The sequence below is a fragment of the Bradyrhizobium sp. CCBAU 11430 genome, assembly GCF_028128855.1.
Taxonomy (GTDB): Bacteria; Pseudomonadota; Alphaproteobacteria; order Rhizobiales; family Xanthobacteraceae; genus Bradyrhizobium; species Bradyrhizobium ottawaense.
The window spans coordinates 167,850-225,520 of sequence record NZ_LBJV01000073.1 but is presented as its reverse complement, the minus strand read 5'-3'; the positions used below and the strand labels follow the sequence as shown (position 1 = coordinate 225,520).

The window sequence follows — 57,671 nt, the reverse complement described above, 5'->3', positions numbered from 1 at the left end:
CGGTTCCGCCAGCTTGAGAATTATTATACCCGGGCGAAAAGTACTTTTATAACCACGGCTAAGGCTTTTTTTCCTGTTGATGCGTCAATCTGGGCCCTTCGGCAGGAAATGGGCGCCATGCGGTACACCGACATTGCCATTATCGGCGGCGGATTGGCGGGCTCGACCGCCGCCGCGATGCTCGGCCGGGCCGGAATTTCGACCGTCCTGATCGATCCGCATGAGAGCTATCCGGCGGACTTTCGCGTCGAGAAACTCAGTGGTCAGGAGCAGGTTGGGCGATTCCTGAAGACCGGAATCGCAGAATCAGTGCTGCGCCGCGCGACCTTTACCGGCGAGAACTGGATCGCCCGCTTCGGCCGCCTGCTCGACAAGGCACCGAGCCGGCAGTTCAACATCCTCTACGATTCCCTAGTCAACGCGGTCCGCGACGAAATCCCCGCTTCCGTCGAGCGCATCTGCGCCAAGGCCATCGCCGTCGAGACGAGCGAGGAGCGGCAGCGGGTCGTGCTCTCCAATGACGAGACGATCTCGGCCCGCCTGGTGGTGCTCGCCAATGGCCTGAATGTCGGCCTGCGCCACCAGCTCGGTATCACCCGAAAAGTCATCAGCGCCTGCCATTCGATCTCGATCGGGTTCGACATCGTCCCGGTCGGGCGCCCAGCATTCGCCTTCCCGGCTCTGACCTACTTCTCCGAACGTCCGAGCGACCGCATCCCGTACGTCACGCTGTTTCCGGTGGGCACGCGGATGCGCGCCAATCTGTTCGTCTATCGCGCCTGCGACGACCCCTGGCTGCGCGAGCTGCGCCGCGCCCCGACCGAGACGCTGGATGCGGCCCTGCCCCGGCTCGAGGCCGTCACCGGCCCGTTCGAGATCCCGGGCGAGATCAAGATCCGCCCGGTCGATCTCTACGTGAACGATTGCCGCGGCCAGCCCGGCCTCGTGCTGGTGGCCGATGCCTTCGCGACCTCCTGCCCGGTCGCCGGCACCGGCTGCGACAAGGTCTTCACCGACGTCGAGCGGCTCTGCAACGTCCACATCCCGGCCTGGCTCGCCTGCGACGGGATGAGTGCGGCCAAGATCGCTGCCTTCTACGCAGATCCGGTCAAGCGGGCCTGTGACGAATGGTCGGCGGCGAAGGCGTTCGACTTCCGCTCAGTCTCGATCGGTAGGAGCCCCTACTGGACGGCGCAGCGCTGGGCCCGCTTCATCGCCTGGTCGGCTCAAGGCCTGCTGCGGCCGCTTGGAGGCGCCTTCGAGCTGGAGCCGAACTTGCTCGGTCATTCCTCCTCGTCGTCCTCGTCCTCGGCATCCTCGAGGTCGTCTTCGTCCTCATCGTCCCTGCCGTCGTCGGCGTGAGCCGCCGCGCCGTGCGGCTGGTGGATCTGGTCGTTCCACAGCTTGCGATAGGTCCCGTTCTTGGCGAGCAGCTGGGCATGCGAGCCGCGCTCGATCGCCCTGCCCCCTGAGATCACGATGATCTCGTCCATCTCCACCACCGAGGTCAGGCGGTGGGTCGACCAGATCATGGTGCGGCCCTTGGCGACCTTGAGCAGCGTGCGGTTGATTGCGGCTTCCGTGGTCTGGTCCAGCGCCGAGGTGGCTTCGTCCAGCAGCAGCACCGAGGGGTTGCGGATGACCGCGCGCGCGATCGCGATGCGCTGGCGCTGACCGCCCGACAGGGTGTCGCCGCGCTCGCCGACCGGCGTGTCGTATCGCTGCGGCAGGCTCATGATATAGCGGTGGATCTCGGCCTTCTTGGCGGCCTCCTCCACCTCCTCGTCGGTCGCGCCCTCCTTGCCGAGCCGGATGTTCTCGCGGATCGACATGTTGAACAGCATGTTCTCCTGGAACACCACCGCCATGCTCCGGCGCAGCGAATCCAGGGTCACCTTGCGGACGTCGACGCCGTCGATGGTGACCCGCCCCTCGTCGGGCACGTAGAGCCGCAGGATCAAATTGAGCAACGTGCTCTTGCCGGAGCCGCTGGGGCCCACGATCGCGATGCGCTTGCCCGCGTTGAGCTTGAGACTGAGATTGTCCAGCACCGGGGTCTGACTGCCCTCGTACTGGAAGGTGACGTGATCGAACGTGATGTCGTTGGTGATGCGCGGCAAATCGGGCGCGCCGGGGCGGTCGGCAGCGCGGGTCGGCTCGTCCAGCAGCTCCTGCATGTGCCGGATCGCCGCCGCCGAGGAGATCGACACCGGGATGAAATGCATCACATGGGCGATGTTGTAGGAGACCTCCCAGAAGGCGCTCTCGAAGGTGACGAAGGTGCCGATGGTGATCTGGCCCTTGGTGGCAAGATAAGCGCCGATCGCGAGCACCACGAGGTGCAGCATCAGCACCGAGATGGTGACCGTCCGCTCCACCATGGTCGACAGGAACGCGGCTGAGGCGATCTTGTCGCGCGCCTCGTGGTTGCGGAAGGTGAAGAAGCCGAACATCTTGCGCTGCAGGCTGAACGCCTTGATCACGGCCTGCGCCGCCACGTTCTCCTGCACCATGCCGAGCAGCGCGCTCTCGTTGAGCTTCTGCTCGTAATTGGCCTGCACCGCCTTGGGCGTCAGGATCCGCGGGCCGATCAGTGTGATCGGGAACACGAGCAGCGCGACCGCCGCGAGCTGCCAGTTCAGGAACACCATCAGGATGATGCCGGCGATCAGCTCCAGAAACGGCAGCGCGGCACTGTTGGCAAACGTCTTGACCGAGCCTTCGAAGGCCGACAGGTCGACGGAGAAGCGCGACAGGATCTCACCGCGCTTGGTGCGGCCGAAATAGGCCGCCGGCAGGTCCTGAACGTGCTCGAACAGGCGCTTGCGGACGTCGGAAATGATGCAGGCGGCCAGCCGCGCGTCCCAGCGCTCGTACCAGACCGCGACGATCGAGGTGAAGATGCCGGCGACGGCGAGCACGCCGAGGATCTTGTACAGCGCCTGGAAGTCCTCCTCCCCGAGCGCGTCGTCGATCAGGAACTTGAGGCTGAGCGGCATGATGACGTTGAACAGCGTCTCGACGCAGACGCCAAACGCCACGAAGGACAGCATCCGCTTGTAGTTCGCCAGGAACGGCTTGACGAACCCGACGATGGTCGCGAGCGCGCCCGCGGCCTCGCGCGCGGTAAAGACGACGAGGTCCTCGTCCTCATCATCGTCGTCGAGCTCCAGCTCGTCATCCGCCTCGTCTTCGGCATCCTCGTCGTCTTCGAGGTCCGGCTTGGCAGTCGACGCGAGCTTGTCGTCGAGCTCGGCCGCCTCTTCGGCGGCGAGCTTCTGTTTGTCGGGCGAGAAAGGCTTGGATGCCATGAAACCAACCGATGCTGACGGCCGGCATGACCGCAGAGAAAGCAGGACATAGCGGAAAGCCGCTATTGCACCGATTCTATGCGATCAGGATGAATTCGGCAAAACAATTGGCGAATTCGACACGCGCCCCGCGGCTAATCCTCGTCCTCGTCCTCGACCTTGTCGAAGAAGGAATAGCGCAGGCTGTCGGCGTCGGCGTACCACTGCCCCGGCCCCTTGTTGGCGGCGAGCGTCGCCTCCCAGAGCGCATCGGTGCAATCCTTGCGGTGCATCGAGAGGTCGAAACCGTTGCCGAAGAACAGTTCGGACCATTCCCACCACGTGCCGAGTTTCTTGACCCCGCGCAGGAGGTCGTAGCGGTCGATCAGCGCGGGCGCCATGTCCGAGGTAATCGAGCCGAACACGAGGCCGGTCTTGACCACGCGGTTCAGTTCCTTGATTGCGCGGACCACCTGCTTCGGGGAAACGTGGCAAAGGCTGGTCTCGAACACGAAGTCGAACGCGCCGTCCTTGAACGGCATGTCGGTGATCGAGCCGAGCTTGTTGTACTTCTTCAGTGCCTTCGGCGTCCTGGCGTGGATGGCGCGGTTGCTCTCGATGCCGAAGGCATCGATGCCGCGCTCGCGCAGCGCGCCGACCAATTCGCCGCTGGCCGAGCCCGCGACGAGCAGCTTGGCACCCTTGGTCTTGCCCCAGACGATGCCGAGCAGCCGGGTGAGGTAATCGGGATCGGTGAAGTGGCGCCATGCCTCGTGATAGGGGCCGAGGCCGCGATAGTTCTCGAAATAGTCCCGATCGATCTTGTCGGAGAGCGGCTTGTCGTCCTGCGCGCGCTCGCGGCGCAGGCGCATCATCTCGGTCAGGATGATGTCGGTTGCCGCATCCGAGGAGTCGAGCAGGCCGTTCAGCGTCGAGTCGAACAGATAGTCGCCGACCACCACGATGCCGGGATGCTCCTTCGGCTCGGGCCGGTGATTGGTCATGACATCGCGCACCGGCAGGCCGCCCGGAATCGCGTTCACCGACGACAACCAGCGATGGATCTTGCCTTCCATGAAATGCAGGCGCGCATCGCCGAGCGAGGCCGGCAGCGATTTCAGCGCGGCATCGATCAGCTCCTGGTCGGACAGATTGGCGAAGGCCAGCGCGTCGGAGCCGGGAATCAGCCAGTTCAACACGCCGTGCTTGCCGACGTCGTGGCGCGCACCCTCGTTGTAGACGCAGCAGCCGCCGAAGGCTTCCGACATGAACCAGGCGCCTGGAATCTTCTCGCCCCAGAACGGCGTGTCGAACAGGATCGAGACGCGCAAATAGTGCGCGGGACGGTCGAAGTAAGAAACGTGCTTGACCATCGACTTGCGGAGCTGTTCGCCTTCCCACCCCATGGTGGCGAGCCAGGAATGCGGCAGGCAGACCAGCACGAGATCGAAGTCGCGCGTCTCCGGTCCCTTGCCGTTCATCATCTTGAGCTGGTAGCGGCCGGTCGGCGCCTTGCCGACGGTTAGCACGCGGTGATTGAGCTGGATGTCGGCGTTGACCTCCGACTGCAGGCATTCGATCAACTGCTCGTTGCCGTTCTGGATGGAATAGAGGCCGATATAGCCGTCGACATCCATCAGATAGTTCTTGAGCGCGTTGAGGCCGTTGGTGTTGTGGCTCTCGGTGGCGATGTCGGAGCGTGCCATCACCTTGAAGAACCGCTTTGCGGTTTCGTCCTCGACCTCCTCGTCGAGCACCTGCTCGGCGGTCTTGTAGGCCCAGGGATTCTCATTGTCGTGCGCGCCGACGCCCTCGTAATATTCGATCGGTGACATCGCCTCAGCACAACGCTTGCGGAACGCCTCGATCGCCGCGGCGGTCTTGGCGCCATACTTGCGGCGCATGCCCGGCACGTCGTCGAGAAGCTCGCCGCCGAACTGCACCTGCTCGGCATCCATCGGAATCGTCTGCAGCCCGAAATGCTGGATCAGCTCGCGCAGCGGATCCGGCCCGGTCATCGAGTAGTCGTAGATCTCGGCAACGCCGGCCTCGTACATCGCGGGCGCGGAATCGAATTTGCGGGTGACGATCTTGCCGCCGAGCCGATCGGAGGCCTCGTAGATGGTGACGCGACAGAGGTCGCCGAGCTTGCGCTTCAGATACCAAGCGCTCATCAGCCCGCCGGGGCCGCCGCCTACGATTGCAAGATCAAGCATGTGAGTTCCGTGGTCTCCGGCCCGCCCCCTTCACGGGACCACCGGTCTAAACTCTCCTAGCAGAAGCGCTTTTGCGGCTGAAGGAAAGATGAACAAAGGTTGATCTCGCATCGCAACAGACAAGCAAAGCAACAAAAAGGCCGGCTTTCGCCGGCCTTTTCATTGTCCTCGGTAGTCCTACGGATGAACGATCATTCCGCGGGCGGCAGCGCAGGAAGCTCCGCTTCCGGCGCGGGCGACACGACCGCCGCCTGCTTCTCGCGCTCGTCCAGGATCAGCTTGTCGCGCTTCATGGCGACTTCGCGAATCTTGGCCATGGAGGCGCCGGTGCCTGCCGGAATTAGCCGGCCGACGATGACGTTCTCCTTGAGGCCTTCGAGCGGATCGACCTTGCCGTTGACCGCCGCTTCCGTGAGGACGCGGGTGGTCTCCTGGAACGAGGCCGCCGAGAAGAAGGAGCGGGTCTGGAGGCTCGCCTTGGTGATGCCGAGCAGAACCGGCGTCCCCGTAGCGATCTTCTTGCCCTCTTCCTTCGCCTTCTCGTTCAGCGCGTCGAACTCGATCTTGTCGACCTGCTCGCCGGAGATCATGTCCGTGTCGCCCTGGTCGGTGACTTCCACCTTCTGGAGCATCTGACGGACAATCACCTCGATGTGCTTGTCGTTGATGAGCACGCCCTGGAGCCGGTAGACCTCCTGGATCTCGTTGACCAGGTAGGCCGCGAGTTCCTCGATGCCCTTGACCGCCAGGATGTCGTGCGGCGCCGGGTTGCCTTCCACGATGAAGTCGCCCTTTTCGACGACGTCGCCGTCCTGAAGGTGGATGTGCTTGCCCTTCGGGATCAGGTACTCGCGCGGCTCGTCGGTCTTGTCCATCGGCTCGATCGAGATGCGACGCTTGTTCTTGTAGTCGCGTCCGAACCGGATGGTGCCCGAGATTTCGGCAATGATCGCCGCATCCTTCGGACGCCGTGCCTCGAACAGTTCCGCCACCCGCGGCAGACCGCCGGTGATGTCACGCGTCTTGGCGCTTTCGGTCGAGACACGGGCGAGGATATCGCCCGGATTGACCTTGGCGCCGACGTCGACCGAGAGAATGGCGTCGACCGACAGCATGTAGCGGGCATCGCCGCCACGGGCGAGCTTGAGCACCTTGCCGTCCTTGCCCTTGACCACGATGGCCGGACGCAGGTCCGCGCCGCCGCGGGTCGAGCGCCAGTCGATGACCACGCGCTTGGCGATACCGGTGGCTTCGTCGAGCGTTTCCGAGATCGACTGCCCCTCGACCAGATCCTCGAAGCCGATGGTACCTTCGACCTCGGTGAGGAGCGGACGGGTGTAGGGATCCCACTCGACGATGCGCTGGCCACGCTTGACCATGTCGCCTTCGTCGACGTGCAGGCGCGAACCGTACTGAACGCGGTGCGTCGCACGCTCGGTGCCGTCGGCATCGACGATCGCCACCACCATGTTGCGCACCATCGCGACCAGGTGGCCTTCGCTGTTGCGGGCGATGGCCTTGTTCCGGATCACGATCTTGCCGTCGAAGTTGGCTTCGACGAACGACTGCTCGTTGAGCTGCGCCGCACCACCGATATGGAAGGTGCGCATGGTGAGCTGGGTGCCCGGCTCGCCGATCGACTGCGCCGCGATGACGCCGACCGCTTCGCCGTGGTTGACCGGCGTGCCGCGGGCGAGGTCGCGGCCATAGCACTTGCCGCAGATGCCGTTGACGAGTTCGCAGGTCAGCGCCGAGCGGATCTTCACCTCCTGCACACCACCCTGCTGGATGGCGTCCAGATGGCTTTCTTCCATCAGCGTATCGCGCTTGATGATCACCTTGCCGGAGCTGTCACGGATATCTTCGCAGGCCGTGCGTCCGAGGATGCGCGAGCCGAGCGAAGCCACCACGGTGCCGGCATCGACGATGGCGCGCATCTTGATGCCGAGCTTGGTGCCGCAGTCGCTCTGCGTGATGATGCAGTCCTGCGCGACGTCGACGAGACGACGGGTCAGGTAGCCCGAGTTCGCGGTCTTCAACGCGGTGTCCGCGAGGCCCTTGCGGGCGCCGTGGGTCGAGTTGAAGTACTCGAGAACCGAAAGGCCTTCCTTGAAGTTCGAGATGATCGGCGTCTCGATGATCTCGCCCGACGGCTTGGCCATCAGGCCGCGCATGCCGGCGAGCTGGCGCATCTGGGCCGGCGAACCGCGGGCGCCGGAGTGAGCCATCATGTAGATCGAGTTGATGTCGGCATCCGCTCCACTCGCCGTCTTCTTGGTGGAGGAGATCTCCTTCATCATCGCCTTGGCGATTTCTTCCGTGGCCTTCGACCAGGCGTCGACGACCTTGTTGTACTTCTCGCCATGGGTGATCAGGCCGTCGTTGTACTGCTGCTCGAAATCCTTCGCCAGCGTACGGGTGGTGTCGACGATCTTCCACTTGGAGTGCGGCACGACCATGTCGTCCTTGCCGAACGAGATGCCGGCCTTGAACGCGTTGTAGAAGCCGAGCGCCATGATGCGGTCGCAGAAGATCACCGTCTCCTTCTGGCCGCAGTGGCGGTAGACCTGGTCGATGACGCCCGAGATCTCGCGCTTGGTCATCAGCTTGTTGATGATCTCGTACGGGACGCGCGGGTTCTTCGGCAGCAGATTGCCGAGCATGACGCGGCCAGCGGTGGTCTCGATCCAGCGCTTCGAGATCTTGCCGGTCTCGTCGATGCCTTCCCACCGGTACTTGATCTTGGTGTGGAGGTGGATGACCTTCGCGTGCAGCGCGTGCTCGAGTTCGGCCATCTCGCCGAACACCTTGCCCTCGCCGGGCAGGCCTTCGCGCATGATCGAGACGTAGTAGAGACCGAGCACGATGTCCTGCGACGGCACGATGATCGGCTGTCCGTTCGCCGGGTGCAGGATGTTGTTGGTCGACATCATCAGGACGCGCGCTTCCAGCTGCGCTTCGAGCGACAGCGGGACGTGCACGGCCATCTGGTCGCCGTCGAAGTCGGCATTGAACGCGGAGCAGACCAGCGGGTGAAGCTGGATCGCCTTGCCCTCGATCAGCACGGGCTCGAACGCCTGGATGCCGAGACGATGCAGCGTCGGTGCGCGGTTGAGCAGCACCGGATGCTCGCGGATGACCTCATCCAGGATGTCCCAGACCTCGGGCCGCTCCTTCTCGACCAGCTTCTTGGCCTGCTTCACCGTGGTGGACAGGCCCTTGGCGTCGAGCCGCGAATAGATGAACGGCTTGAACAGCTCGAGCGCCATCTTCTTCGGCAGGCCGCACTGATGCAGGCGCAGCTCGGGACCGACCACGATCACCGAACGGCCCGAATAGTCGACACGCTTGCCCAGAAGGTTCTGACGGAAGCGGCCCTGCTTGCCCTTGAGCATGTCGGCGAGCGACTTCAGCGGGCGCTTGTTGGCGCCCGTGATGACGCGGCCGCGGCGGCCGTTGTCGAACAGCGCATCGACCGCTTCCTGAAGCATGCGCTTCTCGTTGCGGATGATGATGTCGGGCGCGCGGAGCTCCATCAGCCGCTTCAAGCGGTTGTTGCGGTTGATGACGCGGCGGTAGAGGTCGTTCAGATCCGACGTCGCGAAGCGGCCGCCGTCCAGCGGCACCAGCGGACGCAAATCCGGCGGAATCACCGGGACCACGGTCATGATCATCCATTCCGGCTTGTTGCCGGAGTGGCGGAACGCTTCCACGATCTTCAGGCGCTTGGCGAGCTTCTTGTGCTTGATGTCGGAGTCGGTCTCCTGCATCTCCAGGCGCAAGGTCGCCTCGAGCTTCTCGAGGTCCATGCCCTTGAGCAGCTCGCGGATCGCTTCCGCGCCGATCATGGCGGTGAAGCTGTCCTGGCCGTACTCGTCCTGCGCCTTCAGATACTCGTCTTCCGACAGCAGCTGGCGGTCCTTCAGCGCGGTGAGGCCCGGCTCGAGCACGACGTAGTATTCGAAGTAGAGGATCCGCTCGAGATCCTTCAGCGTCATGTCGAGCAGCAGGCCGATGCGCGAGGGCAGCGACTTCAGGAACCAGATGTGGGCGACGGGGGCTGCGAGCTCGATATGGCCCATGCGCTCGCGCCGGACGCGCGACAGCGTGACCTCAACCGAGCACTTCTCGCAGATGATGCCCTTGTACTTCATGCGCTTGTACTTGCCGCACAAGCACTCGTAATCCTTGATCGGCCCGAAGATGCGGGCGCAGAACAGGCCGTCGCGCTCGGGCTTGAAGGTGCGGTAGTTGATGGTCTCCGGCTTCTTGATCTCGCCGTAGGACCAGGACAGAATCTTCTCTGGAGACGCGATCGAGATCCGGATCTGGTCGAAGACCTGAGCCGGCGTCGTCGGGTTGAAGAGATTCATAATTTCTTGGTTCATCGTCTTCTCCTCGCGTGCCGGTCGCCTCCGGCCGCAAATTCGAAAATCACTCAAGCAGGGCGCCCTGCCCTCAAGGCATCGGGAGGGGCGCCAATGCCCGGCCGTGAAGGCCGGGCATGAAAGGTCGTGTTACTCGGCCGCTTCCGACGTCGGCGCCGGTCCAACCTTGGAGTTGTGCAGGTCGACGTTGAGGCCGAGCGAGCGCATTTCCTTGACCAGCACGTTGAACGATTCCGGAATACCGGCCTCGAACGTGTCGTCGCCGCGCACGATCGCCTCGTACACCTTGGTACGGCCGGCGACGTCGTCCGACTTCACCGTCAGCATTTCCTGGAGCGTGTACGCCGCGCCGTAAGCCTCGAGCGCCCACACCTCCATTTCGCCGAAGCGCTGGCCACCGAACTGCGCCTTGCCGCCCAGCGGCTGCTGGGTGACGAGCGAGTACGGACCGATCGAACGCGCGTGGATCTTGTCGTCCACGAGATGGTGCAGCTTGAGCATGTAGATGTAGCCCACTGTCACCTTGCGATCGAACGCATCGCCGGTACGGCCGTCATAGACGGTCGACTGACCCGAAGCGTCGAGACCGGCAAGCTTCAGCATCTCCTCGATGTCGGCTTCCTTGGCGCCGTCGAACACCGGCGTCGCGATCGGCACACCGCGGCTGAGGTTATGGCCGAGCTCGATCAACTCGTTGTCGTTGAGCGTCTTGATCGTCTCGTCCTCGCCGTAGACCTTCTTCAAGGTCTCCTTCAGCGGCTTGATGTCCTGCTTCGACAGGTACGCATCGACGGTCTGGCCGATACGCTTGCCGAGGCCGGCGCAGGCCCAGCCGAGATGGGTCTCGAGGATCTGTCCGACGTTCATGCGCGAAGGCACGCCGAGCGGGTTGAGCACGATGTCGGCGTGCGTACCGTCTTCGAGGAACGGCATGTCCTCGATCGGCACGATCTTCGACACCACGCCCTTGTTGCCGTGGCGGCCGGCCATCTTGTCGCCGGGCTGGATCTTGCGCTTCACCGCGACGAAGACCTTGACCATCTTCATCACGCCGGGCGGCAATTCGTCACCGCGCTGAAGCTTCTCGACCTTGTCGAGGAAGCGCTGTTCCAGCCCCTTCTTCGACTCGTCGTACTGCTTCCGCATGGCCTCGATCTCGGCCATCAGCTTGTCGTTCGGCGAGGCGAACAGCCACCACTGCGACTTCGGGTACTCCTCGAGCACCGCACGGGTGATCTTGGTGTCCTTCTTGAAGCCCTTCGGGCCGGCAATGCCCTGCCGCCCTTCGAGCAGCTCGGCAAGACGGTTGTAGACGTTGCGGTCCAGGATCGCCTGCTCGTCGTCGCGGTCCTTGGCCAGACGCTCGATCTCTTCCCGCTCGATCGCCAGCGCACGCTCGTCCTTGTCGACGCCGTGACGGTTGAACACGCGCACTTCCACGATCGTGCCCTGCACGCCCGGAGGAACGCGCAGCGAGGTATCGCGAACGTCGGAAGCCTTCTCGCCGAAGATCGCGCGCAGGAGCTTCTCTTCCGGCGTCATCGGGCTCTCGCCCTTCGGCGTGATCTTGCCGACCAGGATGTCGCCGGCGCGCACTTCCGCACCGATGTAGACGATACCGGCTTCGTCGAGGTTCTTCAGCGCTTCTTCCGAGACGTTCGGAATGTCGCGGGTGATTTCCTCAGGTCCGAGCTTGGTGTCGCGGGCCATCACCTCGAACTCTTCAATATGAATCGAGGTGAAAACGTCTTCCTTCACGATCCGCTCGGAGAGCAGGATCGAGTCTTCGAAGTTGTAGCCGTTCCACGGCATGAACGCGACGAGCACGTTGCGGCCGAGCGCGAGCTCACCGAGATCGGTCGACGGACCGTCGGCGATGATGTCGCCCTTCTTGACGATGTCGCCGACCTTCACCAGCGGACGCTGGTTGATGCAGGTCGACTGGTTCGAGCGCTGGTACTTCATCAGACGGTAGATATCGACGCCCGACTTGGTCGGATCGAGATCTTCCGTGGCGCGGATGACGACGCGGGTGGCGTCGATCTGGTCGATCACGCCCGAACGGCGCGCCGCGATCGCGGCGCCCGAGTCACGCGCAACCACGCCTTCCATGCCGGTGCCGACGAACGGCGCCTCGGCACGAACCAGCGGCACCGCCTGGCGCTGCATGTTCGAGCCCATCAGCGCGCGGTTGGCGTCGTCGTTCTCAAGGAACGGGATCAGCGCCGCGGCCACCGAAACGAGCTGCTTCGGCGACACGTCCATGTAGTCGACCTTGTCGGGCGTCACCGGCAAGACTTCGCCGGCATGACGGCAGACCACGAGGTCTTCGGTGAAGCGGCCCTTCGGGTCGAGCGGCACGTTGGCCTGCGCGACCGTGTAGCGGCCCTCTTCCATCGCCGAGAGATACACGACCTCGTCGGTGACGCGGCCATCCTTGACCTTGCGATAAGGCGTCTCGACGAAGCCGTACTTGTTCACGCGCGCGAAGGTCGCGAGCGAGTTGATCAGGCCGATGTTCGGACCTTCCGGCGTCTCGATCGGGCAGATGCGGCCGTAATGCGTCGGATGCACGTCGCGCACCTCGAAGCCGGCGCGCTCGCGGGTCAGACCGCCCGGTCCAAGCGCCGAGAGACGACGCTTGTGGGTGATCTCGCTGAGCGGGTTGGTCTGGTCCATGAACTGCGAGAGCTGCGAGGAGCCGAAGAACTCGCGCACGGCGGCAGCCGCCGGCTTCGCGTTGATCAGGTCCTGCGGCATGACCGTGTCGATGTCGACCGAGGACATGCGCTCCTTGATCGCGCGCTCCATGCGCAGCAGGCCGATGCGGTACTGGTTCTCCATGAGCTCTCCGACCGAACGCACGCGGCGGTTGCCGAGATGGTCGATGTCGTCGATCTCGCCCTTGCCGTCGCGCAGGTCCACCAGCGTCTTGATGACGGAGAGGATGTCTTCCTTGCGCAGCGTGCGCTGGGTGTCGGGCGCATCGAGGTCGAGGCGCATGTTCATCTTGACGCGGCCGACCGCGGAGAGGTCGTAGCGCTCGGCGTCGAAGAACAGCGACTGGAACATGGCCTGCGCCGAATCCAGCGTCGGCGGCTCGCCCGGACGCATCACGCGGTAGATGTCGAACAGCGCGTCTTCACGCGTCATGTTCTTGTCGGCCGAGAGCGTGTTGCGGATGTAGGCGCCGACATTGACGTGGTCGATGTCGAGCAGCGGCAGTTCCTTGTAGCCGTGCTCGTTGAGCACCTTCATCGACTTGTCGGTGATTTCCTCACCGGCCTCGGCGTGGATCTCACCGGTCTTCGGGTTGACGAGGTCCTCGGCGATGTAGTTGCCGACCAGCTCCTCATCGGCCATGCGCAGCGCCTTCAGCCCCTTCTCCTGGAGCTGGCGGGCGGCACGGACGGTGAGCTTCTTGCCGGCCTCGAGCACGACCTTGCCGGTGTCGGCATCGATCAGGTCGTTGATGGTCGAGTAGCCGCGGAAACGGTTGGCGTCGAACGGAACGCGCCAGCCTTCCTTGGTCCGCTTGTAGAGGATCTTCTTGTAGAACGTCGACAGGATCGCCTCGCCGTCGAGGCCGAGGGCGAACATCAGCGACGTCACCGGAATCTTGCGGCGGCGGTCGATACGCGCATAGACGATGTCCTTGGCGTCGAACTCGATGTCGAGCCAGGAGCCGCGATACGGGATGACGCGGGCGGCGAACAGCAGCTTGCCCGAGGAATGGGTCTTGCCTTTGTCGTGATCGAAGAACACGCCGGGCGAGCGGTGCATCTGCGAGACGATGACGCGCTCGGTGCCGTTGACGATGAAGGTGCCGTTCATCGTCATGAGCGGGATATCGCCCATGTAGACGTCCTGCTCCTTGATGTCCTTCACCGACTTCGCGCCGGTTTCCTCGTCGATATCGAACACGATGAGGCGCAGCGTCACCTTGAGGGGAGCCGCGAAGGTCATGCCGCGCTGGCGGCACTCGTCGACGTCGTATTTCGGCTGCTCGAACTCGTAGCGGACGAATTCCAGCATCGAGGTGCCCGAGAAATCGGAGATCGGAAACACCGAGCGGAACACCGCCTGCAGACCCTCGTCGAGACGGCCACCCTGGGGTTCATCGACCATCAGGAACTGGTCATAGGACGCCTTCTGAACCTCGATGAGGTTCGGCATCTCGGCGACTTCCTTGATGTGTCCGAAGAACTTGCGAACGCGTTTGCGACCGGTGAATGTCTGCTGCGCCATCGTGGCCTCTCATTTTCGTCGCCCGCTCTGGGCGAACCGTCCGAGACGCGGCTGCCACCGCTCCCCGGGTTGAATTTTTCGAACCCGCTTTGGGGGCCGGAGACTCAGCTTCAGGCCGGAATGTCCTGAATCTGTTCTTCAGACCTTCAAAACGCAAAACGACGCGCGGGGCGCTGGTGCGCGCCCGCCCGTCACAACGATCGTTTCACGGACTGCAAAAGCCCGAAATAGCTTGCTCTCCCAACGGCTTACAGGGAATCCGCTATCCCTGCCCACCGCGCTTTCGTGCTGCCGAACCGATATGGGGCGACAATAGTGGAGATTCGAGGGGCGAACCCTCAAATCCCCACACTTTTTCGTGTTCGGCCTGCGTCGGGACGTTCCGTCGCACGCCTTTTGCATCAGCTCGCCCCTTTTTGAGGGGCAAGCAGGATCTCGGACCAAGCTTACGCTCGCCCGAGACCTCGCCAGTAAGCGGTGCTTACTTGAGCTCGACCTTCGCGCCAGCCTTCTCGAGCTGGACCTTGATCTTGTCGGCTTCGTCCTTGTTCACGCCTTCCTTGACAGGCTTCGGCGCGCCCTCGACGAGGTCCTTTGCTTCCTTCAGGCCCAGGCCGGTGATGGCGCGGACTTCCTTGATGACCTCGATCTTCTTGTCGCCGGCGCTGGCGAGAACGACCGTGAACTCGGTCTTCTCTTCCGCCGGAGCGGCGGCAGCGCCACCACCAGCCGGGCCGGCCACGGCGACAGCCGCGGCAGCCGAAACGCCCCACTTTTCTTCGAGGAGCTTCGCCAGTTCAGCGGCTTCGAGCACGGTGAGGCTCGAGAGGTCGTCAACGATCTTCTGCAAGTCAGCCATTGTTCAGTTTCCTTACGTGTAAGTCTGGTTCGGGTTTGAGTTTTGCGAAGGGCGTCAGGCCGCTTCGCCCTTTGAGGCATGAGCCTGGATGACGCGCGCGAGCTTGCCCGCGGGCGCATTGGCGAGCTGAGCGATCTTGGTCGCCGGGGCCACAAGCAGGCCGACGATCTTGGCGCGCAGTTCATCAAGCGACGGCAGCGAGGCAAGCGCCTTCACGCCGTCGACATTCAGGACGGTCTTCCCCATCGAGCCGCCGACGATGACGAACTTTTCGTTCGCCTTGGCGAATTCGATGGCGACCTTTGGCGCCGCTACCGGATCGTTCGAAGTGGCGATCACGGTCGGTCCCTTCAGCATGGGGCCGATGGCAACGACGTCAGTGCCTTCAAGAGCAATTTTGGCGAGACGGTTCTTCGAGACCTTCACCGCAGCGCCCGCCTGCTTCATCTGCTGGCGCAGCTTCTGCATCTGGGCGACGGTGAGGCCGGAATATTGAGCAACGACCGCGACGCTCGTGGTCTTGAAGACCGCGTTGAGCTGTTCGACCGCTTCCTTTTTTGCCGCTCGTTCCACAGCAAGCTCTTTCCGGTTGGCGGTCATCGCGAAAGCGGGACCGCCGGGTTGCACCCATCGCCCCACCCAAAACCTGAACCTCCGGGTCAAAACCCATCGGACACGCGCCGGGCGAGACGACGATTCAAAGCCTGCCCTCCGGGAGCTCTTGAGAGCCCACGGCGTGTCGAGGTCCGAACCAGACCCGTTCGCAACCACCCTTAAGGTGGAAGGCGAAGTGAAATCCGGTCTTCACCCGTCTATGCAGGCCATGCGATTAAGCCGTTGAGAAGTCGAAACTTCCCGCGAGCGCCTGCAGTCTTGGACAGGACAAGGTCAGCCGGCGAACCGCCCGACCCCTGCCCGCACTCCACCAACCGACGGGTTTTTCTTCCTTTTCGGGCAAATCCTCACGGACGTCCTGAAAAGGAATTTCTCCTGTCTTCGGTTTTCGGAATGCGTGCACGAACGCGCCAGCCGAGGCCGGCACGTCCGGAAGCGGTTCTTTAACCGCTCCGGGCCTGCTTGCCAAGAGCAAAATTCACACCAGTTCCAATCCGTTGCCCTGGGCGCTTGATCCGGGCCGATAAGGACCGACTCAGGCCGATTTGACCTCATGAGGCAGCGGCCTGCCCTCGAAGAACGCGGTCAGATTGGCCAAGACGCAGCCTTGCATGGCGACGTGCGAGTCGAGGGTGTGGCCGCCGATATGGGGGGCGAACACGACGTTGGGGAGCGCGGTCAGGGCGTCGGGCGCGTGCGGTTCCTTCTCGAAGACGTCGAGGCCGGCACCCGCGATGGTCTTGTCGGTGAGCGCTGAGACCATGGCCTTCTCGTCGATCACCGAGCCACGGGAGATGTTGACGACATAGCCCTCCGCCCCGAGCCGCTTCAGGATGTCGGCGTTGACGGCATGCTGGGTCTCGGCCCCTGCCCGCACTGCGATCATCAGCACGCTGCACCAGTCGGCGAGCGCCTCGAGCGTCGGAAAATATTGATAGGGCAGATCGTATCTGGTCCGGCTGAAATAGCCGACCTCGCTCTCGAAGGCGGCGCAGCGCGCCGCGATCTTGCGGCCGATCTCGCCCATGCCGTAGACGCCGATACGGCGGCCGGGCATGCCCGCCTGCGGGCGCATCATCGGCGATTGCTTCGACGCCGCCCAGTCACCGCTGCGGACATATTGGTCGGCGACCAGGATCCGCCGGGTCGTCGCCAGCATCAGGGTCATCGCGATGTCGGCGACCGAGGCCGCGTTGGCGCCCGGGCTGTGGCCGACCGCGATGTTGCGGCTGGCTGCCGCTTTCAGGTCGACGCCGTCATAGCCGGTGCCGTAGCAAACGATCGCGCCGAGCTTCGGAAACAGGTCCATCGCCTCCGCGCCGAGCGGCGAGCCGCCTGCGGTCAGCAGTGCGCGGATGCCACTGAGCTCCTCCGCCGAAAGCACCTCGCTAGCGGGCTTGCCACCGGTGTCGAGCAATTCGAACCGCTCGGCGAAACGCGCCATCATCGTCTTGGGAAAGCGCGAATAGATCAGGACCTTGTCAGCCATTGTTCTTGTTTCCGGTGAGCCCTGCCACAAACGACGAGGGGCGGAATCGGTTGCCCAATTCCGCCCTCGCCTCATGCAATTTTCAGACTTAGCCGAGAATGGTGCCCGGCTCGACCTTCACGCCGGGGCCCATGGTCGAGGACACCGCAACGCGCTGGATGTAGGTGCCCTTGGAACCGGCCGGCTTCGCCTTCGAGACAGCATCGGCGAGAGCCTTGATGTTCTCGACCAGCTTCTCCTCGGAGAACGAGGCCTTGCCGACGCCAGCCTGCAGGATGCCGGCCTTCTCGACGCGGAACTCGACCGAGCCGCCCTTGGCACCCTTCACCGCACCGGTGACGTCCATGGTCACGGTGCCGATCTTCGGGTTCGGCATCAGGCCGCGCGGGCCGAGCACCTTACCGAGACGGCCGACCAGCGGCATCATGTCGGGGGTGGCGATGCAGCGGTCGAAATCGATCGAGCCGTTCTGCACCTTCTCGACCAGGTCCTCGGCGCCGACGACGTCGGCACCCGCAGCCTTGGCCTCATCGGCCTTGGCACCGCGGGCGAACACGCCGACGCGGAGCGTACGGCCAGTGCCGTTCGGCAGGGTCACGACGCCGCGGACCATCTGGTCGGCGTGACGCGGATCGACGCCGAGATTGATCGCGACCTCGATGGTCTCGTCGAACTTCGCTTTCGCGCGTTCCTTGACCATCTTGATGGCGTCCGCGAGCGGATAAAGCTTTTCGCGGTCAACACCTTCGCGGGCTTTGTTCAAACGCTTTCCGATTGCCATGACCGCTTACCCCGCCACTTCCAGGCCCATCGAACGGGCAGAGCCCTCGACCATCTTCATGGCCGATTCGATGGAATCGCAATTGAGATCCTTCATCTTCTTCTCGGCGATCTCGCGCACCTGCGCCTTGGTCACCTTGCCGGCCTTGTCGCGGCCCGGCGCCTTCGAGCCGGACTGGATCTTGGCGGCCTGCTTGAGGAAGAACGACATCGGGGGCGTCTTCATCTCGAACGTGAACGAACGATCGGCGTAGATCGTGATCACGACGGGAATCGGGGTGTTCTTCTCTTCCTTCTGGGTCTGCGCGTTGAACGCCTTGCAGAACTCCATGATGTTGAGACCGCGCTGACCGAGCGCGGGACCGATCGGGGGCGAAGGATTCGCCGCACCGGCCGGGACCTGAAGCTTCAGGTATCCGGTCACTTTCTTTGCCATGTATCACTCCTGTTGTGCCGGCAGGCTGCCAGCGGTTTCAGGTTCGTGGTCTGGGTCGGATGCGGCTGGCAACCGCCCTCTCCCTCCCACGGCCTCTTGCTAACGCGAGACCGAAGTCTCACGCCTCGTCCGGTCAGACCTTCTCGACCTGACCGAATTCCAATTCGACCGGCGTGGCACGGCCGAAGATCGACACCGCGACCTTCACGCGCGAGCGCGCCTCGTCGATTTCCTCGACGACACCCGAGAACGAGGCGAACGGGCCATCGGCCACGCGCACGTTCTCGCCGATCTCGAACGACACCGACGCCTTCGGCCGTTCCACGCCTTCCTGCACCTGGTGCAGGATGCGCATGGCCTCGGATTCCGAGATCGGCATCGGCTTGTTTTCAGCGCCGAGGAAGCCCGTGACCTTCGGCGTGTTCTTGATGAGGTGAAATGCTTCGTCGGTCAGCTTCATCTTCACCAGCACATAGCCGGGGAAGAACTTGCGCTCGGCGTCGATCTTGCGGCCGCGGCGCACTTCCGTGACCTTCTCGGTCGGAACCAGCACCAGCTCGAACAGTTCCTCGAGCCCGCGCTGCTTGGCCTGCTCGCGGATCGATTCGGCGACCTTCTTCTCGAAGTTCGAGTAGGCGTGGACGATGTACCAGCGCTTGTCGGACAGTTGAGCGGTTGCGGTTGCCATCAGTGAATGCCCAGAAGGTAAGTGATGAGGACACGGATGATCTGGTCGGCGGCGAAGAAGAAGATCGAGGCCACGGCGACCATGACGAACACCATGATGGTGGTGATCGTGGTCTCGCGGCGGGTCGGCCAAGTGACCTTGGCGGTCTCCGAGCGCACTTCCTGCAAGAACTTGAACGGGCTGACTGCCATCGTTTTGATGTCCAACGTCCGTCGACAGACGCGAATGAATTTCAGGGATCCGAACAGCCGCCGTTGGCCCAGCCCTCTGTCTCGAAGGATGAGCCGGAAACCGGGCTCGATTGTTCGGGGATTTCAAAGCCGCGCCGGAGATCCGCGTCTAACGGGCCGGCTGCGAGTGCGGGGTATCTACTGCGGATAGGACCAAAGGTCAAGATATAGAGGGCCCGACTGGACCAGCCGACCTTCCCGGGCGCTCGAGCAGAGCCCAGCCGGATCAAAGGCTTATCCACCCACCCTTCAGGGCGCAATCGCAGCGCCCGACCGGTTCCTTCCGGACGCTCCCCCGGAGCGCCCGCCTCGGCGCCGTTGCGCGGTCAGTCGGCCCGCTCGACCATGGAAATGCCCGGCAGCGGCACCACGAACTTTCCGCCTTCGGCGAAATAGCGGGCGTGCTTGGCCCGGATCGGGTCGACATAACGCCAGGCGAAGACGACGACGAACGCCGGCTTGCGCTCGTAAAGGGCGGCAGGCGGCAGGATCGGGATGTCGTAACCCGGGCCGGCCATCACGTTCCCCTTCTTGGGATCGTCGTCGACCAGGAAGTCGATCTTGTTCTCCAGGCCGAACTGCGGCAGCAGCGTCGTGGTGCCGACCGAGACGCCGTAGCCGGCAACGAGCTGCCCGCGCGCATGGGCGGCATCAGCCATCGCGACCAGCTCGTCGCGGATCGCGGCGATCCGCTTCACATAGGGCGCATAATAGGCCGGCTGATCGACGCCGAGCCGTTCTTCCTCGGCGACGAAGCGCGCGACCTCAGCCGACGGCTTCTTGGCGCCACCGGCACGCTGCACGGTCACGCGGATCGAGCCACCCTTGGTCCAGATGTGCTGGACGTCGATCAGCTCCATGCCGAGCCGGGCAAAGAAGCGGATCAGCGGCTTGATGTTAAAATACGACAGATGCTCGTGATAGACGGTGTCGAGCAGGTTCTTCTCGGTGACGTCGACGCCGTATTGCGTTTCGAAGACGAACAATCCGTCCGGCGCGAGCACGTCGCGAACCCCGATCACCAGCGGATCGAGATTGTCGACATTGGCGATCATGTTGTTGGCGATCACGACGCTCGCCGCACCGTGGCTCTGCAGGATGCGGTGACCAATGGCATCGGTGAAGAAGTCGCCGATGGTCTCGATCCCCGCTTCCGTCGCGCGCTTCGCGATGTCCACAGCGGGATCGACACCCAACACCCGCATGCCGCGCTCTTTGAAGAAGCCGAGCAGCGATCCATCGTTGCTGCCGAGTTCGACGACCAGCGAGCCGGGCGCGACACCGAAGCGGCTGACGACGTCGTTGGCGTAGCCGGCGAAGTGCTCGCGCAGACCGAGCGAGAGCGAAGTGGTGTAGACGTAGTTGCGGTACTGGATCTCGGGATTACCAACATGGAGAATCTGGAGATGACCGCAATCCCTGCACAGATGCAGCGCCATCGGAACCGCAGCGCGGAACACGGGATCGTCGACGCTGGCGTCCGGGACCTGGAAGTTCGGCGTGCCGATCGGCATGCCTGCCATCGGGACGACAAGCTCCTGCTTGTCCGAATGACAGAGGCGGCAGGTGTGGCGGACGTAGAACAGATTTTTCATCGTGGAACCGAAAAATGAGATACGCGATCGGGTGAGGCAATCCCACCCCGTGAAGACCAGACCGCCAGCAACGGACTCAAGCGGGTCATGGGTGGCTCGAGACTTCCTTGCCCAGCCCGTCGTAGCTGGGGGCTTCCTCCGCCGCCTTGGCGGCCTTGTCCGCTGAATACGATCCGCGCTCCGGACTTGCCAGCCAGATCGCGCCGCCGACGAGCCCGATGATCACGCTGATGGCGCCCAGCAGCAGCGAAACCGACAGCGCCTCCTCGGAAGGGACACCCGCCAGACCGAGGCAGGCGACCATCGCCCCCTCGCGAACACCCCACCCGCTGATCGAGATCGGGACCGCCGTCAACAGTACCACGGGCGGAATCAGGATGCCGGCGTCCACCACCGAAAGCTGTGCTCCGACACCGCGCGCCAGGGCGAAGCAAGCCGCCGCGGTCACGAGATGGATGAGCAGCGCCGACCCGAACAGCAAAGCACGGCGCTCGGACTGCAGCAGGAGAAACCTGACCAGCGCTCCGAACCGGACGAAGCTTGCGATCGCCGGATGGGCGGTGAGGCGCTTGGGCAGACGGTCGAGCGTCAACAGAACCACGGTGCCAGCGACGCCGGCCAGCGTCAGCCCGCCGATGGCCAGGATCGCGGCCTGATCGGACACGCGCGACAACAGGAACGGCAATCCGGCCACCATCAGCGCGATCAGCCCGATCAATGCCGTGAAACGGTCGGCTGCAACGCCCTTGACCGCCTCCGGCCACTGCACGCCGCGCTGGCGCAGCAGCCACATCCGCACCGCATCACCGCCGACCGAGGACGGCAACACCTGATTGAACCAGAGGCTGATCATGAGGATCCGCCAGCCCGCGAGCCAGTCCAGCGACACGCCGAGCGCGCGCATGATCAGCTCCCACCGGCCGTTGAGCACGAAGGTCTGGAAGAAGATCAGCGCCAGCGCCAGGACGAACAGCAAAGGATCGACCGAGACGAGATGGCTGCGCAACCGCTGCAGATCGAGGCCGCGCGCGATGTAGACCAGGACGGCAATCGACAGCAGCAGCTTTACCGAAAACAGGGCCGCCTGTTTGAACCGCGACTGCATCGGATGCCCGCCTCAGGATGCCGGATATTCCGCGCGACCGATCACGAGGTCGATCGCGGCCATCATCCAGAACTGGTGCGTGGTCTCGACAATGTTGTAGCTGCGGCTATCGACGAAGAAATTGACGTCGCCGAGATTGCGCAGCGGATTGTCCGCATTCATGCCCGACAGCGTGATCACGTCGAGCTTCATCGTCCGCGCCTGCGCAACCGCGTTGAGAATGTTCTTCGAGCGCCCCGAGGAGCTGATCGCGACGAGGCAGTCGCCGGCACGCGCGCTCAGCCGCACGGCGTGCGCGATCCAGTCCTCGAATCCGTAATCGTTGGCAAGGCACGACATCATGCTCGCGTCGCTGAAGCAGAGCGCAGGCACCGATGCGTTCTTCGCCAGATCGATCGCCAGATGCGAAGCGATGCCGGCCGAGCCGCCATTACCGATGAAGATGACGCGGCCGCCCTGCTCGCGCGCGCGCAACCATGTGGCGCGGGTGGCGGAGATTGCGGCGAAAGCGCCGTCGTCGATCGCCGTCGCGCGATGGAGGCGCCCCACGTAATCGTCAAGGAAAGCCTTGTGATCGGGATCGACGGACACGGCGGGCATGGGCTGGCGGCTCGATTGCAACATGACCGGGTGATACCGGCTATTACCAAGGATTGCAAAGGTATAATACTTGCAAAGTCGGCGAGCGGCTGGTAGTCGGCTTTCGGGTTTCACTCAACATTGGCGGGCCTGTTTCGCTGGGCATTCGCGTCACGGATGTTCCTCATGAAATGCATCGTTACTGGCGGCGCCGGCTTCATTGGAAGTCACCTCGTCGATCGTCTCCTCGACGACGGCCACGAGGTCATCGCGCTCGATAATTTCGTGATCGGTCGCCCCGAAAATCTGGCCGCACGCGCCGGTTCGAGCCAGTTGAAAGTCGTGCGGGCCGACGTCACCGATCTCGAGTCGATCAAGCCGTATTTCCACGGAATCGACTGGGTCTTCCATCTGGCGGCGCTGGCCGACATCGTTCCCTCGATCGAGTCCCCGATCCCGTATCATCGCGCCAATGTCGACGGCACGGTCAACGTCCTCGAAGCGGCGCGGCACGCCGGCGTCAAGCGCTTCGTCTACGCCGCCTCGTCGTCCTGTTACGGCATTCCCGACGTCTATCCGACGCCGGAGAGCGCCGAGATTCGGCCGATGTATCCCTACGCGCTTACCAAGAATCTCGGCGAGCAGTGCGTCATGCACTGGTGCCAGGTCTACAAGCTGCCTGCGGTCGCGCTGCGCCTGTTCAACGTGTACGGGCCGCGCCATCGCACCACCGGCACCTACGGCGCCGTGTTCGGCGTCTTCATGGCGCAGAAGCTTGCCGGAAAGCCCTTCACGGTGGTCGGCGACGGCGAGCAGACGCGCGATTTCACCTTCGTCAGCGACGTCGCGGACGCCTTCGTCACCGCCGCGCGCTCCGATATCTCGCACGAAATATTCAACGTCGGCTCGGACAACACCTACAGCGTCAACCGGCTGGTCGAGCTTCTCGGCGGCGACAAGGTTCATATTCCCAAGCGTCCGGGCGAGCCCGATTGCACCTACGCCGACATCACCAAAATCAAACGGGTCCTGAACTGGACGCCGAAGGTGAAATTCGAGGACGGCGTCGCGACGATGCTGAAGTCGATGGATCAGTACAAGGACGCGCCCTTGTGGACGGTCGACAAGATCGCCGACGCCACCAAGGACTGGTTCAAATATCTCGGTGACGACGACGGCTCACCGCAGAAGGCAAGCTCTTGAACAGGCTCGCCAGATATCGTTGCTGCGAGTCGATCATTTCAGGCCGGCCATCTGAGACCTGCCGGCGCTTTGGGTAATCCACATGGGTAATGCTGCGACAGACAAGCCGACCGGCCATCCGGCACCGCACGACAAGATCAGGACGATCGAGGAACTGGGCGAGATTGCGCGCGCCGCGCAGGCCAAGGGCCTAACCGTCGCGCTCTGCCACGGCGTGTTCGATCTGGTGCATCTCGGCCACGTCCGGCACATCCTGGCGGCGCGCAACGAGGCCGACGTGGTCATCGTGACCATCACCGCCGACCGTTTCGTCAACAAGGGCCCGGGACGGCCGATCTTTCCGGAGAACATGCGCGCCGAGATGCTGGCCGCGCTCGGCACGGTCGACTGGGTCGGCATCAACCGGACCTCCAGCGCCGAGCCGGTCCTCGATACCGTGCGCCCCGACACCTACGTGAAGGGCTCGGACTACGAGAATCCCGAGGATGACGTCACCGGCAAGATCGCCACCGAGCGCGAGGCCGTCGAACGTCATGGCGGACGGATCGTCTTCACGCGCGACGTCACCTTCAGCTCGTCGTCGCTGCTGAACCGCTATTTCGACATCTACGATCCCCCCCTGCGCGACTACCTCCAGAAGGTACGCGAAGGTGGCGGCGCCGAACGCCTGCTGAAGCTGATCGACAAGATCCAGGACATGCACGTCGTGCTGGTCGGCGATACCATCATCGACGAATACCAGTACGTCACGGCGCTCGGGAAGGCTTCGAAGGAGAACATCGTCGCCACTCTGCTCAAGAATGGGGAGCAATTTGCCGGCGGCGTCATTGCCGCGGCCAATCACGTGGCGAGCTTCTGCAAGTCGGTGGAGATCGTCACGACGCTGGGCGGCAACGACTACCCCGAGGAGTTCATTCGCGCGCATGTCCGCCCGAATGTCACGCTGACGCCGATCCGCATTCAGGGCCGACCGACGACCCGCAAATTGCGGTACGTCGAGATGGGCTATCTGCACAAGCTCTTCGAAGTCTACACCATGGACGACACGCCGCTCGACGAGGCCGAGCGCAAGGAGATCGACCGAATCACCGCCGAGCGCGTTCGTGGCGGAGACGTGGTGATCGTCACCGATTTCGGTCACGGCATGATCGCGTCCAGCACCATCGACACGCTCATCGCGAACTCCAAGTTCCTGGCGGTCAACGCCCAGAGCAACAGCGGAAACCACGGCTACAATCTGATCACGAAATATCCGCGAGCCGACTACGTCTGCATCGACGCGCCGGAAGCGCGGCTGGCCGCGACCGACAAGTTCAGCGACATCGCGTCGGTGATCGAGAATCGCCTGCACGGCAAGATCGATTGCGACAACATGATCATCACGCACGGCTCCTTCGGCTGCTACCCCTTCTCGTCGAAGACCGGCGTCGCGCGCGTGCCCGCTTTCACCAAGACCGTCGTCGACACGGTCGGCGCCGGCGATGCCTTCCTGACGATCACGGCGCCGCTGGTGGCGGCCGGCGGCAATATCGAGGACGTCGCCTTCATCGGCAACGCGGCAGGCGCGATCAAGGTCGGCATCGTCGGTCACCGCAACTCGGTCGAAAAGGCGCCGCTGGTCAAATTCGTCACCGCGTTGTTGAAGTAACGCGAACCGGAAATCTGGAGAACGACAGTGATTGATCAGAAATGGAACGTGATGGTCACCGGCGGCGCCGGCTATGTCGGCAGCGTGCTGGTTCCCCAGTTGCTGGCAGCGGGCCACAAGGTCACGGTGCTCGACCTGTTCATGTATGGCGAATCCGTCTTCGACGCGGTTCGCAACAATCCGAACCTTCGCCTGATCAAGGGCGACATCCGCGATGAGGCCGCGATCAACGAGGCCCTGCGCGGCAACAATGCGGTGATCCACCTCGCCTGCATCTCCAACGATCCCTCGTTCGAGCTCGATCCGGGGCTCGGCAAGTCCATCAACTACGACTGCTTCCGTCCGATGGTGCGCGCCGCGAAGAAGGCCGGCATCAAGCGCTTCATCTACGCCTCCTCCTCGAGCGTCTACGGCATCAAGGACGAGGCCGAGGTGACCGAGGAACTGTCCTGCGAGCCGCTCACGGACTACTCCAAGTTCAAGGCGATGTGCGAGACCGACCTCGCCGAAGAGGCCGCGGCCGGCTTCGTCACCTGCACGGTTCGTCCCGCCACCGTCTGCGGCTATGCACCGCGGCAGCGGCTCGACGTCGTGGTCAACATCCTGACCAACCTCGCGGTCAACACCGGCCGCATCCGCGTGTTCGGCGGAACGCAGAAGCGGCCCAATCTGCACATCGAGGACATGTCGGCGGCCTATCTGTTCCTGCTGCAGCAGGATGACGCGAAGATCGACGGCAAGACCTACAATATCGGCTACGAGAACCACTCGCTGATGAAGATCGCCGACATCGTCAAATCGGTGGTCGGAAACAACGTCGAGGTCGCCGTCGAGCCGACCGACGATCTGCGCTCCTACCACGTCTCCTCGGAGAAGATCCGCCGCGAACTCGGATTTGCACCGACGCACACGATCGAGCAGGCCGTGTCCGGCCTCGTGGACGCCTTCAGGTCCGGCCGCCTGCCGAACTCGCTCAACGATCCCCGGTATTTCAACATCAAGATGATGCAGAACATCAGCCTGAAGTGAGCGGCGTGCGGATCGGCATCGATTTCGACAACACGATCATCTGCTACGACAAGGTCTTTGCCGCCGCGGCGCGTCAGCGCGACCTGGTGCCGGAGGGCTGGGAGGGGCTGAAGAACGATGTGCGGGATCTCTTGCGATCCCGCACGGGTGGCGAGCTCGCCTGGCAAGGCCTGCAAGGCTTCGTCTACGGCAAGGGCATTGGCGGCGCCGAAATTTATCCGGGCGTGCGCGAATTCCTCGCGGCGTGCAGACAGGCCGGCGCCAGGGTGTACATCGTCAGCCACAAGACCCGATTTGGTCATCAGGACCCCGACCATACCGACCTGCGCGAGGCCGCACGCGGCTGGCTGCGTGGCGCCGGCCTCATCGACGCTGCGGAGGCGGCAGTGGCCAGCGGCGATGTTTATTTCGAGGACACGATGGCGGCCAAGGTCGACAGGCTCGCGAGCCTGGAGCTGGACATCTTCATCGACGATCTCGTCGAGGTCTTCGAGCAGCCGCATTTCCCGAAGGACACGCGATCGATCCTGTTCACGCGTTCGCAGTCCCCGCACCCCGAACATTGCACGCCGATCGCGACATGGGCCGGCATCCGCGACGAGGTGTTTGCGGCATGAGCGAGCCCGACATCAGCGCAGCGGATGCGATCTCGATCGGCAGCCGCCTTGCCGGAGCAACGGTCGCGGCCGCCCACCCGGCGCGGTCCGGCGGCAACAACAGGGTGTTTCGGCTGGAGATGGCGGAGGGTCCACCCCTCGCCCTCAAGCATTATCCGTCCGACGGGCGCGACCGGCTGGGACAGGAATATGACGCGCTGACGTTTCTGTCACGCCATGGGATTACATCGACGCCGCGGCCGATTGCAAAGGACGCGGATGCGTTCTGCGCGCTGTATCAATGGTTCGACGGTGACGCGGCGGTGCTGCGTCCCCGGGACGACGATGCCGACCAGCTGGCCGATTTCCTGATCGAATTGCAGAAGTTGCGCGACGCCGAAGGTGCGCAGACCTTGCGCAATGCGTCAGCCAGCATCTTTTCACCCGAGGAAGCCATCGCCCAGTACGAGCAGCGCCTCGACGGGTTGACGCGCGAGTCGCAGGATCACCCCGAGCTGCGTACGTTCATCGACGGCAGCCTGGTTCCCAGCACGGCCGTCGCCATCCAAAGGCTCCGCCAACGTTATGCGGAACTGGGGCGGGATCCCGCAGCGGATCTTCTGCCCGCGCATCGCGCATTGAGCCCGTCCGATTTCGGACTGCACAACGCGCTGCGCGGCGAAGACGGCAGGCTGCGCTTCATCGACTTCGAATATTTCGGCTGGGACGATCCGGTCAAACTGCTGTCCGATACCGCGATCCACCCCGGCAGCGATCTGCCCGCAACAAGCGCGAATCGCCTCATCGAACGCCTCACGCAAGCCTTTGCGGCTAGGGATGACGCGTTTGCGATCCGCCGTGACGTACTGTATCCTGTGTTCGGGGCGATCTGGTGCCTGATTGTCCTGAATGCCTATTTGCCCGAAAGCCGCTCCCGGCGCGCCTTGGCTGCGCAAGGTGGCGATCTGACGGTCCGCCTTGCCGGTCAGCTCGACAAAGCACGCCGGCTTCATCAAACGATTTGCCAACGTGATCCAGATCTCACCCCACGCTGAAGCCGCCCTCACCTGCACGCTGGACGAGCGCAGTCTCTATTTGCGCCGCCTGGTCCTTGGTTCTGTTCGCTCCGCAGGACGCGGCCATGTCGGTCCGGCCCTGTCGCTGATCGAAATGGTCCGCGTGCTCTACGACGACATCCTGCGGATCGATCCGAACAACCCGCGCGATCCGGAACGCGACCGCGCGATCCTCAGCAAGGGGCACGGGTGCCTGGCGCTCTACGCGCTGCTCGCCGATCGCGGCTTCTTCCCGCTGTCGGAGCTCGACGGCTTTTGCGGCTCCGACAGTATCTTGGGCGGACATCCCGAATACGGCATGGTGCCGGGTGTCGAGGCGTCGACCGGCGCGCTCGGACACGGCCTGTCGATCGGCGTCGGCCTTGCGCTCGCCGCCCGCATGCGCGAGCGCAATTACCGGACCTTCGTGCTGCTCGGCGACGGCGAGATCAACGAAGGATCGGTGTGGGAGGCCGCCATGGGCGCGGCCAAGCACGGGCTCGACAACCTCGTCGCGATGATCGACTACAACAAGCTTCAGAGCTACGGCCCCACCGACTACGTGCTGCCGCTGGAGCCGCTCGCGGACAAATGGCGCAGCTTCGGCTTTGCCGTGCAGGAGCTCAACGGCCACGACGTCGGCGCCCTGCGCACCGTCCTGAAGCAGGTCCCGGCCGTACCGGGCAAGCCCACCGCGATCATCTGCCATACCGTCAAGGGCAAGGGTCTGCCGCCCGCAGAATCCAACGCCGATTGGCATCACAAGAACAAGCTGTCCGACAGTGAGCTCGACGCCATCCGCGTCGCCGTCGGCGATTTTTGATCGGCTCCCCATGCGCAACACCGCGATGAACATGGTCCACAAGCTCGCCGCGCGCGACGAGCGTGTGCTTTACATCGGCTCCGATCCCGGCGCCGGCACGCTGCGTGCGATGAGCAAGGAGTTTCCCAAGCGCCATCTGATCGAGGGCATTTCGGAAGCGCACATCATCGGCATGTCGGCCGGCCTCGCGATGGAAGGCTTCGTGCCTTACGTCAATACCATCGCGACCTTCCTCACCCGCCGCTGCTACGAGCAGGTGGCCGTCGATCTCTGTTTGCACAATCTGCCGGTGCGGCTGATCGCCAATGGTGGCGGGCTCGTCTACGCGCCGCTCGGCCCCACCCACCAGGCGATCGAGGACATCGCCATCATGAGGGCGCTGCCGAACATGACGGTGGTCTGCCCATGCGACGCCGACGAGGCCGCGCGCATGATGGACAAGACGCTCGACTGGACCGGACCGATCTACATCCGGCTCGGCAAGGGCGGTGATGCCATCGTCTCGAAGGCCGAGCACGGCTTCGAGATCGGCAAGGCCATCCTGATGCGCCCGCCGGGCGACGTCCTCATGGTGACCACCGGCATCATGCTCCAGCGCGCCATCGCCGCAGCCGACCTGCTGGCCGCGCAAGGCATTCGCGCCGGCATCCTGCACATGCATACGGTGAAGCCGCTCGACACCGAAGCGCTGCTGCAAGCGATCCGCGGCATCAAGCTCGTGGCAACGCTGGAGGAGCACGTGCCCTCCGGCGGCCTCGGCAGTGCGGTTGCGGAGACGCTGATCGACAAGCTCGGCTCCGGCCTGCCCGCGATGCTGCGGCTGTCGCTGCCGGACCGCTTCATGCACAATTACGGCTCGCAGGACTCGCTGCTGAAGAAGCACGGCCTCGCGCCCAACGCCATTGCGACCTCGATCGAGCACGCGCTCGCGGCGTCGCGCACCTCCGCTCCTCAACTCCATTCCACCTGACGGGTCACATGTACGACGTTCGATATTCCTATCTGCTCGAGCAATTCTCCGACCCCGCCCCGATCCTGGCCGAGATCGGTCGGCTGGTCGCGACCGGTGACTTCACCCTTGGCAAGCCCGTCGCCGAATTCGAGAAGCGCTTTGCCGAACTGATCGGCGTGCGTCACGCCATCGGCGTCGGATCAGGCACCGACGCACTCAAGCTGCCGCTCAAGGCGCTCGGCGTCGGCCATGGCGACGAGGTCATCACCGCCGCCAACACCTTCATCGCCACCGTCGGCGCGATCGCGGAAACCGGCGCCACCCCGGTGCTGGTCGACTGCGACGATTCCTTCTGCATGAACGTCGACCAGGTCGAAGCCGCCATCACCAAGAAGACCAAGGCGATCATGCCGGTTCAATTGACCGGCGAGGTCACCGACATGGGCAAGCTGATGGCGATCGCGCAGCGCCATAACCTTCCCGTCGTCGAGGACGCCTGCCAGGGCATCCTCTCGGAGTTTGCGGGAAAGCGCTCCGGCACCCACGGCATCGCCGCCGGCTTCTCCCTGCATCCGCTCAAGAACCTCAACGTCTGGGGCGATGCCGGCGTCGTCGTCACCAATGACGACGGCATGAACGAGAAGCTCCGCCTGATCCGCAACCACGGCATGAAGAACCGCGACGAGATCGCGATCCTCGGCTGCAATTCGCGGCTCGATTCCCTGCAGGCCGTCGTCGGCAACTGGCTGATCGGCCAGACCAGCGAGATCACGCGGCGCCGAATCGAGAACGCGGCCTATTACGACGCGGGCCTTGCCGGCCTGCCCGGCCTGCGCGTTCCGCCGCGCCGGCCCAACGTGAAGCACGTCTACCATCTCTACATGGTGTTCGCCGAACGCCGCGACGAGCTCTACCAATACTGCCTGGACAACGGCATCGAGGCCAAGATCCACTATCCGATCCCGCTGTATCAGCAGGAAGGCCTCAAGCATCTCGGCTACGCGCCCGGCACCTTCCCGGTCACCGATCGCCACGCCAAGGAAGTCATCAGCTTCCCCGTCGACCAGCATCTGACGCGCGCACAGCAGGACCGCGTCATCGAGACCGTCAGGAAGTTCTGCCATGGACGCTGACACCGGCCGCCGGCGCATCGGTTACGTCAATCTTCCCGCCCAGTTCGAGGAAGAGCGCACCGAGATCATGCAGGCGGTGGAAGGCGTATTCCAGCGCGGCGATTTCATCGGCGGGGCGGCGGTCGGAAAGCTCGAGGAGGAATTGTCCGCCTATCTCGGCTCGCCCCATGTCGTGACGCTGAATTCCGGCACCGACGCGCTGATCCTTTCCTTGCGGGCGCTCGACATCGGTCCCGGCGACGAGGTGATCACCCCGCCGAATTCGTTCGTGGCCTCGACCGCCGCGATCATCGCGGTCGGCGCCACGCCTGTCTTTGCGGACGTGCTGCCGGACCAGAACATCGATCCGGCCGCGGTCGAGGCGGCCGTCACGCCGCGCACCAAGGCGATCATGCCGGTACACCTGACCGGGCGCATGGCCGACATGACCCCGCTGATGGCGATCGCGGACAAGCACGCGCTCGCCGTGATCGAGGACAGCGCCCAGGCGGTCGGCTCGACCTATGACGGGCGGATGAGCGGCACCATCGGCACGTTCGGTTGCTTCTCCGCCCACCCCTTGAAGAATCTCAACGCCGCGGGCGATGCCGGCTTCCTCGTCACTGCCGACGCCGAGCTCGCCGCAAGAATCCGCCGGCTGCGCAATCACGGCCTCATCAACCGCAGTGACGTCCAGGAGTGGGGCATCGTATCACGGCTCGACACGCTGCAGGCCGAGGTGCTGCGCATTCGCCTGCGTCACCTGCCCTCCGTGATCGAGCGTCGGCGGCGCAACGCCGCGCAATACCGCGCCGAGCTCGCAGGGCTTCCTCTGTTCATTCCGCCCTGCCGCAACATCGAGTTCAACACCTTCCACACCTTCGTGGTGCAGACCGACCGCCGCAACGACTTCCAGAAATATCTGGCCGACAAGGGCATCGAGACCGCGATCCATTATCCGGTCCCGATCCATTTGCAGCCGGCGGCGGCGCATCTGGGTCAAGGCCGCGGCGCGTTCCCGGTGACCGAGCGGCAGGCAGACCAGATCCTCACGCTTCCCATCAACCAGTTCCTGTCGGCCGCCGATATCAGCTATATCTGCGCGACCGCCCGGGAGTATTTTGCATGACGGATACGGACTTCCTTCAGGCCGATGAGCAGGCGCTGGCGCAGCGCTTCATCGACAACGGCTTCGTCACCACGCCGGCCGACGATCGCGCAGGCCTCGACCGCATCCAGCGGCGCGCCGCTGAACTCGCGGCGGACTATCTCAAGCTGCCGCACAGCAACGATCCCTATGCGATGCTGGACAGCATCCACACCCGGGTGAGCGTGGACGATCTCAACGGCCTGCGGCTGCACGTCTTCAACGGCCTCAACGCCGAGCCGTGGTTCCGGCCGACTTATTTCCGCCTGGCGCGTTCGACGATCGAGACCATCGTCGGCAACGAGCTCTGCATGCAGCGCCGCGTCAATCTCAGCATCCAGATGCCCGGCGACGATTCCTCGCTGCTCGCCACCCATTCCGATGTCTGGTCGGGCGACTCGCCGTTCGAGGTCGTGGTGTGGGTGCCGCTGGTGGACGTCCACCACACCAAGGCGATGTATCTGCTGCCGCCGTCGCTGAACGGCGATATGCAGGACAGGATGGCAAGCCTGCGCAGCGCCGAGGAGCTGTACAAGACGATCAAGCCGCACGCGACCTTCATCGAGATCCCCTACGGTCACGTGATGCTGTTCAACCAGACCCTGATGCACGGCAATCGCGTCAACGAGGAGCCCGGCACGCGCTGGAGCATGAACTGCCGCTTCAAGAGCATCATGTCGCCCTACGCGGATAAGCGCTTCGGCGAGTTCTTCGAACCGATCCTGCTGCGCCCGGCGACGCGGGTCGGCATGCAATACAAGCTCCCAGGGGGCTTCCATGGCTGAGCGAGCCGGCCATCGCGGCTATATCGGCGCGCGGCCGCTGAACGGCAGCCGCACCCCGCAGCACGTCCAGAACATCGTGATCCGCGACTACGCGCGGCGCAAGAACCTGCAATTTCTGCTCAGCGCCGTCGAGCACATCATGCCCGGCAGCTACATGGTGCTCGAGGACATCCTGGACGAGTTGCCCCGCCTGAATGGCCTGATCCTCTACAGCATCTTCATGCTGCCGCCCGACGAGGCACGGCGACGGGAGATCTACGACCGCGTGCTGCGCGAGGGCTGCGACCTCCACGCCGCCGTCGAGGAGATCACGCTGTCGTCGCAGAAGGACATCCAGGCCGTCGAGGACATCCTGCTGGTCAATAAATACGCCACCATCCTGTGACGATGCCGCGGACCGGTTGGGCCCCATGAGCGAGATCAACCTGCTCCAACCGATGCACGCATCGACCAGGCGGAACTACGTTCAGCGCGTGGTCGAGCACGACAAGGCAGAATCCGCCACCGTCGCGCGGCAATGGGGGCAGGACTACTGGGACGGCGACCGGCGCTACGGCTATGGCGGCTATCGTTATGACGGACGCTGGCGCCCGCTCGCCCAGACCCTGATCGATCGCTACGGCATCAAGCCCGGCATGAGCGTGCTCGACGTCGGCTGCGGCAAGGGCTACCTGCTCTACGAGTTCAGCCAGCTTGTCCCCGACCTCAGGATCGCCGGCATCGACATCTCCGACTACGGCATCGCCAACGCCAAGGAGGAGGTGCGGCCGCTGCTGAAGGTCGGCAGCGCCGTCGAGCTCCCCTACCCCGATCACAGCTTCGACCTCGTGGTGTCGCTCGGCGTGCTGCACAACCTTCCGCTCGAGGACGTGTTCCGCGCGGTGTCGGAGATCGAGCGCGTCGGGCGCGGCACCTCGAAATATCTGATGGTGGAATCGTTCCGCAACGAGCGCGAGAAGGCGAACCTCCTCTACTGGCAGCTCACCTGCCTGAGCTTCCACGGCCCGGAAACCTGGGCGTGGATCTACGACAAATGCGGCTATCGGGGCGACCATGGGTTCATCTTCTTCGAATGAAGCCGGCCTGCGCCGGCCGACGTCGCTACGCGCGCAAAATCCGGAAGTGTATTATTCGGACGACGCCATCGTCACGGCGGATGACGCCACGATCGTCGAGCTGAAACGCATCGCCGCCGGCAACCCGCGTCTGCGCAGCCGGCTGTGCACGCACCCCGATCCCGCGTCCAGCCTGCACGAGATGCTGATCGTGCATCATCGCGAGGCCTATGTCCGGCCCCACAAGCATTTTGGCAAACCTGAATCGTTTCACGTGATCGAGGGCACTGCGCAGGTCGTGATCTTCGAGGATGACGGCCGCATTCGCGACGTCCTCGAGATGGCGCCCTACGGCCAGGGCAAGCGCTGCTATTACCGGATGCCCGAAAAGGTCTTCCACTCGATCCTGATCACCTCGGAATGGCTGGTGTTCCACGAAACCACCGCCGGCCCGTTCGATCCCTCACGCACGGCATTTCCCGACTGGGCCCCGGATGGCGGCGACGCTGCCGAGGTCCACGACTACGTCACGCGGATTGGTGCGCTCGCCGTGGAGCATCTGGCGAGACGGTAAATTTCGACCCCTATCGCTGCTCGACGATCCCGCCGTGAATGATCGAGGACGAAACCAGACGATGAAGCCGCCTGCAAAAGCACTGGTTACCCTGGTCAAGTTCGCGGTGTCGATCGGGATCCTGGTATTGCTCTTGCGCAGCCAGGACTTGTCGTCCCTGAAAGCCGATCTTCTCGCCGTCAACTTGAACATGCTGGCGCTTGCTGTGTTGCTGCTGTTCGCCCAGACCTTCATTCTCTGCCACCGCTGGATCCTGATCCTCCGCGCCATGAGCGTGCCCCTGAGATGGCTGGCCGGCTGGCGCATTCTGATCATCAGCACCTTTTTCAATCAGGTGCTACCCGCGGGCGGTGACGCGGTCCGGATCTGGATGCTGCGGCGGAATGGCGTGCAATGGTCGCAGACGATCGGCAGCATCGTGGCCGATCGCTTCCTGGCGCTGCTGGCGCTCGGTCTCATCGTCCTGGCGGGAATGCCGTTCCTGCTGCCTCGTGTCCACGACAACTCACTCCTTTTCGCGATCGTGACCGTTCTGGCGGCTGCATGCCTCGGCGCAATCGCCCTGGCGACGCTGGACCGGTGGCCGCCGCGCCTGATCGCGGCCGTGCCGGCCAGGATCGTGCAATTCGCGATGCTGGTCAGGGCTCCGTTGCTGGGGGCCGGAGGGCGGGCAATGTTGATCGTATCAGCCATTATCGTCCACCTGATCACCGTTGCGACCTGCTATGTCCTCGCGATCGGACTGGAGGCGCCCCTCACCGCACTTGACGCCTTCGTGCTGGTCCCGCTCGTCATCCTGTCTTCCGCGGTCCCCATCTCGATCGGAGGCTGGGGCGTGCGCGAAGGCGCGATGGTCGCTGCGCTTGGCCTCGCCGGGATCGCATCCGACAAGGCGCTCGCGATATCGGTCCTGCTGGGTCTTGGCGGCCTGATCGTCGGGCTGTTCGGCGGGCTGGTATGGCTGATCGCGCCCGAGCGCACCGGCTTCAGCCCTGAGGAGGCGCGGGCCATCGCCGAACGAACCGATGCAGCGCCGGTCTAGCATGGGCAACGCCGGACAAGACCATGCGATGACATCTGCCGAGGTGCGTTTTCGCACCATCGTCGAGACATGGTCGTGGCGCGCGCTCATTTTCGCGCCGGCCGCTCTTTCCATGTGGTGCCTGAACCGCGACGGCACTTATCGAACGCTGCTATTTGACGGTGGCTGGACAACGCGATTTTACGTCCTCGCCTGGATCGTCCTGACGCCGTATCTCGGCTGGTTCATCATGGCGACCGGCCGCCTGACGTTCTCGCTCATCAGGCACGAACCCACTCAGCGCGTCGACGAGTTCTTCGTCGGCGCGGCCACGCTCGTCTTGACGGGATTTGGGCTAGGCGCTCTTTCCATCCTGTACCCACAAATCGTTCTCGGATTGGCGATCGCGGTTCTGCTGTGGGACAGCCGCAGCTTTCGGAAGCCGCGGAAGCTCGCGGTGACTTTGCCGCTGATCGCAACATCGCTGCTGGGTCTTTGGCTTCTGGCGACGGTGTTCCTCGACCGCGCCATCATACCCGATGTCATTTCGACCGACGTTCAACAGCTCTACGCCCCGTATCTGGCGGAGGTCGCGAGAAATCACAGCATCTGGCTTGCGGCCGACAATCCCATCTTCTCCGACTTCGAGATCGGTCACGGAAACGGGCTGCACCTGTTGCTGGCGACGTTCCTGCCGCCCCACGTCGCCCAGATCATTTCGTTTCTCTATTTCGTCGGGATCGGCGCTGTCATTTTCGAACTCGCCCGCCTCGTTCTTCCATTCCAGGCTTTCGGACGCCGGTGCGAAGAGGCTGCGATCCCGATCGCACTCGGCCTGGCAATTCTCGGGCTTGCTTGGCCGAGGACGGTGCCGACCGTTACACCCGGCCTCCACATCATGGAGTTTGGAAAGTACCACCTTCAGACAGCGGCATTCTTCGTCTATTTCCTGCTGGTCGTCATCCGCTCTTCCCAAAGTCGAGACAGGCTCGCCGCCGGCATTTGCGCCTTTGCCGTCGCGGCTTCCTATCCGCTCTACGCCGCGTTCGTCTTTTTGATCTCGGCGTTGGGAGTGCTCACCAAGGCGCTTCAGCGCGACCTGTCCGGCGTCATGACCGGCGTGCTGCTCGGGGGCGGAGCGATCGCCGGGTGCATGTTGGCCTTCTCCGTCAATTATCTCTACCTCGGAATCCCGGCCACCAACCCGTATTCGCTGTTCCGGGGCGCCGCATCGGTCGAGCGTTTCTCACAATTCGGAAGCCTCGATATTCTCGACTATTTCGTGCTGGCGCAGTCGCTGGAGGTCAGCGACTTCCTCAGCAAGGCGGGGTTGTTCGCCTTCTTCAAGCAGGTCAGGTCCGTTCTCCTCGTTGCCATTGCTCTCGCGGCGGCAACTTGCACCGTGGCTTACATCGACTCGAAGCTGTTTCCGGATCGCTCCGGCGCCTCGAAGTCGCGAATGTCGTTCAATGCTGCGGGGCTCTTGATCATCATCGCCTACGTAGCCAGCGTCCGACTTCTGGATATGACGCTGAATATTCCGAGCCTGATCAGGCTATCCGTTCATGTCACCGCGCTATTCCCGCTGGCGACCGTGGCCATCACCTGTTGGGCGCTGGTTGTCGTGCGGCGGTTGGCCTCAACCTGGTCCCCCGGGCGCTACGCGCCTCATGTGGCCCTTCTGGCGCTCCTGATCACCTGCGCCTGGACAACCCTTTCCTATCCCTGGCAGAGCTTCAGGGACGACGGGACCGTCGCTTTTGTGACCGGGCGCCCCCTTCGCCAGTTGCCCCGTGTCAGCCTGGACTGGCAGCGCTGTGACGAACTGCAGCAATCGACGGGGTCTGAGCGCATTCTGCCTCTCAACGGCTATCGCGCGTTGGTGCCATGCTATTTCTCGCCGCTCCTCACGCGAGGCAAGGTCATTCATACCTATCAGAGCGATGTCGCGCGCGATTTCAAGAAGGTCGCGCTGGGGACTGCCGATACGGCGCAAGCCACGCTTCGCGCGTTGGGGGTGAATCTTTTCTACGTCCAGAGGGAGAATTGCGATTTTTGGCTGAATGGGTTCTCAGACCTCTTCCAGAAAGAAGAACTGGCGAGACGTTTTGCGGTTCGCGCCGAGACTCCGCATTACTGGCTATTGACGTGGCGGGCTGGTGATCAGCCATTGACTCCGGAAACGGCAGCGGCAATCTCGACGCTGAGGACGAGATCGAAGGATATTTATCGAATGGCTTACGGTGTCGAGCCCTTTGAGGTGGTGAGGCACCAGTTGCCACCAGACGGCAAGCCAAGAGACCTCGCGATTCTCGATCAGTTGTCCAAATGCCGCTGAGGGTTGCTGATTTGACGGCGGAAAGCGATCCTCCGCGGAGACATCTACATGCATTCCGGTAAACGCTGGTCTTGGGGAGGCTGGCGAACAAGCGCGCGCGCCGGCTTGATGACGGCTCCATTCCTCATCGCGGCCTTAGGCCTACTGATCAAGGTTCCTCCCGAGGTCCAGTTCTTCAGCGGCGGCCCCTTGGTCGCCTGGAACAGCTTGTGTCTCGCTGTCCTCGCTCCCTACGTGGCTATCGCGTTTGTCGGAATGGGGGCCCTGCTCGTCAACCGCCTCGACGAAGGCAACGACCTCGACGCCGCGGATTTGCTCGTGCTGCAGTTCTTCGGCGGCGCTGCTCTGTGCGTCTTGATTGGCGTTTGCCTCGGTGCGGCGGGATTGCTCTTCCCGTGGATCACCATCCCATTCTTGACGGGCATTATCGCCTGGCACCTTGCGCGTCCATCCCGTGGCCGTTGGATACCATCTACGGCTGCGAAGTGGCTGCTGGTTGGACTAATCGGTTTGTCGGCCGTCGTGCTTCTGCTGGTGAAGGGCGTCGTGCTCGACGCGACGCGCGGTGATATCCCGCAACTTTATCTTCCGCTCCTCGCTGACCTGCAGAACCGCCACACCCTCTGGCTCGACCCCGAACAGCCAAAGCTGTTCTGGTTCTTGCTCGGCCGCGGCCACGGGGCCGACATGTTGCTCGTGAGCTTCGGTGGTCCGACGGCTCATCAAATCCTCTCGGTCGTCTACTTGCTGTCCATCGCGGCTCTGGTCCATCGCATGGCGGTGCGGCTGACAACGGGCTGGATACTGCCGGGATGCGCGGCCCTGATCGCAATGTGGTCGAGCTTCATCGGATTGGAGACGGGGCGCTTTCACTATGAGACCGGCGCCTTCCTCCTGTTCGTCTGTTGGGCAGGGCCGCTCTATGCCACCACCAAGGCCCGCGTGATCTTCCGCGCCTTGGTGCCAACCGTGATGTCCATCGCCATCATGGTCCCCCAGGCGGCGATCATCGCCACGGCCTTCTTGATGGCGGGAGCGGGCGCCGGCTGGTTCGCTCATGGCCCGCGCGGCATCGTGCGGCCACTCGGAGTGGCCGCAATCGGTCTTGGCACAGCGGCTCTCAGCCTTCTGGTCAACCAGATCTATCTCGGCATCGCCGAGGTCAATCCGATCGGCGTGTTCATGCCGCTCATCAACGTGGAGCGCTTTCGTCAAATCTCGAGCCTCGAGCTCATGGTCTACGTAAACAACGCGCAGGGCATCAAATATGCAGGATTCTCGATGCGCGACATCGTGGCTGCTTTCGGCCGCCTGCGGGAGGTGCTCTGGAGCCTATTCTTTGGCACGAACTTCTGGACATACCCGGCTTTCATTGTCGCGTGCGCAGCCTTGCTCAGAGTACGGCGCCCGCAAGGAAATGGCCCATTCGTCGTAGGTCTCGCTCTCTGCCTGCTCGCTGTCATCAGCCTGATCACACTCACCTCACATGGAAGTCTGGAGCGCATGCTGGCCTTCCGATCGGTCGCAACTCCGCTCATTGCCATTTCAATCATCGTGCCGCTCGCCGATCTCTTTCGGCGGCGTCAGTTGCAACTTCGCCTCGTCTCTCTGCCTTCTGCGATGGTGACGATCGCTTTGGCGGCCCTTGTCGCGACTGTGGTTGCGAGGTCGCAGGGCGAGATAACGCGCGTGCGCATGCAGGGCGCCTTGGCGTTTGTCACCGGTCGCATCGGCCTGGTTGGCACCTCCCCGTCCTTTGACGACCTCGATCCACGCCGCTGTCGGGAGGTTTCAAGTCACGTCCCTGCTGATTGGCACATCCTCCCCGTCAATTCCGCTTTGCGTTTTCTGCCGACCTGCGCCGAGTCCCCTCTCCTGCCATCTGGCCGGGTCGTGGATACCTTGCATCCGGTGTTTCTGCCCGATTATGGAGACGTCCTGCTTGGGCCCGCCCCAATCAGCATTGCCGCGCTACGCCGCCACAATGTGAATGCCTTTTACATAGAGAGCGACCGGCTGGATTTCTGGGCGCATGGGCAAAGCCCGCTTTTTGATTCAGACAGCATGCCGCGCAATCTGGACGTCCTCCACGTCGGAGCTGATTACATCTTGCTGACATGGAAGGGCCTGGGAGCGCCGATCAGCGACGAACAGGTTGCAGCGATCACCGCGCTACGGAACCGCAGCCGCGTGACCGGTCCAGGCAAAGACTATTGGGATGGTATCGCAACGCTTGCGGCGTGGCGGTCCCGGCAAGACTCTACCGAAAAGTGAGCGGCCGCGCGCTTCCGCCTCCACCGCGGCGCGGCAAAGAGTCTTCGCGCGAAGCCGGACCCCATCCTGAATGGTCACCGCAAAATCCTGCCGAATCGGCTCTGTTTTTCGCGAGTCCGACGATCGGATAAGATGCCGGCGGACAGCGTGGGGGATCTCAACTTATCAATTGAGGTGCACGCTGTGGCCCTATATAGCCGTACAATGGCTGCCAGCCGCGGGCCGTAATGGCTCGGAATGCCGATTCCAGACCTGCTCCTGCAAAGAGTTAAAGCCGTGACCGACCATTGCCGCCTTTGCCATTCGACCAACCTGCGTCCGGTCATCGACCTCGGACTGATGCCGATTGCGCATCGGCTTCGGCGCAGCCGAAACGAGCAGGATGAACGCTTTCCGTTCGAGGTGCTGGCCTGCGGCGATTGCGGCCTGCCCCAGATCGTCAAGCCGATCGATCCAGATATTCTGTACCGGCAGTTCAACTACAATTTCAGCAGCTGGAAGCCGGAGCCGCATCAGGCGGACGAGCTCGACACCATCGCGAAATTCTCCAAGCACCAGTCCGTGTTCGAGATCGGATGCAACGACGGGCTGTTCATGGACAAGCTGCGCGAGCGCGGCACCAAGGTCATGGTCGGCGTCGAGCCCAATCCGGTGTCGGGCAAGATCGCCCGCGAGCGCGGCATCAAGGTCTATGCCGACATGCTCAGCCCGGCGATGGCCCACGATGCTGTCGCTCAGTCCGGCAAGTTCGACCTCGTCATATCGCGCCAGGTGCTGGAGCACATCGTCGATTTCGAGAACTTCTTCGACTGCGTCAAGATCGCCCTCAGCGACGACGGTTTGCTGTTCATCGACGTGCCTGATTTCGCCCCGGGGTCAGCGGAGGGAGACCTCTCCGTCCTCTGGGAGGAGCACGTCAGCTATTTCACCGAACCGACCCTGCTCGCGCTGCTGGCGCGCCACGGCTTCGAGGCGGTGTCCGTGAAGAAATACAATTTCAGCGGCGGAAGCCTCGCGATCGCAGCCCGCCGTGCCAAGGGCGCCGTGACGGCGCCGCCCGCGCCGTCCGGCGTCGGCGAGAAATTCGGTCAGCGTGCGAGAGAGTATGGCGCGCGTCTCCGCCCGATTCTCGAAAAAGCCCGCGCCAACGGCGCCGAGATCGCCATCTACGGCGCCGGCTGCCGCGCCTGCACCTTCACCAACGCCCACGAGCTTGCGAATCTCGTCGACCTCTCGGTCGACGACCAGAAGGAGCGCCAGGGGCTGTTCCTGCCCGGCACCGGCATTCCGATCCGTTCGCCCGAGGATCTCACCGCCAAGTCGGGTCCGCTCGTCTGTCTTCTCGCCGTGAACGAGGAGAACGAGGCCAAGGTCAGCAGCCGGCTGCGCGAGAGCGTGAAGCGTCCGCTCGAGATCGTTGCGATCTTCGCGCCGAACGACATCTGGAGCGAGCTCGATCGTCTCGAGGCGGCGCTAAGGTCGCGGCATGGCTGAGGACAAGCTCTTCAACTATTACGAACGTCAGGATGTTCTGCCGACGTTCGGGAATTTCAAATCGTCCACCGAGCTCGAGGCCTACGCCAGCCAGCGGCGCGAGCTGTTCTCGGACAAGCTGGTGCTGCCGCCGCGGCTGTTCCGCGATGCCGATGTGCTCGAATTCGGTCCCGATTCCGGCGAGAACGCCCTGGTGTTTGCCGGTTGGGGCGCGAACATGACGCTCGCCGAGCCGAACCGGCATGCACACCCGAAAATCCAGGCCTACTTTGCACATTTCGGCCTGACCCAACGTCTCCGCGAGCTCGCACTCGCCGACGTCGAGGGCTTCCGCAGCGAGCGCCGCTTCGACATCATCGATGCCGAGGGCTTCATCTACACGGTGCAACCGAGCGAAAAATGGCTCGGCATCTTCCATCGGCTGCTCAATCCGGACGGTTATGCCGTCGTGTCCTATTACGAGCGCTACGGCGGCTTCTTCGAGCTCGCGCTCAAGGCGATCCATGCGGCCGGCAAGGCATTGGGCGGTCGCGCTCCGCTCGACACGGCAAAGATGCTGTTCGAGGCGAAGTGGGACAGCATTCCGCACACCCGCAGCTTCGAATCCTGGCTGATGGACGTGCTGGAAAATCCTTTCGTCCGGCATCGCTACTTCCTCGACGCGGCCACCTTGTGCGCGGCGGCGCATCAACAGGGGTTCGACGTCCATTCGGCGTGGCCCGCCTACCGCGACAGCCTCGACATCTACTGGCACAAGAAAGTCCTTGCCGGCGACGAGAAGCTGCATCGCGCCAGACGCCATCTCGACCGCAGCCGGCTGAGCTTCCTCGGCGGACGAAAGCTCTATCTGGTCGGCAAGGCCGATGCCGTGCAGGCGATCTCGGCCTCGATCGAGGCGCTGGTGCTCGACGTCGATGGCATGATCGACGATCCCTTCGGCGAGAGCCTGCCTCGCGTGGTCGCCGGCCTCGCGTCGCTGCGCGAGACGATCCGGACCACCGACATTCTGGCCGACGATGCCGCCGACATCGACGCCATCATTGCGACGCTCGACAGCTTCCATCGCATCTTTGGCGCAATCGGGCGACGGGATGCGTCTGCGGTCGCCGCCCTCACCCAGTCGGATCCGGCCTTCATCAACATTTGGGGACAGCCGGCGCATTTCCTCGTGATCCGGAAGCGCTGAGGGATCGTAGCCAGTGAAGCCAGGCATTGGCATCATCGGAACGGGCATGGTCGGCCAGATGTGCCACCTCGCCAATTTTGCTGCCAATTCCGCCTGCCGCGTCGTCGCGATCGCCGATCTCCGGCCGGACCTCGCCGCCGCCGCGGCGCAGAAGTTCGGCATCCCCCGGGTTTACAGCACGCACCGGGAGCTCCTCGCGGACAGCGCGGTGTCCGCCGTCGTCGTCGTGACGAAGCGTCGTGCCACCGGCCCGATCGTCCTGGACGCGTTGAACAGCGGGCGGCACGTGCTGTCGGAAAAGCCGATGGCCTACACGACGGCCCAGGCCAGTTCGCTGGTCGAAGCCGCACGGCAGCAAAACCTCGTCTACAGCATCGGCTACATGAAGCGTCACGATGCCGGCGTGGCGCGGGCGCTGCAGGTGCTGACGCGCCTGCGCGAAGACCAGTCGCTCGGACGCATTGTCCGGGCCGAGGGCTGGTGCTTCGGCGGCGACACCGGCCGGTCGCACGACAATTTCGTGATGACCGGCGAAGCGCGACCGGACGGGATTGAACTCTGGCAGGATGGCCCCGACTGGATGCCGCGCGCGGCGCGTCCCGGCTACGATAATTTTCTGAACGTCTTCAGCCATATCATCAACCTGGCGCGCTACCTGCTCGGTTCGTCGCCGACGGTCGCCGAAAGCGCGATCGAGGCTTCGGGTGCCGGGCGCATCACGCTCGACTTCGACGGCATCGCCTGCGCACTGGATCTCGTGAACGGCTCCGAAGGCAGCTGGCGCGAAGGGCTGACGATCGATTTCGAGCGCGGTGCGGTGACCCTGGAATTGCCGCCACCTTTCGCCGAGCAAGAGGCGGAGGTCATCGTCGATCACGATGGTCAGAGCACGCGGCTGACGGGCGAAAAGAGCTGGGCATTCCGGCGCCAGGCCGACGCCTTCGTTTCCGACGTCGCCGCGCGAGGCGTACCCTTGGCCTCCGGCGCGGATTCAGTGACCGACATCGCGCTTGCGGAGACCGTCTGGAAACAGCGGGCTAGCGGCTAGGCGCGGCATCCTTGCTTGCGCCCTCGAGCGGCAGAATGCCCGCGATGGGCCCAAGCTTGATCGTGACCTGCGCAAGTTGAGCCAGGAACTCTGCAACATCGCAGCGCGCCAGGAACCGGCACGCATAGTACTTCCGCACCAAGGTCTGGTTCGGTGCGGCTCCCGGGCCCGGCTGGAACGAAATCGTCGCCTGCGGCCCCGTCGGATCGAAATGATGGAATGCACTTCCCGGAGCGGTCCGCGCCTCGTCCATTCCCCGCAGGATGTCGGGCCGCTCGGCGCGCAGCGCAAATCCGAAGAACGGCTGATTGCCCCAGGCAAGTCGCAGCATGCCGGTGACCTCGGCGAGGCCGAACGGCACGTGCCGTGAGGGGTAGTCGAAAAAGCCGTCATCGAGCGCATAGACCGTCGCCGCGGGCTGGGCGCGGCCGGCAAGGTTGCGCGTCAGGGCCTCCTGCTTCAGCGTTCTCGCCTGCATGAAGACGTAGTCGCTCCACAGCATGCCGATCGACATGATCAGGCCCGATCCGAATATGGCTGCAAAGGCGATGCTGGGACTGGTCCAACGTTCGGCCAGCCGCTTGATTGCGAGAAACGCCAGCGCCGACGGCACACCCAACATCAGCAGATGACGGCTCTCGTAGAAATGCGTCGACGACGGCCGCAGGCCGGCGATCAGATAGGGCGACGACAATGCGAGGAACAAGACCAGGGCGAGCACGAGCGGCAAGGCGATCGCGGTTCCGGACGTGGTCGGCTTCGGGTCGGCGCGCAGCAGCAGCAAGACGAAGCCGACGAGCACCGCCGCCAAAATGAACAGCCCCGGGACGGCAATCGCCGCGCGCAACGCGTGGGCCAGGACGTCCCTGTAGCCGGTGATGAAGAATGCCAACCATCCCTTCGCCAACTCGCCGAGCGTCGGGAAATGGGCATCATAGTGCTGCGCGTACACGCCGATCCGCTTGAACCAGATATTGAGCGTGCCCCAGTAGATCAGAGGAAGCAGGATCAATTCCGGATAACCCAGGGCGCAGCGCCAGGCTGCGAGCCATGTGCGGCGAACGAAACCGTCCGTCGCCTTCCCGCCCCGCCAAATCGCAACGAAGAGACCCAGCATCACGAAGGCATAGAGCACGATCGTCGAGTTGAGCGCGAAGCTCAGGAGGAACACGAGCGCACAGGCCACGCGAAGCAGCGTGCGCCGCAGGCCGCGGGCGCTGAAGGCCAGCGTCAACAGCCATGCGCCGACGAACAGCAATCCGAAGCTGAAGACGTAGACCGCGTTCGCCTTGCCCGCCCAAAGCTGATAGCCGGGATAGGTCCAGACGATCAGCGCGAAACCGACCGCCTCGGCGCGGTCGAGCAGACCGAGACGCGTTGCGGTGAGCGCGAGCGATGTTGCGCCAAAGACGATCCCGGCGAACGCCAGCGAGACCATCACGACAACCGGGGCGCCCGTCCAGTTCGCGAACGTGTCGTAGCTGTAAAAGATCGGATGACCGGCGCCGTTCAGCAGGAAATCGATGTTGATGAAATAGTCGGGACGCGGCTTGAGCACCAGCCAGTCGTCCATGAAGAGACCATCGTTCACGAGCATCGGCGCATGCGCAGCCAATAGCACGACGAGGAGGACGACTATCGCACGCAGCAATGGGGACATCTCGGACGGAGGAACGGCATCGCCGGCAGGATTCGCACGCCCACGTGACGTCCGCAAGGCGGGATGATGGGCTCCCTTGACCGGAAAAATGCGACCTTTTATAGACTTTTGCTCTGGCTGGGCCTCAGAGGCGTCCGGGACGATTTTCCGCAATGAACATGCTCCCGGGCCCGGCGCAAGCCGCTGCGATTGGTCTCAGTGTCGCGCTGCCGCTGCTGTTGCTGTGCTACGCGCGCATCGCCGCCACCGGCGGATCCGGCCGCCGCTTCCGGCTCGGCTGCATCAGCATCTTGGCCCTTTACGCGATCGCCTGTCTCGCGCTTCCCGGTCAACGCCATTATGACGACGTGCTTGGCGGCTTGTTCCTGCTCGCGACTGCGATGATGTTTTTCTACATCCTGTTCAGCCTGCTCGCCTGGGGCTTTACGCTGACGCTGCTCACGGCACTCGTTAAGGCCGGGCGTCCCCTCACCTGGGAGCAATGGGCCGTAGCCTACATGCAGGGCGGAGATCTCGGCACCTTCACGCACAACCGCCTGAAGCTCCTGGTCGGCGCGGGGATGTTGACCATTGCAGACGGCAGGCTGGCTCCGACGGCCAAGGGGGTGGCGGTCGCGCGTCTCGTCAAACTCGTTCGTCTGTCGACGGGCCTTGGGTAAGAGGCCGCGATGTCCTTCGTTGTCGGATTCCTCGCCGCCGTCAGCTTCGTCCTGCTGTCGCCTGCCTTGCAGCTCATGGCCCGCGCTCGCGGGTGGCCTGTTGGAGCCGTGACCCTGCTCGCGATCGCCGCGATCCTCACCCACGGTCTCGGCGTGATGCTCGGAATCCTCGTCGTCCCGGAATTCCAGTATTGGGACGCCGCGTCGATTTTCGGTTTTTGCGTCATGGGTTACGTGTTCGCTTTTGGCGCAGTGTACAAATCGGTTTCCCTGGAGATTCTGCTCGGCATCGTCGACCGGCCCGAGCGGAAGGCTCCGCTTTCCGAAATCGTCGAACGGCAGGTTCCAGATCTGTTCCAGGGACGAATTAGGAACCTGGTCGACGGCGGCCTTGTCGAACCGGTGGATTCACACTTCGCGGCGACGGCGGCGGGCCGAAATATGGCAGGCCGCGTCGGACAGCTGCGCCGCGCCTTCGGTATCGGCGATACCAGTCTCTATGATTTTTCCGAATAGTTGCCGGGAACACACACATCGCCGGTTTCGTGCCGGTTGTGCAGGGCATATCTGCGGGCCCCTTATTGTTCGGTCGGCGCAGATGACCTAGAGTTGCGCTGGGGTTCCACCAGTAAAGAGTGGCCGGCAACAGGCGGCATAAGATGACACCTTCCAGGGCGGCAAAGAGACTTACGATCGTCATCCCTGCACTGAACGAGCAGGACAAGATCGCCGACACCATTGACGGCGTGCTGCCGCTCGCCCGCGAGCTGCTCGACGATTTCGAGATCTTCCTGATCGACGACGGCAGCACCGACGCCACCGGCGCGATCATGGACGAGTTCGCGGCCGGCGAGCCGCGCATCGTCGTGCAACATAACGCCGAGCCGCGAGGTGTCGGTGCCGGCTTCGAATACGCGCTGTCGCGCGCGAAATTCGATGCCATCACGCTCATTCCCGGCGATCACGCCTTCCAGAACGAGGGTATTGCCCGGATGTTCAAGGCGGCGGGCGCCGCCGACCTCGTCATCACCTATCGCGACAACCAGTCGGACCGCTCGGTCAACCGCTCGCTGCAGTCGCATTCGCTGCGGTTCATCCTGAACTGCCTGTTCGGCTTCTGGCTGTCCGACTACCACAGCATGATCGTCTACCCCGTGAAATGGCTGCGCCAGATCGCGGTCAAGGCCGACGGCTACGGCTATCAGATCTGCGCGTTGATCTCCCTGCTCCAGCTCGGCCTCACCTATGTGCAGGTGCCCGTGAGCCTGAACGCGGAGCTGAAGGGCTCCTCCCGTGCGCTGCGGCTGCGCACCTATTTCGAGCTCGGCGGCACCATCGTCTCGCTGCTGCGCCGCGTTCCCATCCGGCACGTCGACCTCAGCCAGGTTCCTACCGACGCGGAACGGGCCCCGGCGCGCTAGTCGAGGGCCTCGTCGGGCTTGGGCTTGGGAAATCGAGCGGATGGGCAGGCGCGCGGCGATTCGCCCGCGGGACGCCCTCGTCCCTATCCTGCCAGCACCTGACTTAAGTGATTGATTTGACTGGCAGGAGTGGCAGGGCTCGAACCTGCGACCCCCGGTTTTGGAGACCGGTGCTCTACCAATTGAGCTACACTCCTACGGACCCTGCGTCGCCCCAGGATCAGGGCCGCTTTCAAGCACAGAGAGCGGCCGGATTGCAAGAGCGAAGCGAGTGCCATGCGCGTACTTCGCGCTAGGCCCCCCAACTTTCAGCAGCCAGTTGCGGTAGATCTCCCCGTAGCGCACGCTCACCTTGTCCACCGGGGTTTGCGTCGCGTTATTGTCGATAGCAGCCTGCACCGCCGCCCCAACGATCCCCTGCCCGGTATAGAGCGCTGCGTTCAGCTCGGGATAGGCGACGATCAGCGCACCGGTTCGGGCATCGACGAGATTGGCGTCCGCGATCATGCCGCGATGGCCGCCGATCACGACACGCTGGATGGCTGACGGGAACAGCAAGCTCTTCACCCGGATGTCGAGCCGCACCGGCCGCGTGCCCGCCAGCCGAGCGGCCAAGACCTGCTCGACGCCGGCCTTGATCCGCGGCGTCAGCAGGCCTTGAACGAAAGCCTTTACCTCCGGAACGTCGGCCATTGTTGCCGCCTGCTCCAGGCTGACCGCCTTCGAGTCCGCATAGGCGCGGAGACCGTCCTCCCACTGTATGCGTGCGTCGGGTGCAAAACTGACCGCAACGCCGGTCAGCTTCATGCCGGCTATGTCGCTCTGCGACAGCGAATTATTGGCGGCGGTTACGCAGCCCGCAAGCGCAAGCATTCCGCCCAGCGCGACAATCCGCGCCAGTCCCAGCAGCAATCTCAACAACGCCCCCTGTCCCCGTAACCCAATCTCAGCCCGGCCCAAAAATAGGGTGTTCCGCCCGCTGCTGTCTACCCCGAATTGTATTGCCGTGCATAAGACCCGATGCCGAGCGTCCGCTGCAGATGTCACCGCGCCGAATGCATCTGTTCTTCACGGGGCTTCTGAGCCACACTTTTCCGATCGACCAAAAACAAGAGCCCGGGAGCCTCCATGAACGCCCAAGCCGCCACGAAAGCCACCTCGACGCCGCTGACCCCGCCCTTGCCCGAGGTCCGCCCGGAGACGCTCGGGCTGTCGCGGCTGCGGCTCCAGGCCATGTCGGACGCCTTCAGGCGCGAGATTGACAAGGGAACCGTTCCCGGCCTCACCGTGCTGGTGGCGAGGCGCGGCCAGGTCGGCTGGTTCGAGGCGCTCGGCAGGCAGAGCCCGGCGGACGCCGCGCCAATGGCGCGGGATTCGATCTTCCGGATCTTCTCGATGACCAAGCCGATCGTCTCGGTCGCCATCATGGCGCTGGTCGAGGACGGCCACCTCCTGCTCAGCGACGCCGTCGCAAAATTCATCCCGGAATTTGCCAGCCAGCAGGTCGGCATCGTCAAGGACGGCAAGCTGGAGCTGGTGCCGCCGGCGCGGCCGATGACCGTGCAGGACCTGCTTCGCCACACCTCGGGCCTTACCTACGAGCACCAGGGCGACGGCCCCGTGCACAAGCTCTACCAGGAGTCCCGCGTCCGCAGCCGCAAGATCACCAACGCCGAGCACGCCGCCCTGGTGGCGAGCTTCCCGCTGGTCTGCCAGCCCGGCGCGGAATTCAACTACAGCCGCTCCACCGACATCCTCGGCCGCATCATCGAGGTCGTCAGCGGCAAGTCGCTCGGCACGTTCCTCACCGAACGCGTGCTCGCCCCGCTGCAGATGGCCGAGACCGGCTTCTCGACCTCCGAGGCCAATGCGGGCAGGCTCGCCGAGCCTTTCGCGGCCGATCCCTGGACTGGCGACAAGGTCGCGCTGTTCAACATGCACGAAGCACCGGTGATGGAGTCCGGCGGCGGCGGCCTGGTCTCGACCACGATGGACTATGCCCGCTTCTGCCTGATGCTGCGCAACGGCGGCACGCTCGACGGCCACAGGATCATCGGCCGCAAGACGCTGGAGCTGATGGCGTCCGATCACCTCGGGCCGCAGGTTCAGACCAACGGCACCCTGCTCTCGCCCGGCCACGGTTTTGGTCTCGGCTTCGCGGTGCGCCGCGAGGCCGGTATCGCCCCCTTCCCCGGCAGCGTCGGCCAGTATTTCTGGAGCGGCATTGCCGGCACGTTCTTCTGGATCGATCCGAAGGAGGATCTGTTCGCGGTGTTCATGAGCCAGGGCCCGGGCCAGCGCGATTTTACGCGCACGCTGGTGCGGGATCTGGTTTACGCGGCGGTGGAGTAATCGCCGCTCTCGTGCCCCGGACGCAACGCAGCGCGTAGCGGTGCGTTGCTGAGCCGGGGCCCACGTCTCCGCGATCTCGTTCTTGGCTTTCTGGGCCCGGCTCTGCGGAGCAGCACTTCGTGCTGCGCCGCGTCCGGGACACGAGAAACTCAGCGCGTCGTCGACCTCAGCTGATCGTCGCGCCGCCGTCGATCACCATGGTCTGGCCGGTCATGAAGTCGCCGGCCCTGGACCCCAGGAACACCGCGGCGCCCGCGATCTCGTCGGGGATGCCGATGCGCAGGAGCGGCGAGCGCGCGGTCGAGGCCTTCAGGTTCTCCGGATTGTCCCACAGCGCCTTGGCAAAATCGGTCTTGATCAGGCCGGGCGCGATGCAGTTCACGCGGATGTTGTCCTTGCCGTATTCGCAGGCGAGGTTGCGCGCGAGCTGCATGTCGGCGGCCTTCGAGATGGCGTAGGCACCGAGGATGGTCGAGCCTTTCAACCCGCCGATCGAGGAGACGATGATGATGGAGCCGTCCTTGCGCTCGATCATCTGCGGCACCACCATCGAGATCAGCCAGTTGTTGGCGACGATGTTGTTGTCGAGGATCTTCCTGAACTGATCGTCGGAGATGCCGGCGAGCGGACCATAATACGGGTTCGAGGCGGCGTTGCAGACCAGCACGTCGATTTTGCCGAAGGCGCGGTTGCTCTCATCGACGAGGTTTTGCAGATTCTCTTTCGATGAGATGTTGGCGGCAACCGCGACCGCGGTGCCCTTGCCGAACCTGTCGTTGATGCCCTTGGCCACCTGCTCGCAGACATCGGCCTTGCGCGATGAGATCACGACCTTGGCGCCGTGCTCGGCCATGCGCTCGGCGATCGCAAGCCCGATGCCGCGCGTCGAGCCGGTAATGACGGCGACTTTCCCCTTCATGTCGAACAAGGTCATGTTTCTCTCCCAGATTGATCTTGGTATTCACGTCGAGATTCCGGGCCTGGTCCTTCGGACCATCCCGGAATGACGCCTTACTCAGGCGAGCTTCTTGACTTCCGGTCCCGCGGGCTGATGCATCGCCGCATGCGCGGCATCCGCGATCCACGGCTGCTGGTTCACCATCGGCAGCCGCCAGACCTTGCGCTCGGGAGTTGCGAAATAATCCAATCGCGTCACCGAGCAATTGTCGATGTCGAACGACAATCCCCGCTCCGGCTGGCCGTCGAGCGCGAGCCCCAGCGCCGCCTTGATGGTGCCGCCATGCGCGACCGCGATGATGTCCTGGCCTGCCGCCTCGGCGTTGATCCGCTCTATGGTGCGGCGCGTGCGGTTGTAGAGATCCATGAAGCTCTCGCCGCCGGGCGCGGGCTCGTTGATGTCGGCAAACCAGCTCGTGCCCACGGGGCGGCTGGCGATGAACTGGGCGCGGTTCATGCCCTGCCATCGGCCGAGATTTTGCTCGGCAAGGTCCGCTTCCCATTTCATCGACGCAGGCCTTGGGAAGCCGGCCGCCCAGATCGCTTCCGCGGTCTGGTGCGTGCGCACCAGATTGCTCGAATACCAGACCGCCGTGCGTGGCAGCACCTTGGCAACAGCGTTGAACACATAGGTATCGCTGGTGTCGCAGGCGATGTCGCTTTGTCCGTAGATGTTGCCGCCGTCGTTGCGCACCGGCGCGTGACGGACCCACCACCACCGTGTCATGACCACATTGGGCTTGTCTGCGCCTGCCATCGAAACCCTTCCATCCCGTTTGATGTCGCTGTACGTCAGGTGTGAACGTGTCTCAAGACACTTTACCGTTTGAAATCTTGTTTGAAATTCCGTCGCGCGGCAAGCGTCGCACGAGGCACCACAGGGAGAAACGCATGGGCCGCCTGCAAGGCAAATCCGTCATCATCACCGGCGCCGGCAGCGGCATCGGTCGCGCCGCCGCGCTGCTGTTCACCCGGGAAGGCGCCAAGCTGATCGCGGTCGATCGCACCGAGGCGGTGAAGGAGACCGTCGACGAGGTGAAGAAGGCCGGCGGCATCGCGGAAGCCATGATCGCCGACGCGGGCTCCGAGACGGACGTCATCGCCGTGATCGACAACGCGGTGAAGACCCATGGCCGGCTCGACGTGATCTGGGCCAATGCCGGCGTCAGCGGCGGCCTCGTCCCGCTCGGCGAGCAAACCGTCGAGCATTGGCAGGAGGTGTTGCGCGTCAATCTGATCGGGCCGTTCCTCGCGGTGAAGCATGCGATGCCGCATATGGTGAAGCAGCAGTCCGGCGCGATCGTGCTGACCGCGTCCGTCGCAGGCCTCAAGGCCGGCGCCAGCGGGCATCCCTATGCCGCGAGCAAGGCCGGCGTGATCAGCCTGGTGCAGACCACGGCGTATTCGCTCACCGGAACCGGCGTGCGCATCAACGCGGTGTGCCCGGGCCTGATCGAGACCGGCATGACAAAACCGATCTTCGACCGCGCCAAGGAGCGCGGCACCCAGGACAAGATCGGCCAGCTCAATCCGCTCAAGCGCCCCGGCCAACCGCACGAGCTCGCGGCGATGGGCCTGTTCCTGGCCAGCGACGAAGCCTCGTATGTGAACGGCCAGGCGTTCCCGGTCGACGGCGGCCTCACCGCGTCGATGCCGTATACGGGCAAGCCGGTTTAACTCTCGCGTGTCCCGGACGCGCTGCAACGCGAAGCGTTGCTGCGCAGAGCCGGGACCCAGCCGAGACCGCACGGCTCGCTGATGCATGGGCCCCGGCTCTGCAGCGCACCGCCGAAGAGGCGCTGCGCAGCGTCCGGGGCACGAGAGCAGCGTTTGGCGCGCAACTGCATCAACATCGTCATTGCGAGCGTAGCGAAGCAATCCAAACTGTCGCTGCGGAAGGACTCTGGATTGCTTCGCTGCGCTCGCAATGACGGCGAGTGAAGTAGCAACGCCCCCCACTCTCGTGTCCCGGACGCGCTGCAGCGTTCTTACGCTGCTGCGCAGAGCCGGGACCCAGGAAGCCGCAGCACGTGCTGATACGTGGGCCCCGGCTCTGCAGCGCACCGCCGAAGAGGCGCTGCGCAGCGTCCGGGGCACGAGAGCTTGGTTCAACGATAGACATAGTCCGTCATCCTCGCGGCTCATCTCGCCCGAGCTTTGCTTCATCTCTTCACCCTCATAATTGAAAGAGGGCGCAGGGAAGACCGGGAGCCCGCTGGCACCCGAGGTCCACTGTGCGAAGTTGTAATAAGAAGTCTGCACAGCGGCATACAGGTGTAGCCAGGACATCCCGGCCTTCCCTGCGCAGTGGTTTTACGGCTTATGTCGTGCTCTCCCCGGGGAGCGTTGCACTATTGCCCCCGTCGCCTTGCGGATGGCTGACGGGCGCGTCCGGTTGGACGATACCCATCACCACAAGACTTGACGCACAGACCCCGGGCGTCAGGACCACACGATTTTGCCGTACGCCGATCACACCGGTCGTGTGCGCGAGGTCTTCGCTCACGGTTACCCGCCCTGCAAAACCCTTCGCGCCGATGTCACCTGCGTCCACCGCCGCCCGGCCCGCGTTCGTGACGATCGCGATACGCCCCTCTTCCTTGGGCCGGGTTGCGGCGACACATACGCCGTTTCCGAATTTCGGTAAAGTGGAATATTTTCGCCGCCATGCGTTGACCGATGCCTTGGGTGTTTTGCCCGTCAGGCAACGCAAGGGATTGTGGCTCCCCTCGTCATTCCGGGGCGCGACGAAGGCGCGAACCCGGCATCCATTTCGCGGCGCGTGATGCGGACCGATGGATTCCGGGCTCGATGCTGCGCATCACCCCGGAATGACGGTTGCGATGTTGATTTGCCCGACGAGGCCTCACGTTGGTATGGTTCCTGCAAGCACTTCAGCCTCCATACTCCCTGACAGAACGAGACAATGCCAAGCCCAAGACCCGACCGTATTCGCAAACTCCTCGCCGACCTCGTCGGCTTCGACACCGTCAGCGACCGCACCAACCTGCCCCTGATTGCCCATATCGAGAGCTACCTCGCCGCGTTCGGCGTCAAGGGCGAGCGCATCGTCGACGTAACAGGGCAGAAGGCCTCGCTTTGGGTCACGATCGGCCCTGAAGATCGCCCCGGTTTCGTGCTGTCAGGCCATACCGACGTCGTGCCCGTCGTGGGGCAGGACTGGAGCCACGATCCGTTTAGGCTGCTCGAGCGCGACGGCAAGCTCTACGGCCGCGGCACCACCGACATGAAGGGCTTTGTCGCGGTGTGCCTGGCCATGGTGCCGGAGATGCTGGAAGCAAGGCTCGCAACGCCGATTCATCTCGCGATCTCCTATGACGAGGAGATCGGCTGCGTCGGCGTGCGGCCGATGCTCGGCGAGGTCGCGAAGAAACGGATCATACCGCTCGGCGCCTTCATCGGAGAGCCGACCGAGATGAAAGTCATCATCGGCCACAAGGGCAAGCACGGCGTGCGCGCCACGTTTCGCGGGCTTGCACGCCACTCCTCGATCGCGCCCGACGGCGTCAACGCGATCGAATATGCCGCCGAGCTAATCGTCGAGATCCGCCGCCGCGCCGTGGCGCTCGCAGCCGTGCGAGCGAGCGACAGCCTCTACGACGTTCCGCACTCGACGCTGCTCACCAGCATCGTGCACGGCGGCGCCGCGCTGAACATCGTGCCCGACACCTGCACGGTGGACTTCGAATGCCGCGGCATCGGCATCACCGAGTCCAGGGAGGTGACGGATGCGATCGTCGCCTGGGCCAGGGCCGAACTCGAACCGGCGATGAAGAAGCAGCATCCGGAGTGCGGCATCGATTTCGAGGAGATTTTGGACTACCCCGCCCTCGACACCGCCGCCGATGCCGCGATCGTCACGCTCGCCAAGAGTCTTGCCGGGCGCAACGACCACGCCAAGGTCGCGTTCGGCACCGAAGCGAGTTTGTTTGCCAGCATGGCCGACATCCCCTCGGTGGTGATCGGCCCCGGCTCGATCGCACAGGCGCACACGCCGGACGAATTCGTGGAGATGGCCGAGCTGGAGAAATGCGCGGGGTTTGTGGAGAGACTGATCGCGCATTGTGCGAAGGCGGCATCGTAGGTGCCGTAGGGTGGGCAAAGCGGAAGCGTGCCCACCACTCTGCCCGCGAACGCTGAAAGATGGTGGGCACAGCGCTACGCGCTTTTGCCCACCCTACGAAGACTGGATTTGCCGCCTTCGCGGGGAATGGCAGCGGCTGTGTGGAAACACCGACGCGGCCCAAAGAAAAAAGGCGCGGCCACATCGGCCGCGCCTTCGTCATTTCTACACCGCGCCCGCCTTTTGCGCGTACTCCCATGAGGCCTGCGACAGCGGTACGGTGCGCTTGGCGGACTCCAGCGCCTTGGCGTTGGCGGCGGTGCCGTCGCGGACGCGGCCGGCGATGCCTTGGGTGATGCCGGCGAGGCGGAACAAATTGTAGGCGAAGTACCAGTTGAGATCAGGCACCGTCATCTTGGTGACGTTGCAATAGATCTGCGCGGCTTCTTCCACGCTCGGGATGTTGAGCGCCTTGAGGTCCGCGCCCTGCAGGCCCGGCATGATCCACTGCATCAACAGGTAGGTGAAGTCGGCCATGGGATCGCCGAGCGTCGACAGCTCCCAGTCCAGCACGGCCTGCACGCGCGGTTCCGTCGCGTGGAAAATCATGTTGTCGAGACGATAGTCGCCGTGGACGATCGAGACGCGCGCCTGCTCCGGCACGGTCTTGGGCAGCCATTCGGCGACCTTCTCGAACTCGGGAATGTGCTGCGTCTCGGACGCCCGGTACTGCTTGGTCCAGCGGTCGATCTGCCGCGCGAAATAATTGCCGGGCTTGCCGAACTCGCCGAGCCCGATCGCAACAGGATCGTACATATGGAGCTTCGCCAGCGTCTCGATCTTGCTGGTGAAGATCTTGCGCCGCGCGTCGCCATCCTGGCTCGGCAGCGTCGGATCCCAGAACACCCGGCCCTCCTCCATCGACATGATGTAGAAGGCCGCACCGATGACGCTGTCGTCCTGGCACAGCGCATAGGCGTGCGCGACCGGGAAACCCTGCTTGCCGAGCGCTGCGATCACGCGATATTCGCGATCGACCGCATGCGCCGAGGGCAGCAATTTGCCGAACGGTTTTCGGCGCATCACGTAGGAACGCTTCGGCGTGTTCAGCCGGTAGGTCGGATTGGACTGGCCGCCCTTGAACTGGAGCACGACCAGCGGTCCCTCATAGCCTTCGACGTTGTCGCGCATCCAGGCTTCCAGGCGCAGTTCGTCGAAGCGATGACGCTCCTCGACCGGCTTGGTGCCCGAGAACTCTTCGTCTTTCCTGACGCCGTCAGCCACGATGACGCTCCCTCTTCAGTCCTGACCATTTCAGGTCGGAGCATGATCCTAATCGGTAACCGCTGACGCACTTGCGTCAAGCGGTCACCGCATCATGCCCTGTCGTTTCTTCAGATCGGGAGCGCCTCCCGGCTCTCCCTCCAGAGATTCCGTTCCGAAAAATCGGAACGGTATCCCTAGTTTCTTGTTTTGACGCGTTTTCTTAGCGCGAACCGGTGTCCACTTCGCTGGAAAACGCTCTCAATGATTGGGAGAATTTGCATACTTCCGAACCTCAAGTCTGGCAATGGCGCGATTGTGCACCTCGTCCGGACCGTCGGCGAGACGGAGCGTGCGGATGTGGGCGTAGTCCTTGGCGAGGCCCGCCTCGTCCGAGACACCGGCGCCGCCGAAAGCCTGAATCGCCTCGTCGATGATCTTCAGCGCCATGTTGGGCGCTGCGACCTTGATCATGGCGATCTCGGCCTGCGCGGTCTTGTTGCCGACCTTGTCCATCATGTCGGCAGCCTTGAGGCAGAGCAGGCGCGTCATCTCGATATTGGTGCGGGCATCGCCGATGCGCTGCTCCCACACAGAGTGCTCGACGATCTTCTTGCCGAAGGCGCTGCGCGAGGACAGGCGCTTCACCATCTTCTCCAGCGCCTCCTCGGCCTTGCCGATGGTGCGCATGCAGTGATGGATACGGCCCGGACCGAGCCGGCCCTGCGCGATCTCGAAGCCGCGGCCTTCGCCGAGCAGGATGTTCTCCTTCGGCACCCGGACGTTGTCGAGCAGCACCTGGGCGTGGCCATGCGGGGCGTCGTCGAAGCCGAACACCGGCAGCATCTTCTCGACCTTGATGCCGGGGGTATCGAGCGGAACCAGGATCTGCGACTGCTGCTGATGCTTGGCCGCCTTGAAATCGGTCTTGCCCATCAGGATCGCGATCTTGCAGCGGGGATCGCCGACGCCGGACGACCACCATTTGCGGCCATTGATGACGTAGTGGTCACCGTCGCGCTCGATGCGGGTCTCGATGTTGGTGGCGTCCGACGAGGCCACCGCAGGTTCCGTCATCAGGAAGGCGGAGCGGATCTCGCCGTCCATCAGCGGACGCAGCCATTTGCGCTTCTGCTCCTTCGAGCCGTAGCGGATGAACACTTCCATGTTGCCGGTGTCGGGCGCGGAACAGTTGAACACTTCCGAGGCCCAGCTGATGCGGCCCATCTCCTCCGACAGCAGCGCGTATTCGAGATTGGTCAATCCCGCGCCGCGGAATTCGTCGTCCTCATGCTCGCTCGGCGGCATGAACATGTTCCAGAGGCCTTCGGCCTTCGCCTTCTTCTTGAGGTCCTCGAGGATGGGGATTACCTTCCAGCGCTCGCCGGCGTGATCCTGCTGATCATAAATCGGCACC

General features: G+C 63.7%; 47 protein-coding genes and 1 tRNA gene (1 of these 48 only partly in view). 26 read left to right on the top strand and 22 right to left on the bottom strand.

Annotated elements, in window-relative coordinates; all coding sequences use genetic code 11:
* The first annotated feature begins 117 nt into the window (after window positions 1–117).
* Complete coding sequence (locus XI04_RS35870) at window positions 118–1,362, top strand: FAD-dependent oxidoreductase (protein ID WP_271608882.1); 1,245 nt, start codon at window positions 118–120, stop codon at window positions 1,360–1,362.
* On the opposite strand, the gene XI04_RS35865 is transcribed toward XI04_RS35870, so the two are convergent.
* The 14 genes from XI04_RS35865 to XI04_RS35800 all read right to left on the bottom strand — a co-directional run bounded on the left by XI04_RS35865 (window position 1,284) and on the right by XI04_RS35800 (window position 22,539).
* The gene (locus XI04_RS35865; RefSeq protein ID WP_095426225.1) at window positions 1,284–3,311 is read right to left on the bottom strand and encodes an ABC transporter ATP-binding protein; all 2,028 of its coding nucleotides are present in this window, start codon (window positions 3,309–3,311) and stop codon (window positions 1,284–1,286) included. The two genes, XI04_RS35870 and XI04_RS35865, sit on opposite strands and share 79 nt — an antisense overlap.
* Window positions 3,312–3,445: 134 nt before the next feature.
* The gene (locus tag XI04_RS35860) at window positions 3,446–5,506 is read right to left on the bottom strand and encodes an FAD-dependent oxidoreductase (protein ID WP_092260223.1); all 2,061 of its coding nucleotides are present in this window, start codon (window positions 5,504–5,506) and stop codon (window positions 3,446–3,448) included.
* Window positions 5,507–5,697: 191 nt separating this feature from the next.
* Window positions 5,698–9,894, bottom strand: a complete 4,197-nt coding sequence (gene rpoC / locus XI04_RS35855) for a DNA-directed RNA polymerase subunit beta' (protein ID WP_028141011.1) — start codon at window positions 9,892–9,894, stop codon at window positions 5,698–5,700.
* Between the two features lie 129 nt (window positions 9,895–10,023).
* The gene (gene rpoB, locus XI04_RS35850) at window positions 10,024–14,142 is read right to left on the bottom strand and encodes a DNA-directed RNA polymerase subunit beta (RefSeq protein ID WP_028141012.1); all 4,119 of its coding nucleotides are present in this window, start codon (window positions 14,140–14,142) and stop codon (window positions 10,024–10,026) included.
* Between the two features lie 481 nt (window positions 14,143–14,623).
* Complete coding sequence (gene rplL / locus XI04_RS35845; RefSeq protein WP_018322255.1) at window positions 14,624–15,001, bottom strand: 50S ribosomal protein L7/L12; 378 nt, start codon at window positions 14,999–15,001, stop codon at window positions 14,624–14,626.
* Window positions 15,002–15,055: 54 nt separating this feature from the next.
* Window positions 15,056–15,574, bottom strand: a complete 519-nt coding sequence (gene rplJ, locus XI04_RS35840; protein WP_271608883.1) for a 50S ribosomal protein L10 — start codon at window positions 15,572–15,574, stop codon at window positions 15,056–15,058.
* A 577-nt stretch (window positions 15,575–16,151) separates the two neighbouring features.
* A complete protein-coding gene (locus tag XI04_RS35835) occupies window positions 16,152–17,105 on the bottom strand; it encodes a 2-hydroxyacid dehydrogenase (RefSeq protein WP_271608884.1) in 954 nt (317 codons plus the stop codon).
* An 88-nt stretch (window positions 17,106–17,193) separates the two neighbouring features.
* Window positions 17,194–17,886: a 50S ribosomal protein L1 gene (gene rplA, locus XI04_RS35830; RefSeq protein ID WP_014494487.1), complete on the bottom strand. Its 693-nt coding sequence runs from the start codon at window positions 17,884–17,886 to the stop codon at window positions 17,194–17,196.
* A gap of 6 nt (window positions 17,887–17,892) precedes the next feature.
* A complete protein-coding gene (rplK, locus tag XI04_RS35825) occupies window positions 17,893–18,321 on the bottom strand; it encodes a 50S ribosomal protein L11 (RefSeq protein WP_006611824.1) in 429 nt (142 codons plus the stop codon).
* 133 nt (window positions 18,322–18,454) lie between these two features.
* Window positions 18,455–19,009 carry a transcription termination/antitermination protein NusG gene (gene nusG, locus XI04_RS35820; protein ID WP_008136441.1) on the bottom strand — a complete coding sequence of 185 codons (555 nt, stop codon included), beginning with the start codon at window positions 19,007–19,009 and terminating at the stop codon, window positions 18,455–18,457.
* Window positions 19,009–19,200: a preprotein translocase subunit SecE gene (gene secE / locus XI04_RS35815; RefSeq protein ID WP_026202711.1), complete on the bottom strand. Its 192-nt coding sequence runs from the start codon at window positions 19,198–19,200 to the stop codon at window positions 19,009–19,011. The genes nusG and secE overlap by 1 nt, the downstream gene beginning before the upstream one ends.
* A gap of 365 nt (window positions 19,201–19,565) precedes the next feature.
* Complete coding sequence (locus tag XI04_RS35810) at window positions 19,566–20,834, bottom strand: class I SAM-dependent methyltransferase (RefSeq protein ID WP_028141015.1); 1,269 nt, start codon at window positions 20,832–20,834, stop codon at window positions 19,566–19,568.
* 85 nt (window positions 20,835–20,919) lie between these two features.
* Entirely contained in the window at window positions 20,920–21,939 is a 1,020-nt protein-coding gene (locus tag XI04_RS35805) for a lysylphosphatidylglycerol synthase transmembrane domain-containing protein (protein WP_028141016.1), read from the bottom strand.
* 12 nt (window positions 21,940–21,951) lie between these two features.
* A complete protein-coding gene (locus XI04_RS35800) occupies window positions 21,952–22,539 on the bottom strand; it encodes an SIS domain-containing protein (protein WP_240536482.1) in 588 nt (195 codons plus the stop codon).
* Window positions 22,540–22,704: 165 nt separating this feature from the next.
* Between XI04_RS35800 and XI04_RS35795 the strand changes: the two genes are divergently transcribed.
* The 19 genes from XI04_RS35795 to XI04_RS35705 all read left to right on the top strand — a co-directional run bounded on the left by XI04_RS35795 (window position 22,705) and on the right by XI04_RS35705 (window position 43,858).
* On the top strand, window positions 22,705–23,721 hold the full coding sequence (locus tag XI04_RS35795) for an SDR family oxidoreductase (protein WP_095426287.1): 1,017 nt from the start codon (window positions 22,705–22,707) through the stop codon (window positions 23,719–23,721).
* A gap of 82 nt (window positions 23,722–23,803) precedes the next feature.
* Window positions 23,804–25,369: a PfkB family carbohydrate kinase gene (locus tag XI04_RS35790; RefSeq protein WP_028141019.1), complete on the top strand. Its 1,566-nt coding sequence runs from the start codon at window positions 23,804–23,806 to the stop codon at window positions 25,367–25,369.
* Window positions 25,370–25,396: 27 nt separating this feature from the next.
* On the top strand, window positions 25,397–26,398 hold the full coding sequence (locus XI04_RS35785; RefSeq protein WP_028141020.1) for an NAD-dependent epimerase/dehydratase family protein: 1,002 nt from the start codon (window positions 25,397–25,399) through the stop codon (window positions 26,396–26,398).
* A 5-nt stretch (window positions 26,399–26,403) separates the two neighbouring features.
* Window positions 26,404–27,015: a hypothetical protein gene (locus XI04_RS35780; protein ID WP_240536481.1), complete on the top strand. Its 612-nt coding sequence runs from the start codon at window positions 26,404–26,406 to the stop codon at window positions 27,013–27,015.
* The gene (locus tag XI04_RS35775) at window positions 27,012–28,049 is read left to right on the top strand and encodes an aminoglycoside phosphotransferase family protein (protein ID WP_049806676.1); all 1,038 of its coding nucleotides are present in this window, start codon (window positions 27,012–27,014) and stop codon (window positions 28,047–28,049) included. The genes XI04_RS35780 and XI04_RS35775 overlap by 4 nt, the downstream gene beginning before the upstream one ends.
* Window positions 28,024–28,872: a transketolase gene (locus XI04_RS35770; RefSeq protein WP_212428708.1), complete on the top strand. Its 849-nt coding sequence runs from the start codon at window positions 28,024–28,026 to the stop codon at window positions 28,870–28,872. Before XI04_RS35775 ends, XI04_RS35770 begins: the two co-directional genes overlap by 26 nt.
* A gap of 10 nt (window positions 28,873–28,882) precedes the next feature.
* Window positions 28,883–29,842, top strand: a complete 960-nt coding sequence (locus XI04_RS35765; RefSeq protein ID WP_028141024.1) for a transketolase family protein — start codon at window positions 28,883–28,885, stop codon at window positions 29,840–29,842.
* A gap of 8 nt (window positions 29,843–29,850) precedes the next feature.
* Complete coding sequence (locus tag XI04_RS35760) at window positions 29,851–30,957, top strand: DegT/DnrJ/EryC1/StrS family aminotransferase (RefSeq protein ID WP_271608885.1); 1,107 nt, start codon at window positions 29,851–29,853, stop codon at window positions 30,955–30,957.
* On the top strand, window positions 30,947–32,065 hold the full coding sequence (locus tag XI04_RS35755; RefSeq protein ID WP_028141026.1) for a DegT/DnrJ/EryC1/StrS family aminotransferase: 1,119 nt from the start codon (window positions 30,947–30,949) through the stop codon (window positions 32,063–32,065). Before XI04_RS35760 ends, XI04_RS35755 begins: the two co-directional genes overlap by 11 nt.
* Complete coding sequence (locus XI04_RS35750; protein ID WP_018322239.1) at window positions 32,062–32,868, top strand: sporadic carbohydrate cluster 2OG-Fe(II) oxygenase; 807 nt, start codon at window positions 32,062–32,064, stop codon at window positions 32,866–32,868. The genes XI04_RS35755 and XI04_RS35750 overlap by 4 nt, the downstream gene beginning before the upstream one ends.
* Window positions 32,861–33,253 (top strand): LIC12192 family sporadic carbohydrate cluster protein, encoded by a 393-nt coding sequence (locus tag XI04_RS35745; protein ID WP_018322238.1) that lies wholly within the window; start codon window positions 32,861–32,863, stop codon window positions 33,251–33,253. Before XI04_RS35750 ends, XI04_RS35745 begins: the two co-directional genes overlap by 8 nt.
* A gap of 25 nt (window positions 33,254–33,278) precedes the next feature.
* Window positions 33,279–33,944 carry a class I SAM-dependent methyltransferase gene (locus XI04_RS35740; protein ID WP_028141029.1) on the top strand — a complete coding sequence of 222 codons (666 nt, stop codon included), beginning with the start codon at window positions 33,279–33,281 and terminating at the stop codon, window positions 33,942–33,944.
* Window positions 33,922–34,497, top strand: a complete 576-nt coding sequence (locus XI04_RS35735) for a WbuC family cupin fold metalloprotein (protein ID WP_095426218.1) — start codon at window positions 33,922–33,924, stop codon at window positions 34,495–34,497. The genes XI04_RS35740 and XI04_RS35735 overlap by 23 nt, the downstream gene beginning before the upstream one ends.
* Entirely contained in the window at window positions 34,463–35,539 is a 1,077-nt protein-coding gene (locus XI04_RS35730; protein WP_244611401.1) for a lysylphosphatidylglycerol synthase transmembrane domain-containing protein, read from the top strand. The genes XI04_RS35735 and XI04_RS35730 overlap by 35 nt, the downstream gene beginning before the upstream one ends.
* A 28-nt stretch (window positions 35,540–35,567) precedes the next feature.
* Complete coding sequence (locus tag XI04_RS35725; RefSeq protein ID WP_095426286.1) at window positions 35,568–37,856, top strand: hypothetical protein; 2,289 nt, start codon at window positions 35,568–35,570, stop codon at window positions 37,854–37,856.
* Between the two features lie 48 nt (window positions 37,857–37,904).
* The gene (locus XI04_RS35720; protein WP_271608886.1) at window positions 37,905–40,130 is read left to right on the top strand and encodes a hypothetical protein; all 2,226 of its coding nucleotides are present in this window, start codon (window positions 37,905–37,907) and stop codon (window positions 40,128–40,130) included.
* 276 nt (window positions 40,131–40,406) lie between these two features.
* Window positions 40,407–41,624, top strand: a complete 1,218-nt coding sequence (locus XI04_RS35715) for a class I SAM-dependent methyltransferase (RefSeq protein ID WP_038950195.1) — start codon at window positions 40,407–40,409, stop codon at window positions 41,622–41,624.
* Window positions 41,617–42,810, top strand: a complete 1,194-nt coding sequence (locus tag XI04_RS35710; RefSeq protein WP_271608887.1) for a class I SAM-dependent methyltransferase — start codon at window positions 41,617–41,619, stop codon at window positions 42,808–42,810. Before XI04_RS35715 ends, XI04_RS35710 begins: the two co-directional genes overlap by 8 nt.
* Before the next feature lie 13 nt (window positions 42,811–42,823).
* Window positions 42,824–43,858, top strand: a complete 1,035-nt coding sequence (locus XI04_RS35705; RefSeq protein ID WP_271608888.1) for a Gfo/Idh/MocA family protein — start codon at window positions 42,824–42,826, stop codon at window positions 43,856–43,858.
* Here the strand turns inward: XI04_RS35705 and XI04_RS35700 are convergent.
* Window positions 43,848–45,518 carry a hypothetical protein gene (locus XI04_RS35700; RefSeq protein ID WP_271611513.1) on the bottom strand — a complete coding sequence of 557 codons (1,671 nt, stop codon included), beginning with the start codon at window positions 45,516–45,518 and terminating at the stop codon, window positions 43,848–43,850. The genes XI04_RS35705 and XI04_RS35700 overlap by 11 nt on opposite strands.
* A gap of 152 nt (window positions 45,519–45,670) precedes the next feature.
* Between XI04_RS35700 and XI04_RS35695 the strand changes: the two genes are divergently transcribed.
* The 3 genes from XI04_RS35695 (at window position 45,671) to XI04_RS35685 (ending at window position 47,598) form a co-directional block, all read left to right on the top strand.
* Window positions 45,671–46,177, top strand: coding sequence for a hypothetical protein (locus tag XI04_RS35695; RefSeq protein WP_028141038.1), 507 nt, complete (start codon window positions 45,671–45,673; stop codon window positions 46,175–46,177).
* Window positions 46,178–46,186: 9 nt separating this feature from the next.
* On the top strand, window positions 46,187–46,693 hold the full coding sequence (locus XI04_RS35690) for a hypothetical protein (RefSeq protein WP_028141039.1): 507 nt from the start codon (window positions 46,187–46,189) through the stop codon (window positions 46,691–46,693).
* A 143-nt stretch (window positions 46,694–46,836) separates the two neighbouring features.
* A complete protein-coding gene (locus tag XI04_RS35685) occupies window positions 46,837–47,598 on the top strand; it encodes a glycosyltransferase family 2 protein (RefSeq protein WP_038950191.1) in 762 nt (253 codons plus the stop codon).
* 121 nt (window positions 47,599–47,719) lie between these two features.
* On the opposite strand, the gene XI04_RS35680 is transcribed toward XI04_RS35685, so the two are convergent.
* A tRNA-Trp gene (locus tag XI04_RS35680) sits at window positions 47,720–47,795 on the bottom strand.
* A complete protein-coding gene (locus tag XI04_RS35675) occupies window positions 47,794–48,516 on the bottom strand; it encodes a hypothetical protein (protein WP_271608891.1) in 723 nt (240 codons plus the stop codon). The genes XI04_RS35680 and XI04_RS35675 overlap by 2 nt, the downstream gene beginning before the upstream one ends.
* A 210-nt stretch (window positions 48,517–48,726) precedes the next feature.
* Between XI04_RS35675 and XI04_RS35670 the strand changes: the two genes are divergently transcribed.
* Window positions 48,727–49,950 (top strand): serine hydrolase domain-containing protein, encoded by a 1,224-nt coding sequence (locus tag XI04_RS35670; protein ID WP_028141042.1) that lies wholly within the window; start codon window positions 48,727–48,729, stop codon window positions 49,948–49,950.
* Window positions 49,951–50,116: 166 nt separating this feature from the next.
* Here the strand turns inward: XI04_RS35670 and XI04_RS35665 are convergent, their stop codons facing one another.
* Both XI04_RS35665 and XI04_RS35660 read right to left on the bottom strand, forming a co-directional pair.
* A complete protein-coding gene (locus tag XI04_RS35665; protein ID WP_028141043.1) occupies window positions 50,117–50,884 on the bottom strand; it encodes an SDR family NAD(P)-dependent oxidoreductase in 768 nt (255 codons plus the stop codon).
* Between the two features lie 81 nt (window positions 50,885–50,965).
* Window positions 50,966–51,664: a histidine phosphatase family protein gene (locus tag XI04_RS35660; RefSeq protein ID WP_028141044.1), complete on the bottom strand. Its 699-nt coding sequence runs from the start codon at window positions 51,662–51,664 to the stop codon at window positions 50,966–50,968.
* 134 nt (window positions 51,665–51,798) lie between these two features.
* On the opposite strand from XI04_RS35660, the gene XI04_RS35655 reads away from it, so the two are divergent.
* The gene (locus XI04_RS35655) at window positions 51,799–52,584 is read left to right on the top strand and encodes an SDR family NAD(P)-dependent oxidoreductase (RefSeq protein ID WP_028141045.1); all 786 of its coding nucleotides are present in this window, start codon (window positions 51,799–51,801) and stop codon (window positions 52,582–52,584) included.
* Between the two features lie 643 nt (window positions 52,585–53,227).
* Here XI04_RS35655 and XI04_RS35650 read toward each other — a convergent pair.
* On the bottom strand, window positions 53,228–53,620 hold the full coding sequence (locus XI04_RS35650) for a hypothetical protein (protein ID WP_271623903.1): 393 nt from the start codon (window positions 53,618–53,620) through the stop codon (window positions 53,228–53,230).
* 213 nt (window positions 53,621–53,833) lie between these two features.
* Between XI04_RS35650 and argE the strand changes: the two genes are divergently transcribed.
* Window positions 53,834–55,012, top strand: coding sequence for an acetylornithine deacetylase (gene argE / locus XI04_RS35645; RefSeq protein ID WP_271608893.1), 1,179 nt, complete (start codon window positions 53,834–53,836; stop codon window positions 55,010–55,012).
* Between the two features lie 204 nt (window positions 55,013–55,216).
* Here argE and XI04_RS35640 read toward each other — a convergent pair whose 3' ends face one another.
* Both XI04_RS35640 and XI04_RS35635 read right to left on the bottom strand, forming a co-directional pair.
* Entirely contained in the window at window positions 55,217–56,275 is a 1,059-nt protein-coding gene (locus tag XI04_RS35640) for a phosphotransferase family protein (protein ID WP_038950480.1), read from the bottom strand.
* Between the two features lie 240 nt (window positions 56,276–56,515).
* A protein-coding gene (locus XI04_RS35635; protein WP_038950481.1) for an acyl-CoA dehydrogenase family protein crosses the window boundary here: on the bottom strand, window positions 56,516–57,671 show its 3' portion. The gene runs 80 nt beyond the window's last position; the window shows 1,156 of its 1,236 coding nt (coding positions 81–1,236); the start codon falls outside the window, past its right edge; the stop codon is at window positions 56,516–56,518.

What these genes read in the sequence shown, in the direction of transcription:
- XI04_RS35870 (WP_271608882.1), top strand. Translation starts at nt 118, where the DNA reads ATGCGGTACACCGACATTGCCATTATCGGCGGCGGATTGGCGGGCTCG.
- XI04_RS35865 (WP_095426225.1), bottom strand. Translation starts at nt 3,311, where the DNA reads ATGGCATCCAAGCCTTTCTCGCCCGACAAACAGAAGCTCGCCGCCGAA.
- XI04_RS35860 (WP_092260223.1), bottom strand. Translation starts at nt 5,506, where the DNA reads ATGCTTGATCTTGCAATCGTAGGCGGCGGCCCCGGCGGGCTGATGAGC.
- rpoC (WP_028141011.1), bottom strand. Translation starts at nt 9,894, where the DNA reads ATGAACCAAGAAATTATGAATCTCTTCAACCCGACGACGCCGGCTCAG.
- rpoB (WP_028141012.1), bottom strand. Translation starts at nt 14,142, where the DNA reads ATGGCGCAGCAGACATTCACCGGTCGCAAACGCGTTCGCAAGTTCTTC.
- rplL (WP_018322255.1), bottom strand. Translation starts at nt 15,001, where the DNA reads ATGGCTGACTTGCAGAAGATCGTTGACGACCTCTCGAGCCTCACCGTG.
- XI04_RS35835 (WP_271608884.1), bottom strand. Translation starts at nt 17,105, where the DNA reads ATGGCTGACAAGGTCCTGATCTATTCGCGCTTTCCCAAGACGATGATG.
- rplA (WP_014494487.1), bottom strand. Translation starts at nt 17,886, where the DNA reads ATGGCAATCGGAAAGCGTTTGAACAAAGCCCGCGAAGGTGTTGACCGC.
- rplK (WP_006611824.1), bottom strand. Translation starts at nt 18,321, where the DNA reads ATGGCAAAGAAAGTGACCGGATACCTGAAGCTTCAGGTCCCGGCCGGT.
- nusG (WP_008136441.1), bottom strand. Translation starts at nt 19,009, where the DNA reads ATGGCAACCGCAACCGCTCAACTGTCCGACAAGCGCTGGTACATCGTC.
- secE (WP_026202711.1), bottom strand. Translation starts at nt 19,200, where the DNA reads ATGGCAGTCAGCCCGTTCAAGTTCTTGCAGGAAGTGCGCTCGGAGACC.
- XI04_RS35810 (WP_028141015.1), bottom strand. Translation starts at nt 20,834, where the DNA reads ATGAAAAATCTGTTCTACGTCCGCCACACCTGCCGCCTCTGTCATTCG.
- XI04_RS35805 (WP_028141016.1), bottom strand. Translation starts at nt 21,939, where the DNA reads ATGCAGTCGCGGTTCAAACAGGCGGCCCTGTTTTCGGTAAAGCTGCTG.
- XI04_RS35800 (WP_240536482.1), bottom strand. Translation starts at nt 22,539, where the DNA reads ATGCCCGCCGTGTCCGTCGATCCCGATCACAAGGCTTTCCTTGACGAT.
- XI04_RS35795 (WP_095426287.1), top strand. Translation starts at nt 22,705, where the DNA reads ATGAAATGCATCGTTACTGGCGGCGCCGGCTTCATTGGAAGTCACCTC.
- XI04_RS35790 (WP_028141019.1), top strand. Translation starts at nt 23,804, where the DNA reads ATGGGTAATGCTGCGACAGACAAGCCGACCGGCCATCCGGCACCGCAC.
- XI04_RS35775 (WP_049806676.1), top strand. Translation starts at nt 27,012, where the DNA reads ATGAGCGAGCCCGACATCAGCGCAGCGGATGCGATCTCGATCGGCAGC.
- XI04_RS35765 (WP_028141024.1), top strand. Translation starts at nt 28,883, where the DNA reads ATGCGCAACACCGCGATGAACATGGTCCACAAGCTCGCCGCGCGCGAC.
- XI04_RS35760 (WP_271608885.1), top strand. Translation starts at nt 29,851, where the DNA reads ATGTACGACGTTCGATATTCCTATCTGCTCGAGCAATTCTCCGACCCC.
- XI04_RS35755 (WP_028141026.1), top strand. Translation starts at nt 30,947, where the DNA reads ATGGACGCTGACACCGGCCGCCGGCGCATCGGTTACGTCAATCTTCCC.
- XI04_RS35750 (WP_018322239.1), top strand. Translation starts at nt 32,062, where the DNA reads ATGACGGATACGGACTTCCTTCAGGCCGATGAGCAGGCGCTGGCGCAG.
- XI04_RS35745 (WP_018322238.1), top strand. Translation starts at nt 32,861, where the DNA reads ATGGCTGAGCGAGCCGGCCATCGCGGCTATATCGGCGCGCGGCCGCTG.
- XI04_RS35740 (WP_028141029.1), top strand. Translation starts at nt 33,279, where the DNA reads ATGAGCGAGATCAACCTGCTCCAACCGATGCACGCATCGACCAGGCGG.
- XI04_RS35735 (WP_095426218.1), top strand. Translation starts at nt 33,922, where the DNA reads ATGGGTTCATCTTCTTCGAATGAAGCCGGCCTGCGCCGGCCGACGTCG.
- XI04_RS35725 (WP_095426286.1), top strand. Translation starts at nt 35,568, where the DNA reads ATGACATCTGCCGAGGTGCGTTTTCGCACCATCGTCGAGACATGGTCG.
- XI04_RS35720 (WP_271608886.1), top strand. Translation starts at nt 37,905, where the DNA reads ATGCATTCCGGTAAACGCTGGTCTTGGGGAGGCTGGCGAACAAGCGCG.
- XI04_RS35710 (WP_271608887.1), top strand. Translation starts at nt 41,617, where the DNA reads ATGGCTGAGGACAAGCTCTTCAACTATTACGAACGTCAGGATGTTCTG.
- XI04_RS35700 (WP_271611513.1), bottom strand. Translation starts at nt 45,518, where the DNA reads ATGTCCCCATTGCTGCGTGCGATAGTCGTCCTCCTCGTCGTGCTATTG.
- XI04_RS35695 (WP_028141038.1), top strand. Translation starts at nt 45,671, where the DNA reads ATGAACATGCTCCCGGGCCCGGCGCAAGCCGCTGCGATTGGTCTCAGT.
- XI04_RS35690 (WP_028141039.1), top strand. Translation starts at nt 46,187, where the DNA reads ATGTCCTTCGTTGTCGGATTCCTCGCCGCCGTCAGCTTCGTCCTGCTG.
- XI04_RS35685 (WP_038950191.1), top strand. Translation starts at nt 46,837, where the DNA reads ATGACACCTTCCAGGGCGGCAAAGAGACTTACGATCGTCATCCCTGCA.
- XI04_RS35670 (WP_028141042.1), top strand. Translation starts at nt 48,727, where the DNA reads ATGAACGCCCAAGCCGCCACGAAAGCCACCTCGACGCCGCTGACCCCG.
- XI04_RS35665 (WP_028141043.1), bottom strand. Translation starts at nt 50,884, where the DNA reads ATGACCTTGTTCGACATGAAGGGGAAAGTCGCCGTCATTACCGGCTCG.
- XI04_RS35660 (WP_028141044.1), bottom strand. Translation starts at nt 51,664, where the DNA reads ATGGCAGGCGCAGACAAGCCCAATGTGGTCATGACACGGTGGTGGTGG.
- XI04_RS35655 (WP_028141045.1), top strand. Translation starts at nt 51,799, where the DNA reads ATGGGCCGCCTGCAAGGCAAATCCGTCATCATCACCGGCGCCGGCAGC.
- argE (WP_271608893.1), top strand. Translation starts at nt 53,834, where the DNA reads ATGCCAAGCCCAAGACCCGACCGTATTCGCAAACTCCTCGCCGACCTC.